This is a genomic window from Streptomyces sp. NPDC090741, assembly GCF_044769045.1.
GTDB lineage: Bacteria > Actinomycetota > Actinomycetes > Streptomycetales > Streptomycetaceae > Streptomyces.
The window spans coordinates 371,438-427,527 of record NZ_JBIVXF010000005.1; the positions used below are offsets into that span (position 1 = coordinate 371,438).

Below are 56,090 nucleotides of genomic sequence, written 5' to 3' on the forward strand. Positions count from 1 at the left end.
GCCGGCGCGTGAGCGCGGCCGGCGCGTGAGCGCGGCCGGCGCGTGAGCGCGGCCGGCGCGTGAGCGCGGCCGGCGCGTGAGCGCGGCCGGCGCGTGAGCGCGGCCGGCGCGTCAGGCGCCGGCCGGGGTCGTGGACTTGAGGGTGCCGTCCGGGCCGGCCAGCAGGACCGGGGTGGCCGGGCCGCCGAGGTCACGGACGGCCGCGCGGTCGGCGTCGGCCACCGCCTCCGCCGAGCTGACCACGGCCGCGGCCTCCAGGGACTCGGCCCCGCTCGCCACCGCCATCGCGACCGCCGTCTGCAGCGCGCTCAGCTTCAGGGAGTCCAGCTCCACCGTCCCGGCGACGTACGTACGGCCCGTCTCGTCCCGCACCGCCGCACCCTCGGGCACCCCGTTGCGGGCCCGGGCGCTGCGCGCCAGCGTGATGATCTTGCTGTCCTCGGGGTTGATCCCGGTGCTGTCGGTCATGGGCGAAAGCATATGGAGCGTCTCGGCGGGGCCGCACGACGGCCCCGCCGAGACGCTCTCCCCGCCGCCCCCGTGACCCCCTGGATCTTGTGCCACGCGGAACCAAACCTAAGCGCCCGATAAGCAGAACCTGCGATCCAAAGGTCACAGAGCTCCGCGACCTTGGTCCCCTCCGTGTTCCACCCTCACGGCCTGTCGAGCCGCAGCCGCTCCGCCCTCGGCAGACCCGCGACCACCAGGTCGTACGAGTCCTCGACCAGCTCCCGCACCAGCGCGTCCGGCAGCCCGCCGACCGTCACCGTGTTCCAGTGCCGCTTGTTCATGTGCCAGCCCGGCACGATCGCCTCGTGCTCCGCCCGCAGCCGCACCGCAAGCTCCGGCTCGCACTTGAGGTTGACCTTCAGCGGATCGGCGTCCAGCGCGCTCAGCGCGAACACCTTCCCCAGCACCTTGAACACAGAGGTCTCGGGCGTGAAGGGGAACTCCTCCACCGCCGCGTTGAAACCCAGGCAGAACGCACGCAGCTCCGCCGGCGTCATACGCCCTCCCCGCCCTCGCCCGCCGCCTGGGCCAGCGGCTCCACCAGCACCGTCACGATCTTGTTCCGGCGGCCCGCCGGGGATTCGGCCGTCAGCCGCAGCGGCCGCCCGTCCGGCAGCTCCACGACCGCCGAGGCGCCCGCGATCGGCACCCGGCCCAGCGCCTTGGCCAGCAGGCCGCCGACCGTCTCCACGTCCTCGTCGTCGTAGTCCTCGACCTTGAACAGCTCGCCGAGGTCGGTGATGTCGAGCCGCGCCGTCACCCGGTAGCGGTCCTCGCCCAGCTCCTCGACGGGCGCGAGCTCGCGGTCGTACTCGTCGGTGATCTCGCCGACGATCTCCTCCAGGATGTCCTCGATGGTGACGATGCCCGCCGTACCGCCGTACTCGTCGATGACCACGGCCACGTGATTGCGCACCTGCTGCATCTCCCGCAGCAGGTCGCCCGCGTTCTTGGTGTCCGGTACGAACACCGCGGGCCGCATCGCCGTCGTGACCAGGTCGACCTCCGCCTCCCGGCTGATGTGCGTCTTGCGGACCAGGTCCTTCAGGTACACGATGCCGACGATGTCGTCCTCGTTCTCGCCGGTCACCGGGATCCGCGAGAAACCGGACCGCAGCGCCAGCGTGGTCGCCTGACGGATCGTCTTGTACCGCTCGATGCAGACCAGGTCGGTGCGCGGCACCATCACCTCGCGCACCAGCGTGTCGCCGAGCTCGAAGACCTGGTGCACCATCCGGCGCTCCTCGTCCTCGATCAGCGACTCCTTCTCCGCCAGGTCGACCATCGCGCGCAGCTCGGCCTCGGAGGCGAACGGCCCCTTGCGGAAGCCCTTTCCGGGCGTGAGCGCATTGCCGATGAGGATCAGCAGCTGCGGGATGGGCCCCATGACCCGGGCGAGCGGGACCAGGACGTACGAGGCCGCCGTCGCCGTGTTGAGGGGGTGCTGGCGGCCGATGGTGCGCGGGGAGACCCCGACGGCCACGAAGGACACCAGCACCATCACGGCGATCGCGATGAGCAGCGCCTTCCAGTTGTCGCCGAACTCGTCGAGGCAGACGTACGTGACGAGCACGCCGGCCGCCATCTCGCAGGTGACCCGCACGAGCAGCGCCACGTTGAGGTAGCGGGTGGGGTCGGCGGCGACCTGCGCGAGCTTCTCGCTGCCGCGCCGGCCCTCCCGTACGGCCTGCTCGGCGCGGAAGCTGGAGATCCGGGCGATCCCGGACTCGGCACACGCCGCGAACCACGCCACCACCACCAGCAGCACCGCGCCGGTGATCAACTGCGGGGCGGTCACGAGACGGTCGGGGCCGGGGACGGACCGGTCATGCCGCGCTCACCGCGCCAGCCGTCGACGATGGCCGCCTGGAGGCCGAACATCTCGGCCTTCTCGTCCGGCTCCTCGTGGTCGTACCCGAGCAGGTGCAGCACCCCGTGGACGGTCAGGAGCTGGAGCTCCTCGTCCATGGAGTGCTGCGTCGGGGCTTCCTCGCCCTGCTTCTTCGCGACCTCGGGGCAGAGCACGATGTCGCCGAGGAGCCCCTGCGGGGGCTCCTCGTCGTCCTTCACCGGCGGACGGAGCTCGTCCATCGGGAAGGACATGACGTCGGTGGGACCGGGCAGGTCCATCCACTGGATGTGGAGCTGCTCCATGGCGTCCTCGTCGATGACGATGACGGAGAGCTCGGACAGCGGGTGGATCCGCATCCGGGTGAGCGCGTAGCGGGCGATGTCGAGGATCGCCCGCTCGTCGACCTCGGTTCCGGACTCGTTGTTGACGTCGATCGACATGGTGCGCTGGGTTCTACTTCCGCTGGTAGCCGTTCCGGGACTGCTGGGCGTCCTGGCTGTCGTCGTACTTCTCGTACGCATCGACGATACGGCCGACCAGCTTGTGCCGGACGACATCCTCGGACGTGAGCCGCGAGAAGTGGATGTCCGGAACCCCTTCCAGGATCCGCTGGACCTCGCGCAGACCGCTCTTGGCGCCACCCGGGAGGTCGATCTGCGTGATGTCGCCGGTGACGACGATCTTCGAGTCGAACCCGAGCCGGGTCAGGAACATCTTCATCTGCTCGGCGGTGGTGTTCTGCGCCTCGTCGAGCACGACGAACGCCTCGTTGAGGGTGCGGCCGCGCATGTACGCGAGCGGCGCCACCTCGATCGTGCCCGCGGCCATCAGCCTCGGGATCGAGTCCGGGTCGATCATGTCGTGCAGGGCGTCGTAGAGCGGGCGCAGGTACGGGTCGATCTTGTCGAAGAGGGTGCCCGGGAGGAAGCCGAGGCGTTCGCCCGCCTCGACCGCCGGGCGGGTCAGGATGATGCGGCTGACCTGCTTGGACTGCAGGGCCTGGACCGCCTTGGCCATGGCGAGGTACGTCTTGCCGGTACCGGCGGGGCCGATGCCGAACACGATCGTGTTCTTGTCGATCGCGTCGACGTACCGCTTCTGGTTGAGGGTCTTGGGGCGGATGGTGCGGCCGCGGCTGGAGAGGATGTTCTGGGTGAGCACCTCCGCAGGCGTCTCCTCCGGGCCGTTGCCGTTGCCGCTCGCCTTGAGCATGGCGATCGAGCGTTCCACTGCGTCCTCCGTCATCGGCTGCCCGGTGCGGAGCACCAGCATCATCTCGTCGAACAGGCGCTGGACCAGGGCGACTTCCGCCGCGTCTCCGACCGCGCTGACCTGATTGCCCCGAACATGGATGTCGGCCTTCGGGAAGGCCTTCTCGATCACGCGCAACAGGGCGTCACCCGAGCCGAGCACCGTGACCATCGGATGCTTGGCCGGAACGGTGAAGTGGGCTCGCGCCTGCCCCGGCGCCGGTGTCTGGGCTGTGGGTGTCTGAGTCATGGGCCGGCACTGTGGCCTGCACATACCTCCCGCTCAGGGGCCGCGCCGATCGACGACCTCCGGAGTACCAAGGGTACGACTCCGCCGCGCCATCCCCGAGGGGTTTTCCACGCCCTCTCCCCAGCCTCCGGTACCTCCCTCGGACACGCCTTAAACCGGGTGGCGGAAGCCGATCGTCGGGACCGCCCTGCGCCGCGAGGCCGGCTCCGCGCGCGGCGGGACCAGCGCGTCCAGGAAGCCGTAGCGCGGCCGCAGTGCCTCGGGGGCCGTGCGCCACCAGTGGGCCACCTCCGGCCAGCCCGGGGCCGACAGGGAGCCGCCGAACTCCTGGACCGACAGGGCCGCCGTGAGGCCCGCGAAGGCCAGCCGGTCCGCCAGCGGCCAGCCCGCCAGGGTGCCGGTGACGAAGCCCGCCACGTAGACGTCCCCCGCCCCCGTCGGGTCCAGCTCCTCCACCGCGATCCCGGGGACCTCCGCCGACTCCCCGGTCCGCCCGTCCACCGCGTACGAGCCCTCCGCGCCCATCGTCACCACCGCGACCGGCACCTTCTCGGCCAGCGCCCGGGCCGCGGCTCTCGGACAGTCGGTCCGCGTGTACCGCATCGCCTCCCCCGCGTTCGGCAGGAAGGCCTCGCAGTGCTCCAGGTCGGGCAGGGCCCCCAGGTCCCAGCGGCCGCTCTCGTCCCATCCCACGTCCGCGAAGATCCGCGCCCCGCGCCGCGCCGCCTCCGCGATCCACGGCTCCGTCCGCCCCTGCGCCAGCGAGGCCACGGCCGCCCGGGTGCGCGGCGGACACTGCGGGAACGGCCCCGGGCCGGCCGGGGGCGGGGCCTCGTGGCCGTGCGAGATCATCGTGCGCTCGCCCTCGTACGCCATCGAGACCGTGACCGGGCTGTGCCAGCCGGGGATGGTCCGCGACATCGACAGGTCGATGCCCTCGCCCTGTTCGAGTGCGTCCCAGCAGTACTCGCCGTAATGGTCGTCGCCGAACGCCGCGGCCAGCGAGGTCCGCAGGCCGAGCCGGGCCAGGGCGGTGGCCATGTTGGCCACTCCGCCCGGGCTGGAGCCCATGCCGCGCGCCCAGGACTCCGTACCGCGCACCGGGGCCGAATCGAGGCCGGTGAAGATGATGTCGAGGAAGACCGTGCCGGTCAGGTAGACGTCGAACCCCGGTTCCAGGGGGCTGCGCAGCGGACCGAGCGGGTCCACGGCCGCGGCCGCGCTGTCGAGCGGGTCCACGGCTGCGCTGCGGCTGGTGCGGCTGTCCCGACTGGTCACGGTGTACTCCCCGGCTGGTGCGAAGGCTCGTTTCTGCAAGCGGGCATGCGGTGGAAAGCTGCCAACCCTGCCCGCCCCCGGCAGGGCCAAAACACAGTGTGTCGCACATCACTCTCATGGCGCTCTTCTCCGGGTCGCGGAGCACTTGATAAACAAAGGGGCCGCAGCCTCGCGGAAGATCCCGCCCCATCTGCGCACCACCGGGAAGAGCCGTGTCCGACAACACCTCCGCGCCGCCTGCCGCCTGGCCCCTGGTGGCCCTCTTCACGGCCGGGTACGTCGCCCCCTACCTGCTTCCCACCGTCGTCGGACGCCTCGACGCCCATCTCCCGCTGAGTCCCGCCCAGGCCGGGCTCGTCGGCACGGCCCTGCTGCTCGGCTCCGCCACGGCCGGATTCACCCTGGCCTCCCGCATCCCCCGCCGCGGTCCGCGCCCGCTGGCCCGGCTCGGTCTGCTGCTCGCCGCCCTGGGCTACGGCACCGCGGCCTCGACCTCGATGCTCCCGCTGGTGGTCGCGGGCGTCGTGGTCGGCGGCTTCGGCTCCGGCAGCGCCACCGCCGTGGCCGCCGCGGGGATCGCCGGGCACCGCGATCCGCACCGCATCTCGTCCCTCGGGCTGCTGTCGGTCTCCGCGACCGCGGGGGCGCTGTACCTGACCCTGCCGCACCTCGGCGGCGGACACGGGCTGCCGTTCGCGGCCATCGCCCTGGTCGCGGCGCTGGCCTGGCCGGCCACCGGCCGGCTCGGCGGGCCCACCCGCCCGGGACCTGCCGTACGGAGCTCCGGGCGGCCGCCGTACCCGCGCGCCGGGGCGGTGCTGGCGGGCTGCCTGCTGCTCTGGTCGCTGACCCAGGAGGCCCTGTGGGGCGTCAGCGGCCGGATCGGCGCCGAGCAGGCGGGGCTGTCCGAGGCCACGCTGGGTGTCGTCTTCGCGGTGGCGCTGGGCGCGGGCCTGCTCGGGGTCACGGGCGCCTCCGCGTTCGGCACCCGGCTGGGGCGGGCGGTCCCGATCGGCGCGGGCACGGCGGCCATCGCGGGCTGCGTGGTGCTGACCTCCTCCGCGGACGGGCTCGCCGGGTTCACGGCCGGGGAGATCCTGTGGAACGCGGTCTACCCGGTCGTCCTCTCGTACGTGATCGGCCTCGCGGCCGCCCTGGACCCGCGCGGCCGCTGGGCGGTCTTCGCCGGAGCCGCTTCCTCGCTGGGTACGGCCTGCGGCCCCGTGGTGGGCAGCCTGCTCGCCGAGGCGTTCGGGTTCCCGGGCATGGGGCTCGTGCTGGGCGGGCTGCTGCTCGCGGTGGCCGGGCCGCTGACCGCCGTCGCCCTGCACGCGGGCACGAGCCCGGCGGCCGCGGCCGAGGAACCGGTCCTGCGCGGCGCGGCCCCGGCCCCGGCCCCGGTGGCGCCCCCCGGTTCCGGGACCGGGCCGGAGCCGGCGGGCGCGCCCGTCCGCGTACGCCGCACCCCGCGCCGGGTGCTGCTGCTCTCCCCGGCGGCCCGCCGCTCCCGCGACCGCGACCGGGAGCGGGAGCGGGAGCGGTCCAGCTAGCCCCGCTTCGGCAGGGGGACTCGTACGAGGTCCGCGGCGATCGTCAGCTCTCCCTCGAAGCCGGCCGCGCGGGCCTGGCGTTCGAACTCCTGCGGGTCCGAGTAGCGCTGCGAGAAGTGCGTCAGCACGAGGTGCCGTACGCCCGCGTCCCGCGCGGTCCGGGCCGCCTGGCCGGCGGTGAGGTGCCCGTGGTCGGTGGCGAGCGCCTCGTCCTCGTCGAGGAACGTGGACTCGATCACCAGCATGTCGCAGCCCGCGGCGAGCGCGTCCACGCCGGGGCACAGCCGGGTGTCCATCACGAAGGCGAAGCTCTGCCCCGGCTTGTGCTCGCTGACGTCGTCGAGCGTGACCCCGCCCAGCTGCCCCTCGCGCTGGATCCGGCCCACGTCGGGCCCCTTGATCCCGTGCCGCGCGAGCAGTTCGGGCACCATGCGGCGCCCGTCCGGCTCGGTGAGCCGGTAGCCGAAGGACTCCACCGGGTGCGAGAGCCGGCGGGCTTCCAGGACGTACGAGGACTCCCGGGCCAGTGTCCCGTCCGCGGCCACGGGCTCCTCGCGGAGCGGGACGGTCTCCCGGTAGGCGGTGGCGTACCGGAGCCGGTCGAAGAACTTCTGCCCGGAGGCCGGGTAGTGCGCGGTGACGGGGTGCGGGACCCGGTCCAGGTTGATGCGCTGGATCACCCCGGCCAGCCCGAGGCTGTGGTCACCGTGGAAGTGGGTGATGCAGATCCGGTTGATGTCGTGCGCGGCCACCCCGGCGCGCAGCATCTGGCGCTGGGTGCCCTCGCCGGGATCGAAGAGGATGCCCTCGCCGTCCCAGCGCAGGAGGTAGCCGTTGTGGTTGCGGTGGCGGGTGGGCACCTGGCTGGCGGTGCCCAGGACCACGAACTCTCGTACGGACACGGTGCTATCCGGGGGGCCACTGGAGGCCGCGGCCTCCGAGGACGTGCGCGTGCGCGTGGAAGACGGTCTGGCCGGCGCCGGCGCCGGTGTTGAACACGACGCGGTAGCCGTGGTCGTCGAGCTTCTCGTCGGCCGCGATCTGCCCGGCCTCGCGCAGCAGGTCGGCGGCGATGGCCGGCTCGGCGGCGGCGAGCGAGGCGGCGTCGGGGTAGTGCACCCGGGGGATGACGAGGACGTGCGTGGGCGCCTGCGGGTTGATGTCCCGGAAGGCGAACGTCGTCTCGGTCTCCCGGACCACGGTCGCCGGGATGTTCCCCGCGACGATCTTGCAGAACAGGCAGTCCGCCTGCGGTTCCCCGGCCATTGCTTCGCCTTCCGAGACTGTGGCGCCGGCGGGCGGGCCGCCCGCGCCACGATGATGATCAGCCCCGGCATCGTATCCGGCGCCGCCCGGCGCCCTCATGTGCGTTTCAGGACCAGCGGCCGGTGCGGGCCAGCAGGACCGCCGTCGCCGCGGTGCCGGCGGTGGAGGTGCGCAGGACCGAGGAGCCCAGGCGGTAGGGGTGGGCCCCGGCCTCCGCGAAGACGGCGAGCTCCTCCGGGGAGACCCCGCCCTCCGGTCCGACGACCAGGACGATGGAGCCTCCGGCCGGGAGTTCGGCCGTGGCCAGGGCCCCCGAGGGGGTGTCCCGGTCCTCGTGGAGGACCATCGCCAGATCGGCCCCGGCCAACAGGGCCGCGACCTGCTTGGTGGACATGGCCTCCGCCACCTCCGGGAAGCGGACGCGGCGGGACTGCTTGCCCGCCTCCCGGGCCGTGGCCCGCCACTTGGCCAGCGACTTGGCGCCGCGATCGCCGCGCCACTGGGTGATGCAGCGCGAGGCCTGCCAGGGGACGATGGCGTCCACGCCGGTCTCGGTCATGGTCTCGACGGCGAGCTCGCCGCGGTCCCCCTTGGGCAGGGCCTGGACGACGGTGATCCGGACGGCCGGTTCCGGTTCCTCCTGGATCGTGTGCAGGTCGGTGAGGACCAGCCGGTCCTTGCCCTCGGCGGCCTTGACCACGCCCTCCGTCCAGTGACCGCGCCCGTCGGTGAGGACCACGTCCTCGCCCTGGTTCAGCCGTTTCACGGACACCGCGTGCCGGCCTTCGGGGCCGTCGAGCACGAACTCCGGCCCCGCGGGGACCTCTTCGACCACGAACACGGGGGCGGTCATGACGTACTCCTGTTGTTCGTCGACTTCAACACGGAACGGGCCTCGGCCAGTTCGGCCGCCAGCACCTCCACCAGCTCCCGCGCGGGCAGCGCCCGCGCAAGCCGGTGCCCCTGGCCCGCCCACAGGGCCATGCCCTGCGGGTCCCCGGCCGCGGCGGCGGCCTTGCGCAGCCCGGCGGTCATGTGGTGGATCTGCGGGTACGCGGCCGGGGCGTACGGCCCGTGCTCGCGCATGAACCGGTTCACCAGGCCCCGGGCCGGTCGCCCCGAGAACGCCCTGGTCAGCTCCGTGTGGGGGAACAGGGGGTCCGTCAGCGACTGCTTGTGCAGCGGGTGCGCCCCCGACTCGGGGCAGGCCAGGAACGCGGTGCCGAGCTGCGCCGCCTCCGCGCCCGCCGCCAGCAGCGCCGCGATCTGCGAGCCCCGCATCAGACCGCCCGCCGCGATGATCGGGAGGGCCACGGCCTCCCGTACCTGGGCCACCAGTGCGAGCAGGCCCACACCGGCCGTGCCGTCGGCCTGCGGGTCGTCGCGGTGGGTGCCCTGGTGGCCGCCCGCCTCCACGCCCTGGACGCAGACCGCGTCGGCGCCCGCCGCCTGGGCGGCGCGGGCCTCGTCGACCGAGGTGACGGTGACGACCGAGTACGTGCCGGCCTTGCGCAGGGCGGCGAGGACCGCGGGCGCGGGGCAGCCGAAGGTGAACGAGACCACGGGGACCGGGTCTTCGAGGAGGATCGCGAGCTTGGCGTCGTAGCCGTCGTCGCTGGTGCCGATGATGTCCTCGTCGGCCAGGGACAGCTCGTACCAGCTGGCCTCGCCGGCCAGCTGCCCGCGGTACGCCTCCACGGCGGCCGGGTCCACGTAGCCGGTCTGCGGCATGAACAGGTTCACGCCGAACGGGCGCCGGGTGAGCGCGCGCAGCTGCTTGATCTCCTGGTACACGCCGTCGGCGGTCTTGTAGCCGCCGGCCAGGAAGCCCAGACCGCCCGCCTCGCACACGGCGGCGGCCAGTGGCGGACAGGAGGCGCCGCCCGCCATGGGAGCCTGCACGATCGGGTAAGGGGAGAGACCGTACGGTGCGGAGGACATGCACTGCATCGTGCCATGTCCCGCCCACCGGGCCGAATCACGGCATTCGCCTGGCATAGTCCGCTTCCCCGGCGTCGTCCGGATCGATGCGGCGAGCCCGGTCCGGGGCATCCCCGGACCGGGCTCGTACGTCTGCCGGCAGGCCGGTCAGCGGCCGTTGAAGGCATCCTTCAGGCGGCTGAACAGGCCCTGCTGACCCGGCGCGAACTGGCCCATGGGCCGTTCCTCGCCGCGCAGCTTGGCGAGCTGGCGCAGCAGCTCCTCCTGCTGGGCGTCCAGCTTGCCCGGGGTGGTGACCTCGACGTGGACGATCAGGTCGCCGCGGCCGCCGCCGCGCAGGTGCGTGACGCCGCGCCCGTGCAGCGGGATCGACTGGCCGGAGCCGGTGCCCGGGCGGATGTCGATCTCCTCCATGCCGTCCAGGGTCTCCAGCGGGCACTTGGTGCCCAGGGCCGCGGCCGTCATGGGGAGGGTCACCGTGCAGTGCAGGTCGTCCCCGCGCCGCTGGAAGGTCGGGTGCGACAGCTCGTGGATCTCCACGTACAGGTCGCCGGCGGGGCCGCCGCCGGGGCCGACCTCGCCCTCGCCCGCGAGCTGGATCCTGGTGCCGTTCTCGACGCCGGCCGGGATCTTGACCGTGAGGCTGCGGCGGGAGCGCACCCGTCCGTCGCCCGCGCACTCGGGGCACGGGGTCGGGACCACGGTGCCGAAGCCCTGGCACTGGGGGCAGGGGCGCGAGGTCATGACCTGGCCCAGGAAGGACCGGGTGACCTGCGAGACCTCACCGCGGCCACGGCACATGTCACACGTCTGCGCCGAGGTGCCGGGGGCGGCGCCCTCGCCGGAGCAGGTGGTGCAGACGACGGCCGTGTCGACCTGGATGTCCTTGGTGGTGCCGAAGGCGGCCTCGTCCAGTTCCAGGTCGAGGCGGATCATGGCGTCCTGGCCGCGGCGGGTCCGCGAGCGCGGGCCGCGCTGCGAGGCCTGGCCGAAGAAGGCGTCCATGATGTCGGAGAAGTTGCCGAAGCCGCCCGCACCGAAGCCGCCCGCGCCGCCACCGCCGCCCGAGGAGGACAGCGGGTCGCCACCGAGGTCGTAGACCTGCTTCTTCTGCGGGTCCGAGAGCACCTCGTACGCCGCGTTGATCTCCTTGAAGCGCTCCTGCGTCTTCGGGTCCGGATTCACATCCGGGTGGAGTTCACGCGCGAGGCGGCGGAAGGCCTTCTTGATCTCGTCCTGCGATGCGTCGCGGCGCACGCCGAGAACGGCGTAGTAGTCCGTGGCCACTTACGACTCCGCCAGGATCTGTCCGACGTAACGTGCCACTGCGCGTACCGCTCCCATCGTTCCGGGGTAGTCCATGCGGGTCGGTCCGACCACGCCGAGTTTGGCGACAGTCTCGCCGCCCGAACCGTAGCCGACGGAGACGACGGACGTGGAGTTCAGTCCCTCGTAGGCATTCTCATGCCCGATCCGTACGGCCATTCCCGACTCGTTGGCCTCGCCCAGCAGCTTGAGGAGCACGACCTGCTCCTCCAGCGCTTCGAGCACCGGCCTGATCGTCAGGGGAAAATCGTGTCCGAAGCGCGTGAGATTGGCGGTTCCGCCGATCATCAGCCGCTCCTCGGCCTCCTCGACCAGTGTCTCCAGCAGGGTGGAGAGCACGGTCGACACCGTGCTGCGGTCCTCCGGGTCGAAGGACTCCGGCAGATCCTGCACGAGCTGCGGCACGTCGGTGAACCGGCGGCCGACGACCCGGCTGTTGAGCCGGGCCCGCAGATCGGCGAGCGAGGTCTCGCCGAACGGCGTCTGGCAGTCGACGAGCCGCTGCTCGACCCGGCCCGTGTCGGTGATCAGCACGAGCATCAGCCGGGCCGGAGCCAGCGACAGCAGCTCGACGTGCCGGACCGTGGACCGGGTCAGGCTCGGGTACTGGACGACGGCGACCTGCCGGGTGAGCTGTGCGAGCAGCCGCACGGTGCGGCCGACGACGTCGTCGAGGTCGACGGCGCCGTCGAGGAAGTTCTGGATGGCCCGGCGCTCGGGCGTCGACAGCGGTTTGACCCCCGCCAGCTTGTCGACGAAGAGCCGGTAGCCCTTGTCCGTGGGGATCCGGCCGGCGCTGGTGTGGGGCTGGGCGATGTAGCCCTCGTCCTCCAGCACGGCCATGTCGTTGCGCACGGTGGCGGGTGAGACGCCGAGCCGGTGCCGCTCGGTGAGCGCCTTGGAGCCGACCGGCTCCTCCGTCCCGACGTAGTCCTGGACGATGGCGCGCAGCACCTCGAGTCTGCGTTCGCTGAGCATCGCGCACACCTCCTGCTGGTCGTCGGCGCTCGTCATGGGCGGTTTCATCGGCTTCGTTGGCACTCCAGGCGTTCGAGTGCCAGAGATCCCCCGGCCAGTGTACGGCCGGGTAGTCAGGCCCTGGCAAGGGCGGCCCGCCAGGGTAGCGTCGCGGCATGGACGTGCGTTGGGAAGAGGCAGGCTGGGAGCGGCTGACCGGGCGGACCGGACGGCGTCGACTCCCGGTGTGGGACTGCACGGTGGGACTGGTGGTGGGGGACGAGTCGGTCCTCCTGATCGATCCCGGATCGTGCGTACGCGAAGGCGCGCAGCTGCGGGCCGAGGCGGAGCGGCTGACGGGGCGGGGCGTGACGCATATCGCATTCACGCACGGCCATTTCGATCACGTACTGGGCGTGGCGGCGTTCGCCGGGGCCGAGGTGTACGGGGCGGTCGGGCTGGACTCGGAGCTGTCGACCGGCCGGGAGGAGCTGCGCGTCAGTGCGGTCCTGCAGGGGCTGGCGGAGGCCGAGGCCGCCGAGGCGGTGGACCGGCTGGTGGTGCCGAGGCACTCCGTGTCGGGCGAATGGACGCTGGAGCTGGGCGGGGTGCAGGTGCTGCTGGCCAACGTCGGGCCCGGGCACACCCGGCACGACCTGGCGGTGTTCGTCCCCGGAGAGCGCGAGACGGTGTTCTGCGGGGACCTCGTCGAGGAGTCGGGCGAACCGCAGGCGGGCAGCGACGCGGTGCCGGCGCAGTGGCCGGCGGCGCTGGACCGGCTGCTGTCACTGGGCGGGGACGACGCTCTGTACGTGCCGGGTCACGGAGCGGTGGTCTCCGCGGGCTTCGTCCGTGAGCAACGCGACACACTGGCACGGCGGTTCGGCGTGTCGGGCCCGTGAGCCCGCGCTCTCTCCTACGCTCGGCCGGATGCGCGAGTACTCCCCCGACCTGACCCCGCAGTGGAAGCGCCCCAAGCCGGTGCCGGAGGTACCGGCGGACGCCGACCTGGTGGTCGAGGTGGCGGGTACGGACTTCTGCGGCGCGGTGGTGGCCTGCGAGGCGGGCACGGTGACCCTGGAGGACCGCTTCGGCAAGCGGCGGGTGTTCCCGCTGGAGCCGCGGGGCTTCCTGCTGGAGGGCGCCGTGGTGACCCTGACCCGCCCCTCACGGGCCCCTGCGGCGCCCTTGCGCACGGCGTCGGGCTCGGTGGCGGTCCCCGGGGCGCGCGCCCGTGTGGCGCGCGCCGGGCGGATCTACGTCGAGGGCCGGCACGACGCCGAGCTGGTGGAGCGGGTCTGGGGCGACGACCTGCGGATCGAGGGCGTGGTGGTGGAGTACCTGGAGGGCATCGACGACCTCCCCGCGGTGGTCGCGGACTTCGCCCCGGCCCCGGACGCCCGCCTGGGGATCCTGGTGGACCACCTGGTCCCGGGCTCGAAGGAGTCCCGTATCGCGGCGTCGGTGACGTCGTCGGACGTCCTGATCGTCGGCCACCCGTACGTGGACGTCTGGCAGGCGGTGAAGCCGTCCGCGCTGGGCATCGCCGCGTGGCCGGTGATCCCGCCGGGCCAGGACTGGAAGACGGGCGTCTGCAGGGCGCTGGGCTGGCCGGAGAACACCGGGGCCGCCTGGCAGCACATCCTGTCCCGCGTGCGGTCCTACAAGGACCTGGAGCCGGTCCTGCTGGGCCGGGTGGAGGAGCTGATCGACTTCGTCACGGCGCCCTGACCCGGGCTACGGCAGGGTGCCGAACTCCATGGTGTCGAGCGTGAGGCCGAGGGCGTCAAGCGGCACCGGCTCGCCGAACTTGCTGGTCCGCTCGGTCCGGTAGTCGGCTTCCTCTCCAGTGCCGAAAGGTTCGGTGAGCACCACGCACCTGGCCTGGAAGGGGTCGATGATCAGATACGTGGGAATGCCACCCGCCGCGTAGATGGAGCGCTTCGTCACGTAGTCACGCAGCTTGCTGGTCTCTCGAAGTACTCGGTCATCCGGCGATCGTCCACAGCGGTCATCTGCGTGCCCTCCACTTCTGTCGCCGGGTATACGACAGAAGACTACGAACAGGCTAGGCCGCACCTGCCCGTATCCGCATCGATTCACTCCTCGGAGTGGTCAGTCCACCAGGTCGCGGACCACCGCGTCGGCCAGCAGACGCCCGCGCAGGGTCAGGACCGCGCGGCCCGCCTCGTACGGGGCGGCCTCCAGGAGGCCGTCGGACAGGGCGCGGCGGGAGGCCGCGAGGCCGGCCGGGGCCAGCAGGGACAGCGGGACGCCGTCCACCAGGCGCAGCTCCAGCAGGATCCGCTCCACCCGGCGGTCCTCCTCGGAGAGGAGCTCGCGGCCCGCGCCCGGGGAGCGGCCCTCCGCGAGGGCGGCGGCGTAGGCGCCCGGGTGCTTCACGTTCCACCAGCGGACCCCGCCCACGTGCGAGTGGGCTCCGGGGCCCGCGCCCCACCAGTCGGCCCCGCGCCAGTACAGCTCGTTGTGCAGGCAGCGGCCCGCCTCCGAGGTGGCCCAGTTCGAGACCTCGTACCAGGAGTACCCGGCCCCGGCCATCACCGAGTCCGCGATCAGGTACCGGTCGGCGTGCACGTCGTCGTCCGTCATCGGGACCTCGCCCCGGCGGATCCGCCGGGCCAGCTGGGTGCCCTCCTCCACGATCAGCGCGTACGCGCTGATGTGGTCCGGGCCGGCCCCGAGGGCGGCGGCCAGGGAGGCGCGCCAGTCCTCGTCGGTCTCCCCCGGCGTCCCGTAGATCAGGTCCAGGTTCACGTGCTCGAAGCCCGCAGCCCGCGCCTCCGCGACGCACGCCTCCGGCCGGCCCGGCGTGTGCGTACGGTCGAGCACCTTCAGCACGTGCTGCTTCGCGCTCTGCATGCCGAAGGAGACCCGGTTGAAGCCCCCGGCCCGCAGCTCCGCCAGGTACTCCGGGTTCACCGACTCCGGATTGGCCTCCGTGGTGACCTCGGCGTCCTCCGCCAGCCCGAACTCGTCCCGGATCGCCGCGAGCATCCGTACGAGGTCGGCCGCCGGCAGCAGCGTCGGCGTTCCGCCGCCCACGAACACGGTCCGTACGGCGCGCGGGTCGTCGCCGAGCACCTTGCGGGCGAGGCGGACCTCGTCGATCAGGGTGTCGGCGTAGTTCTCCCGGGAGGCGAGCACGCCGCCGGTGCCGCGCAGCTCGGTCGCGGTGTACGTGTTGAAGTCGCAGTACCCGCACCGCGTGGCGCAGTACGGGACGTGCAGGTAGAACCCGAGCGGCCGGTCCCCGGCACCCGCCAGGGCATGCGACGGCAGCGAGCCGTCTTCGGGCATGGGTTCACCGTCGGGCAGTGCGGAAGGCATGCCCCCATTGTCCCGCACCCGGGCCGGGGGCCCGGCCGCTCGCCGCCGCCCCCGGGCCCCTCGTACCGCCCGCTGCCGCCCGCCGCCGCGCTACGCCTCGCGCGAGCCCTCGTACATCTCGTCGATCAGGTGCTTGAACTCACGCTCGACGGCCGGCCGCTTCAGCTTGAGGCTGGGCGTGAGGTCGCCGTGCTCCACGTCGAGGTCGCGGGGCAGGATCCGGAACTTCTTGATCGTCTGCCAGCGCTGCAGGCCCTCGTTCAGGGTCTGGACGTACGTCTCGATCAGCCGGTTCGTCTCCGCCGCGGCCAGGACCTCGGTGTACGTCTTGCCCTCCAGTCCGTTCTCGGCGGCCCAGCCCATGATCGACGGCTCTTCGAGCGCGACCAGGGCGGCGCAGAAGTTCCGGTCGGCGCCGTGCACGACGATGCTCGACACGTACGGGCAGATCGCCTTGAACCGGCCCTCGATCTCGGCCGGGGCGACGTACTTGCCGTTCGAGGTCTTGATCAGGTCCTTCTTGCGGTCCGTGATGCGCAGGTAGCCGTCGGGCGAGAGCTCGCCGATGTCGCCCGTGTGCAGCCAGCCGTCCTCCTCCAGCACCTCGGCGGTCTTCTCGGGCTGGAGGTGGTAGCCCTGCATGATGCCGGGGCCGCGCAGCAGGATCTCGCCGTCGTCGGCGATGCGGACCTCGGTGCCGGGGAGCGGCTTGCCGACGGTGCCGGTGCGGTAGGCCTCGCCGGGGTTGACGAAGGAGGCCGCGCTGGACTCGGTGAGGCCGTAGCCCTCCAGGATGTTGATGCCGGCGCCGGCGAAGAAGTAGCCGATCTCGGGGGCCAGGGCGGAGGCGCCGGAGACGGCGGCGCGCAGCCGGCCGCCGAAGGCCTCGCGGAGCTTGGAGTAGACGAGCGCGTCGGCGATCTTGTGCTTGGTGGCGAGGCCGAAGGGGACCGCGGGGCTGCCGGTGCGCCGGTAGTTGTCCTGGGTGGTCTTGGCGTATTCGCGGGCCACGCCGACCGACCACTGGAAGATCTTGTACTTGGCTCCGCCGCCGGCCCGGGCCTTGGCGGCGACCCCGTTGTAGACCTTCTCGAAGATGCGGGGGACGGCCGCCATGTAGGTGGGCTGGACGACCGGCAGGTTCTCGATGATCTTGTCGATGCGGCCGTCGACGGCGGTGACGTGCCCGACCTCGATCTGGCCGGAGGTCAGGACCTTGCCGAAGACGTGCGCGAGCGGCAGCCACAGGTACTGGACGTCGGTGCTGGAGATCATGCCGGTGGCCACGGTGGCCTTGGCCATGTACGACCAGTTGTCGTGCGGGAGCCGTACGCCCTTGGGGCGGCCGGTGGTGCCCGAGGTGTAGATGAGCGTGGCGAGCTGGTCGGCGGTGATGGCCCCGATCCGCTCCTTGACCGCCTCGGGGTGCTTGGCGAGGTACTCGTTGCCGCGCGCCTCCAGGTCGGCGAGGGAGAGCACCCAGCCCTCCGGATCCCCGGCGGCCGGTACCGCGTCGGCCGCCTCCAGGACCACCACGTGGGCGAGCTCGGGCAGGTCGGCGCGGCGCTCGCGGGCCTTGGCGAGCTGGGAGGCGTCCTCGGCGATCAGCACGCGGCTGGCCGAGTCGGAGAGGATGAACGCCGACTCCTCCGCGTTGGTGCTGGGGTAGATCGTGGTCACCGCGCCGCCGGCGCACATGACGCCGAGGTCCGCGAGGATCCACTCGACGCGGGTGTTGGAGGCGAGCGCGACCCGGTCCTCGGGCCGCAGGCCCAGGTCCAGCAGGCCGGCGGCGATGCCGAAGACCCGCTCGGCCGCCTGTCCCCAGCTCAGCGACTTCCAGTCGTCGGGGCCGCTGCCGCCGGCCGCGGGCACCGGGAACCGGTAGGCCTCGGCATTCGGCGTGGCGGCGACACGCTCAAGGAAGAGGGCCGCCACGGTGGGCGGGCGGTTCTCGATCAAGGTCTGTGTGTCGCTCACGGACGTCCTCCGGACCACGCGGCAGGGCCTGCCATTCAGGGGCTTGTAACTGGCGAGTAACCATCGAGCAGTGATCAGACTAGGTGTCCTCCGGCCAGGGCGTAAGAGCCCGCGAGCGGCCGATTCATAACGAAACAGGCCCCCGCGCATCCGCGCGGGGGCCTGTTTCACACGACGTCGGTCGCGGCGGCTACTTCTTCTTGCCGCCGGACTCGTCGCTGGAGAGGACGGCGATGAAGGCCTCCTGGGGCACCTCCACCGAGCCGACCATCTTCATGCGCTTCTTGCCTTCCTTCTGCTTCTCCAGCAGCTTCCGCTTACGCGAGATGTCACCGCCGTAGCACTTGGCGAGGACGTCCTTGCGGATGGCGCGGATGGTCTCGCGGGCGATGACGCGGGAGCCGATCGCGGCCTGGATCGGGATCTCGAAGGCCTGCCTCGGGATGAGCTCCCGCAGCTTGGCGACGAGCCGCACGCCGTAGGCGTAGGCGGCGTCCTTGTGCGTGACGGCCGAGAAGGCGTCGACCTTGTCGCCGTGCAGCAGGATGTCGACCTTGACCAGGCCGGAGGCCTGCTCGCCGGTGGGCTCGTAGTCGAGGGAGGCGTAACCACGCGTCTTGGACTTCAGCTGGTCGAAGAAGTCGAAGACGATCTCGGCGAGGGGCAGGGTGTAGCGGATCTCGACGCGGTCCTCGGAGAGGTAGTCCATCCCGAGGAGGGTGCCGCGGCGCTGCTGACAGAGCTCCATGATCGCGCCGATGAACTCGGAAGGCGCGAGCAGGGTGGCCCGTACGACAGGCTCGAACACGTCCGAGATCTTGCCCTCGGGGAACTCGCTCGGGTTGGTGACGGTGACTTCCTTGCCGTCCTCCATGACGACCCGGTAGACCACGTTCGGCGCGGTGGCGATCAGGTCGAGGCCGAACTCGCGCTCCAGGCGCTCGCGGACCACGTCCAGGTGCAGCAGGCCGAGGAAGCCGACGCGGAAGCCGAAGCCCAGCGCCGCGGAGGTCTCCGGCTCGTAGACGAGCGCGGCGTCGTTGAGCTGGAGCTTGTCCAGGGCCTCGCGCAGGTCCGGGTAGTCCGAGCCGTCGAGCGGGTAAAGGCCCGAGAAGACCATGGGACGCGGATCCTTGTAGCCGCCGAGGGCTTCGGTCGCGCCGTTGTGCAGGCTGGTGATGGTGTCACCGACCTTGGACTGACGGACGTCCTTCACGCCGGTGATGATGTAGCCCACCTCGCCGACGCCGATGCCGTCGGACGGGGTCATCTCCGGGGAGGAGACTCCGATCTCCAGCAGCTCGTGGGTGGCGCCCGTCGACATCATCCGGATGCGCTCGCGCTTGTTGAGCTGGCCGTCGACCACACGGACGTACGTGACGACGCCGCGGTAGGAGTCGTAGACCGAGTCGAAGATCATCGCGCGTGCCGGGGCATCCTTGACGCCGACCGGGGCCGGGACGGTGGCGACGATCCTGTCGAGCAGGGCGTCCACGCCGACACCGGTCTTCGCGGAGACGCGGAGCACGTCTTCGGGCTGGCAGCCGACCAGGTTCGCGAGCTCCTCGGCGAACTTCTCCGGCTGGGCGGCCGGCAGGTCGATCTTGTTCAGGACCGGGACGATCGCGAGGTCCTTCTCCATCGCCAGGTACAGGTTGGCGAGGGTCTGGGCCTCGATGCCCTGGGCGGCGTCCACCAGGAGGACCGTGCCCTCGCAGGCGGCGAGGGAGCGCGAGACCTCGTACGTGAAGTCGACGTGCCCGGGGGTGTCGATCATGTTGAGGATGTGCGTCTTGCCCACGCCCTCGCCCACGGTGGGCGCCCAGGGCAGTCGGACCGCCTGGGACTTGATCGTGATGCCGCGCTCGCGCTCGATGTCCATGCGGTCGAGGTACTGGGCGCGCATCTGCCGCTGGTCGACGACGCCGGTGAGCTGGAGCATCCGGTCGGCGAGCGTCGACTTGCCGTGGTCGATGTGCGCGATGATGCAGAAATTGCGGATCAGCGCCGGGTCGGTACGGCTCGGCTCGGGCACGTGGCTGGGGATCGCGGGCACGCAGTGTCCTGATTCTCGGGTCGCAGTCGGAAGCGTTTCCGGCTCTCGTCGGATCTGTACGCAGGTTCCCATGGTCCCATGGACGGGGCGATGCGCTCGGTTTGGGCCGGTCGGAGCGTGCCTGGTAACCTGGGCAGCTGTGTCTCGTATGCCCTCTCAGCTGTCGGGACACAATCCGAAGATCAAACTCTGAACCTGAAAAGGCTCTTTCGTGGCGAACATCAAGTCCCAGATCAAGCGGAACAAGACGAACGAGAAGGCGCGCCTGCGCAACAAGGCCGTCAAGTCTTCGCTCAAGACCGCGATCCGCAAGGCCCGCGAGGCCGTGACCGCCGGTGACGTCGAGAAGGCCACCGTGGCTTCTCGCGCCGCCGCGCGTGCGCTCGACAAGGCTGTCTCGAAGGGTGTCATCCACAAGAACGCCGCCGCCAACAAGAAGTCGGCGCTGGCCACCAAGGTTGCCGCCCTCCAGGGCTGAGCTCTGATGTGATCGCCGGAACGGACCCAGCGGGCCCTCTCTCCCGCTCCTGACCGGCCCCCGCGCCGCACACGAAGCGTTCGCCACGCGGGTGCGGCGCAACAAGAAGTAACCGAAGGCCCCGAGAGCCACCCTTCCCCAGGGCGGCCCCCGGGGCCTTCGCCTTGCCCGGCGCGGGACGGTCGACGGACGGTCGGCCGGAGGCTACCGGCGCTGGGGGCGCGCTGCTCGGGCCACGGCCACGACCGCCTTTTCCAGGGCGTACTCCGGGTCGTCGCCGCCGCCCTTGACGCCCGCGTCGGCCGCGGCCACGGCCCGCAGGGCGTCCGCGACGCCGTCCGCCGACCAGCCCCGCATCTGCTGGCGGACCCGGTCGATCTTCCAGGGCGGCATCCCGAGGTCCCGGGCGAGATCGCCCGGGCGGGCCCCGCGCGGGGCGGAGGCCAGCTTGCCGATGGCCCGCACCGCCTGCGCGAGCGCGCTGGTGATCAGCACCGGCGCCACTCCCGTGGACAGCGACCACCGCAGCGCTTCGAGGGCCTCCGCCGCCCGCCCCTCGACCGCCCGGTCGGCGACCGTGAAGCTGGAGGCCTCGGCCCGGCCCGTGTAGTACCGGCCGACCACGGCCTCGTCGATCGTGCCCTCGACGTCCGCGCACAGCTGCGCGGCGGCACTCGCCAGCTCCCGCAGATCGCTCCCGATCGCGTCGACCAGCGTCTGGCACGCCTCCGGGGTCGCCGACCGGCCCAGCGTGCGGAACTCCCCCCGCACGAACGCCAGCCGGTCCGCCGCCTTCGTCATCTTCGGGCAGGCGATCTCCCGGGCTCCGGCCTTGCGAGCCGCGTCCAGCAGCCCCTTGCCCTTGACCCCGCCCGCATGGAGGAGCACGAGGATGATCTCCTCGAACGGCGCCGCGAGGTACGCCTTGACCTCCTTGACCGTGTCCGCGGACAGGTCCTGCGCATTGCGTACGACCAGCACCTTGCGCTCGGAGAAGAGCGAGGGACTGGTCAGCTCGGCGAGCGTGCCGGGCTGGAGCTGCTCGGGTGCGAGGTCGCGCACGTCCGTGTCGGCGTCGGCGGCCCGGGCGGCCGCCACCACCTCCCGTACGACGCGGTCGAGCAGCAGCTCCTCCTGCCCCACCGCGAGGGTGAGCGGGGCGAGCGGATCGTCGGTGGAGTTCTTCCTGGTGGCCATCGCGTCCAGCATCCCACGCCGCACTGACAGCCCCCCGCACGGCGGCCTCCCCCACCGCATCCCCGAGAATGGCCGGGTGAACGTGCGACATGTACTGGTGCTGCCCGACCGCGACGCCGCCGAGGAGGTGGCCCAGGAGGCGGTCGACCGCTTCGGCCTCCCCGAGGAGCCTCAGCTGCTGCGCGACGCCCTCGCCGGTGAGGACGACGCCGAGGACGCCCAGTGGCTGGTGGTCGTCGAGGACCCGCAGGAACGGCTCGACGCCACGGTGCTGGACGGCCTCGCCGCCGAGTACGAGGGCTGGCTGGAAACCCCGTAGCCCCCGGGAACCCCTCGCGGGCCGTCTCTAGGCCTTGTGCACGATCTGGACGTCCAGCACCACTTCCACGCTCGAACCGATCGCCGCAATCCCCTGGGCCAGTACGGACTGCCAGTTCAGGCTGAAGTCCTCGCGGTGCAGTTCGGCGGTCGCCCGGCAGGCCGCGCGCGGTTCGCCCTCCAACCCGGTGCCGAGGCCCAGGTAGTCGGTGTCCAGCGTCACCGAGCGGCTGACCCCGTGCAGGGTCAGGGCGCCCGCGACGGCCCAGCGGCTGCCGCTGCGGTGGATGAACCGCTCGCTGTAGAACTCGACCGTCGGATGCCGGGCCGCGTCCAGGAAGTCGCCGGACCGCAGGTGGTCGTCCCGCATCCGCAGGCCGGTGTCGATGCTCGCCGCGTCGATGATCACGTGCATGGAGGAGTCCTCCATGCGGTCGGCTATCCGCACCCCGCCGGCGAAGGTGTTGAACCGGCCGCGGATCCGGGCGAAGCCGATGTGCTGCGCGGTGAAGGCGATGGACGAATGCGCCGGGTCGAGCTCCCAGTGGCCCGGCGCCGGCAGCAGCGGCGGCTCCACCGCGTCGAGGACGATCTCCCCGGTGCCGGGCTGCGCCGGGTCCCCCACCAGCGTCGCCCCGTGGAACGGCGCATAGCCCTCGGCGGTGACGGAGAGCCGGTACTCGCCCTCCGGCACGGCCGCGGTGAACCCGCCGTACGGGTCGGTCTCGCCGCTGACGATGCGCCGGCCGATCGGGTCGGTCACCTCGAACCTGGCCTGTCTGACCGGCTGGTGGACCGTGTCGAGGACGCGACAGCTGAGCAGCCGCGCCGTATGAGGCAGCGTCAGTGTCGCGGATGTGTGCTGACCGGCACTTCCGGCCGTCTCCATCCCCCTTCGGCGACTGAACATGGTTGATGCACCCCCGTGCTGTGTGGACTTGTACCGCTCTGGCGAAGACGCATTCGATCATGCTGTCGGGTTGCGGGCAAACGGAAAGGCGGTGTCCGGTATGCCCGTGTCGTCGCCGCCGACGACGTGAGGGGAACGCCCGCATCCCCGGGCCGCTCCCGGCCACGGCGATCGAACCGTCGGTATCGGTGCGCAGCACGGTCGCGCCCATGGCCCGCAGCCGGGCGAGCGTGCCCGGTGCGGGGTGCCCGTAGCGGTTGCCCTCGCCGACCGGGACGAGCGCGAGCCGGGGCCGGATCCGGCCTTGGAGGCCGGGGTCCTGATGGGCGGAGCCGTGGTGGGCGACCTTGAGGACGTCGACCGGCCCAAGGTCCGGATGGGCCCTCAAGAGGGCTTCCTGCGAAGGCGGTTCGAGATCGCCGAGCAGCAGGAGGGTCAGGCCCGCGGCGCGGACCAGCAGGGCGACGCTGGCGTCGTTGGGCCCCTCCGGACGCGGGCCGTCCGGCGAGGGCCACAGCACCTGCCAGTCCAGCGGCCCGGCCCGCCGCCGCTCGCCCGCCGAGGCCGCCACGACGGGTACGTGCGCCGCCGCCGCGGTCCGCCGGACGAACTCGGCCTGAGCGGCCGGCTCTTCCAGTGTGGTGGTCTGAATCACACCCGTGGACCGGCCCCGCAGCACCCCGGCCAGGCCGCCGACGTGGTCGGCGTGAAAGTGCGTCAGCAGGAGCAGCGGCACCCGGCGCACCCCGAGAGCGGTCAGGCACGCGTCCACCGGGCCCGGCTCCGGGCCGGCGTCCACCACCACGGCCGTGCCCGGGCCGACCGCGAGTACGGCGGCGTCGCCCTGGCCCACCGCGCACTGCACGTAGCTCCAGTCGGGCGGCGGCCAGCGGGTGAGCGTACGGGTCAACTGCGGCGGCCGCAGTACGGCCAGGAGCAGCAGCACGGCCAGTGCGGAGCACACCCACGGCCGGCGTCGGATCCGCGCGCCGAGCCCCACGACGGCCACGGTGGCGGCGGCCAGCAACAGCCCCCCGGTCAGTCCGCCCGGCCAGGCCAGCTCCGCGCCCGGCAGCCGCGCCCCGGCCCGGGCCACGCCGGCGATCCACCCGGCCGGCACCCCCGCGCACCGGGCGAGCAGCTCGGCGGCGGGCATGCACAGCGGGGCCGCCGCGAGCGCCGCGAAGCCGAGCACGGTCGCCGGGCCCGCCGCGAGCTCGGCGAGCAGATTGCAGGGCACCGCGACCAGGCTCACCCGGGCCGAGAGCACGGCCACCACCGGTGCGCAGACCGCCTGGGCGGCCGCGGCGGCGCCGAGCGCCTCGGCGAGCCGGGGCCGCATCCCGCGCCGCCGCAGGGCTGCGCTCCAGCGCGGGCCCAGCGTGAGCAGGGACCCGGTGGCCAGGACCGAGAGCAGGAAGCCGGGGCTGCGGGCGAGCCACGGGTCGTAGAGCACCAGCAGCAGGGCGGCGGCCGCCAGGGCGGGGATCAGGGATCTGCGCCGCCCGGTGGCGATGGCCAGCAAGGTGATCGCCCCGCACGCCGCGGCCCGCAGCACGCTCGGCTCCGGCCGGCACACCACCACGAACGCCAGGGTCAGCGCCGTCCCGCACAGGGCCGTCGCCCGCAGGGACAGCCCGAGGCGGGGCGCCAGCCCACCCCGCTCGACGCGCTGCGCGGCGGCGGGCGGGCCGATGAGCAGGAACAGCACCACGGTCAGGTTGGACCCGGACACGGCCAGCAGGTGCAGCAGGTCGGTGGCCCGGAACGCCTCGTCCAGGTCGGGCGGCACCCGGGAGGTGTCCCCGACGACCAGCCCCGGCAACAGGGCCCGGGCGTCCGGGGCGAGCCCCTCGGTGGCCTCGCGCAGCCCGGCCCGCAGCCTCCCGGCGATCCGCTGGACGGTGTCGGGCCCGCCGGTCACCCGCGGTGGGGTGTCCCCCGCGGGGCGCAGCAGCGCCACGGCCCGCTCCCCCGCCCGGCCCGGGGCCAGCCGGGCGACGACCGCGACCCGGGTGGAGGGCTGCAGCCGGGCCCACTGCGGATGCCCGGCCAGCACCCGTACGGGGGTCTCGACCCGGGTCTGCGCGCCGTCGGGCCCGGTCACCCGGGTCAGCACCGCGTCCAGGACCACCACGGGCGGGCCGCTCCCACCGCGGGCGGACCGCGGGTCGGAGCCGACGGTGAGCTCGGCGAGGACCCGGGCGTGCTCCCCCGCGAGCCCCAAGACCGGCCCGGCCCGCGCCTCGGCCCGCTGGAGGCCCGCCACCCCGGCCCCGGCGGCCGCGCAGAGCAGGGCGGCCGCCGCGGCCGTGCCAATCCGCCACAGCGGCTCAGGGCGCCGGCAGGCGGCCAGGAGCAGCAGCCCCGCGCCGAGGACCCCGAGCCCGGCCCCGGCGGCGGCCCAGCCGGCCGGTGCGTCGAGGGCGAGGGCGGCCGCCGCCCAGGCGGCCATCGCCGGTACGACCAGGCGCAGATCCGGCGGGCCCGGCCCCTCGGGGCGCTTCACGGCCGGACCAGCTTGCGCAGATCGGCGAACCGCCGCTCGCCGATGCCGTCGACCTGCCGGAGCTCCTCCACCGAACGGAAGCCGCCGCGGGCGGTCCGGAACTCCACGATGTGCTGCGCCAGCACCGGGCCGACCCCGGGCAGGCCGTCCAGCTGCTCCACGGTGGCCGTGCCGAGACTCAGCGGCCCGGCAGCGCCGCCGGCACCCGCGCCCGGGCCGGCGCCGGAACCCGGCCCGCCCACGGCGGGCTGCGCCGGGGCGCCCACCACCACCTGCTCGCCGTCGACCAGCACCCGGGCCCGGTTGAGCCCGCTGATGTCCGTACCGGGCCGCACTCCCCCCGCGGCGGCCAGCGCGTCCTCGACCCGCGACCCGGCGGGCAGCCGCCGCACACCGGGGTCACGCACCTTGCCGCTGACGTCCACCACGATCCGCGTACCGGCACCTCCGGCAGCGGCGGCGGGGGCCCCGGGGCTCGACGCCGGGGCCGGGGCCGGTGCCGTCGCCGGGGTGACCACCGAGGGCGCGGCCACGGGCTGCGGCCGGGCGGTCCAGAACTGCTGCGCCCCGAAGGCGACGGCGGCGGCCAGCACCACCCCCACGGCGGCCACCGTGCGCGGCTCCACCGCACACCGGGCCTGCAGCCACACCGGCAGCCGCTCCCGCACGGCGAGCCGCAGCACGGCTCCCCCGGACAGCGGGGCCTGCCCGGACAGCGGGATCCCCACCGGGGTCTCGCCGGGCGGCGGATCGGCCACGGACCGGATGACGGGCCCCGGGCTCGGCGGCGCCGGCGGCACCGCCTCGGGCGGTGGCGCCGGCGGCGGCCCGCCGGCGCTGCCGAGCAGGGCTTCGGCCCGGCGGCGCACCGCGGCGGGCTCGGGGTGGTGCGGGCGCGGACGCCCCCGGCGGTGGCGCAGCCGCCCGTCCGAGAGACGGGACCGGCCGGGACCGCTGGTGGCTCCGGAGGAGGGCGAGATACGTGTCCGAAGGGTCATGGCACGACGGTAGGGGCGAATCCCGACCCCAGTTCGGACTTATCAATTCCGGTGGAAATCCCGGCCGTTGTGGATAACTCCGCCACTCGTTCCGGTGATCAGCGGGGGGAGACGACCGCCGCCAGCAGCCCCGGCCCCGTGTGCGCGCCGATCACCGCGCCGACCTCGCTGACGTGCAGTTCGACCAGGCCGGGGATGCGTTCGCGCAGCCGCTGCGCGAGCTTCTCGGCCCGCTCGGGCGCCGCGAGGTGGTGCACGGCCACGTCGACGCTGCCCGCCCCGGCACGCTCCACGGCCAGCTCCTCCAGGCGGGCGATGGCCTTGGAGGCCGTGCGCACCTTCTCCAGCATCTCGATCCGCCCGCCCTGCAGGGTGAGCAGCGGCTTGACGGCGAGGGCCGAGCCGAGGAGGGCCTGGGCGGCCCCGATGCGGCCGCCGCGGCGCAGGTAGTCGAGGGTGTCGACGTAGAAGTACGCGGACATGTCGGCGGCCCGTTTCTCGGCGGCGGCCACGGCCTCGTCGACGGAACCGCCGGCTTCGGCCACCTCGGCGGCGGCGAGGGCGCAGAACCCGAGGGCCATCGCGACCATGCCGGTGTCGACGACGCGGACGGGCACCGGGGCGGTCTTGGCGGCGACGACGGCGGCGTCGTAGGTGCCGGAGAACTCGGCGGACAGGTGCAGGCTGACGATGGCGGTCGCGCCGGCCTCCGCAGCCGCCTGGTAGGCCCGTACGAACTCCTCCGGGCTGGGCCGGGAGGTGGTGACCGGGCGGCGCTTCTGCAGCGCCAGGGCGAGGCTGCGGGCCGAGATCTCGGTGCCCTCCTCAAGCGCCTCGTCGCCGAGGACCACGGTCAGCGGGACGGAGGTGATTCCGTGCCGCGTCATGGCCGGTTGAGGCAGGTAGGCCGTGGAATCGGTGACGATCGCGACATGGCGGGACATGAGCCGGAGATTACCGCCCGTGGGGGCACGTCGGCAGCCCGACCCCTGGCCAGGGGGACGGGAAGGGTGCCGCGACGCCGCCGCTCAGCGTCCCGGCTCAGCGCCCGCGGCTCAGGTCGTCGTTTCCGGCCGCGGCGCCTTCTGCCACGGGTAGCCGGTCTGCGGAGGCTTCGGGTTCAGGGCCGCCGGCGGCTCCGGAGCCCGCCCGGCGGACCCGGCGGAGCCGGAACGCCCCGCGGGCCCCGCGGACGGCTGCTGCGCGTCCCATGCCGCGGCCGCCGCCGCCAGGTCGTCCACCGATTCCCGGGACCAGTCCCGCAGCGCCCCCGATTCGACCTCGATCTGCGCCGACAGCACCGACAGGTCGTCCTCGGCGAAGCGCCGCGCCCGGTCGCGGGCGGCCCACCGCAGCGAATCCGCCGCCTCCGTGATCTTGGCGGTCCGTTCCTTCAGCTCGGGCAGCATCGCGCCGATCCGCCCCCGGTCCGGCTCCTGCTCCAGCCGCTTCAGCTCGTCGTCCAGCTCGTGTCCGTGCGCGCTCAGCCGCTCGAACAGCCCGATCGACTCCTTCAGCGAGGCATCCGCCTGGACACCCTGGTACAGCGCCTGCTGCGTGGCCCGCATCGACGTCCGCAGGTCCAGCCGCAGCTGCGCCAGCGCCCCCGCCACGCCCACCTGCCCGAAGCTCTTCGCCTTCAGCGCGGTGTCCTCCACGGTCCGGCGGGCCTGCGTGATCGTGCGGTCCACGCCGCGCTTCGCCGCTCCGACCGCCTTCACGGTCGCCCAGGCACCCAGCCCCAGGAAGGCGAACAACACCAACAGGGCAAAGATGATGATCAACGCGCCCGCCTCCATAAGAGGCTCCCTTCCCCTGCCGTCTCCGTCCCCTCCACCGTAAACGCCACGGGCAGGTCGGGGGTTCCAATCGAACCCCCAACCTGCCCGTACGGGACAACCCCTAGATCCTGACCAGCAGGGTCATACGTGACACGACCTGTCACACGACGATGTTCACCAGCTTCGGCGCGCGCACGATCACCTTGCGGATCTCCGCTCCGCCCAGCGCCGCCACGACCGCCTCGTCGGCCAGCGCCAGCTTCTCCAGGTCACCCTCGGAGATCGTCGGCGGCACCTCCAGGCGCGCCTTGACCTTGCCCTTGATCTGGACCACGCAGGTCACGCTCTCGTCCACGACGTACGCCGGGTCCGCGACCGGGAAGTCCTGGTGGACCACCGAGTCGGTGTGGCCCAGGCGGTGCCACAGCTCCTCCGCGATGTGCGGGGCCAGCGGGGCGATCAGCAGCACCAGCCGCTCCGCGACCGAGCGCTCCAGAGGGCGGCCGGCCTTGGTCAGGAAGTTGTTCAGCTCGGTGATCTTCGCGATGGCGGTGTTGAACCGCAGCCCCGCCATGTCCGCACCGGCCCCGTCGATGGCCTTGTGCAGCGCGCGCAGGGTGTCCTCGCCCGGCTCGCCGTCCACGACGGTGACCGCGCCGGACTCCTCGTCCACGATGTTGCGCCACAGGCGCTGCAGCAGCCGGTACTGGCCCACCACGGCCCGGGTGTCCCACGGACGCGAGACGTCCAGCGGGCCCATCGCCATCTCGTACAGGCGCAGGGTGTCCGCGCCGTACTCCTCGCAGATCTCGTCCGGCGTGACGGCGTTCTTCAGGGACTTGCCCATCTTGCCGTGCTCGCGCTTGACCGGCTCGCCCTCGTAGAAGTAGCCGCCGTCGCGCTCCTCGACCTCGGCCGCCGGAACGTACACACCGCGCGCGTCGGTGTAGGCGTACGCCTGGATCATGCCCTGGTTGAACAGCTTGTGGAACGGCTCGGCCGAGGAGACGTGGCCCAGGTCGAACAGCACCTTCGACCAGAAGCGCGCGTACAGCAGGTGCAGCACCGCGTGCTCGGCGCCTCCCACGTACAGGTCGACGCCGCCGTGCGGCGCGTCCTCGCGCGGACCCATCCAGTACTGCTCGATCTCCGGGTCCACCAGCGCCGAGGCGTTGTTCGGGTCCAGGTAGCGCAGCTCGTACCAGCAGGAACCGGCCCAGTTGGGCATGGTGTTGGTCTCGCGGCGGTACGGGCGCACCCCGCGCCCGTCACCCAGGTCCAGCTCGACGTTGACCCACTCTTCGTTCCGCGACAGCGGGGTCTCGGGCTTCGAGGTGGCGTCGTCCGGCTCGAAGGTGCGCGGCGAGTAGTCCTCGACCTCGGGCAGTTCCAGCGGCAGCATCGAGGCGGGCAGCGCGTGCGCGACGCCGTCCTCGTCGTAGACGATCGGGAAGGGCTCGCCCCAGTAGCGCTGGCGGCTGAACAGCCAGTCGCGCAGCCGGAAGTTGACCGTCCCCTCGCCGATGCCCTGCTCGGCCAGCCAGGCCGTGATGGCGGCCTTCGCCTCGACGACGCCCAGGCCGTCCAGGGAGACGCCCTCGCCGGTCGAGTTCACGATGGTGCCGTCGTACGAGGAGAACGCGTCGTCCCACTCCGCCGGGTCGGCGTCGCGGTCGTCCGAGGGATCCACGACGCAGCGCATCGGCAGCTCGAAGGCGCGTGCGAACTCGAAGTCGCGGCCGTCGTGCGCCGGGACGGCCATGATGGCGCCGGTGCCGTAGCCCATCAGCACGTAGTCCGCGATGAAGACCGGGACCAGGTCGCCGCTGACCGGGTTGACCGCGTACGCGCCGGTGAAGACACCGGTCTTGTCCTTGGCCTCGGCCTGCCGCTCGACGTCCGACTTCGCGGCGGCCTGCCTGCGGTACGCGTCCACGGCCTCGCCGGGGGTCGCGGCGCCGCCGGTCCACACCTGGTGCGTGCCCTCGGGCCACGCGGCCGGGACGATCTTCTCGACCAGCCCGTGCTCGGGCGCCAGCACCATGTAGGTGGCGCCGAACAGGGTGTCGGGGCGGGTGGTGAACACGGTGATGGCGTCGTCGCCGACCGCGAAGTCGACGCGCGCGCCCTCGCTGCGGCCGATCCAGTTGCGCTGCTGCAGCTTGATGGCCTCGGGCCAGTCCAGCGCGTCCAGGTCGTCCAGCAGGCGGTCCGCGTAGGCGGTGATCCGCATGTTCCACTGGCTCAGCTTGGCCTTGAAGACCGGGAAGTTGCCGCGCTCGGAGCGGCCGTCCGCGGTGACCTCCTCGTTGGCCAGTACGGTGCCCAGCCCGGGGCACCAGTTGACGGGCGCGTCCGAGGCGTACGCCAGCCGGTACTCGTTCAGTACGTCGGCCCGCTCGCCCGCGGTCAGGGCGGCCCAGGAGCGGCCCCCGGGAACCTCACGGGAGCCGTCCTCGAAGGCGGCGACCAGCTCGGCGATCGGGCGGGCCTTGGCCGCGTCCGCGTCGTACCAGGAGTTGTAGATCTGCAGGAAGATCCACTGGGTCCACTTGTAGTAGTCCGGGTCGATCGTCGCGAACGAGCGGCGCTTGTCGTGGCCCAGGCCCAGCCGGCGCAGCTGGACCTTCATGTTCTCGATGTTCGCCTCGGTGGAGACGCGCGGGTGCGTGCCGGTCTGCACGGCGTACTGCTCGGCCGGCAGGCCGAAGGCGTCGAAGCCCAGGGTGTGCAGGACGTTGTGGCCGCTCATCCGCTGGTGGCGGGCGAAGACGTCGGTGGCGATGTACCCCAGCGGGTGGCCGACGTGCAGGCCCGCACCGGACGGGTACGGGAACATGTCCATGATGAACTTCTTGGGGCGCGCGACGACCGCAGCGTCACCGGCCAGGTCGCCGGTCGGGTTCGGGGCCTCGTACGTCCCCTGCGCGTCCCATACGTCCTGCCAGCGTGCCTCGATGTCGGCGGCCATGGCAGCCGTGTAACGGTGCGCCTCGGCCGCCTCGGGGGCCGGGGTGTTCGTCTCGCTCATGATTTCTGAAGCTCCATCGATCGTCTCTGCCGTCTCTGCCTGCCCAAACGAAAAAACCCCTCGCACAGGAGGGGGCGCCGCGCCGATGCCGACCGTCTCGCAGGGTCGGTACTGATCAGCGCGGCTCGGTAAGCAGAAGGCGTACGGCACGCATGGCGCCAGGGTACCGCAGCGGCCCAGACCACCGCTCGACCGCTCCGGACAACGAGAAGCGGGCCACCCGATCCGGGTGACCCGCTTCTCTTCTGTGGAGCTAAGGAGAATTGAACTCCTGACCTCCTGCATGCCATGCAGGCGCTCTACCAACTGAGCTATAGCCCCTTGTTTCTCTGCCGCCGGGCCCTTGCTCGGTTTCCCTTGCCGGTTCCCCCTGGCGACATCGAGAACATTACACGGTCATGGCCCAGGTCCAAAAATCGGTTTCCGGGCGCTCGATTTCGCCCGGTTCGCCCCTCTTCCGTGCTGCGGCTCCGCGCCCCGGATCCCGTCGCTACGCTCTCGCGAACTGGTAGAACCGTTTGAGCGTGCAGTGCTCGTCGAGCAGCCGCCCGTAGATCGGCTCCCCTTCCAGCTCGCGGTACGTCTCGATCGGGTCGCCTTTTATGATCAGCGCCCGCGCGCATTCCTCGCACCAGTACTGGTAGTCGGGGTTGACCGGGTCCATGTCCCGCACGATCGGCGTGCCGTTGTTGCACCAGTCGCACCGCCGCCGGTGTGCACCCATCCGTCAGCGACTCCCTCCCACGTCGGGCCGTCGACTCCCCCTCCGGCGATCCCGATTCTGCCACGCGGGTGCGGGGCAGGTCAGCAGGCACCGAAGGAACAAACGGAAGGATCCCGCCCCCTGTTGGGGACGGGATCCTGATTGTGGAGCTAAGGAGAATTGAACTCCTGACCTCCTGCATGCCATGCAGGCGCTCTACCAACTGAGCTATAGCCCCGCTCTCCGCCGCGCTCCCCCCGTTTCCGGTGTTCCGCGCTGCGAACAAGAAGAACTCTAGCCTGCGACCAGCCGGAAAGTGAAATCCGGATGGGAGCCGCCCTGAGGCGGGCTCAGTCGTCGTCGCCGAGCACCGGTTCGGGCAGCGTGCCGGCGTTGTGCTCCATCAGACGCCAGCCGCGCGCGCCCTCGCCGAGGACGGACCAGCAGCAGTTGGAGAGCCCGCCCAGGCCCTCCCAGTCGTACGCGTCCAGGCCCAGCAGCCGGCCGATCGTCGTACGGATGGTTCCGCCGTGGCTGACCACGACGAGCGTGCCGCCCTCCGGCAGTCGGTCGGCGTGCTCCAGCACCACCGGCGCCGCCCGGTCGGCGACCTCGGTCTCCAGCTCGCCGCCGCCTCGGCGGACGGGCTCGCCGCGCTTCCACGCCGCGTACTGCTCGCCGTACTTCGCGATGATCTCTTCGTGCGTGAGGCCCTGCCACTCACCGGCGTACGTCTCGCGCAGCGCGGCGTCGTGCGTCACGGGCAGGCCCGTGACGGCGGCCAGCTCGGCGGCCGTGGCGGAGGCCCGCCGCAGGTCCGAGGCGACGATGGAGGCCGGCTTCAGGGAGGCGAGCAGCCGGGCGGCGCGGCGCGCCTGCGCCACACCCGTCTCGGTCAGCTCGATGTCCGTGGAGCCCTGGAAGCGGCGCTCCAGGTTCCACGAGGTCTGGCCGTGCCGCCAGAGAACGATCTTCCGGCCCGTCTTGCGGGTGGCGGTCGCGCTCAGAACAGATCACCGTCCAGGTCCTCGTCGCCCGCCGCCTCGCGCAGCTTGGCGTGCTCCTCCGCCTTGCCCTTGGTGAGCTTGGCGTCCTCGGGCAGCTCGATCTCGGGGCAGTCCTTCCACAGGCGCTCCAGCGCGTAGAAGACCCGCTCCTCGCTGTGCTGCACGTGGACGACGATGTCGATGTAGTCGAGCAGGATCCAGCGGGCGTCGCGGTCGCCCTCGCGGCGCACCGGCTTGGCGCCGAGGTCCTTGAGCAGGCGCTCCTCGATCTCGTCGACGATCGACTTGACCTGGCGGTCGTTGGGCGCCGAGGCGAGCAGGAAGGCGTCGGTGATCGACAGCACGTCGCTGACGTCGTACGCGATGATGTCGTGCGCGAGCCGGTCGGCCGCGGCCTGGGCGGCGGCGGTGATGAGCTCGATGGAGCGGTCCGTGGCGGTCACTGGCCATGCTTTCGGGTTGGCGGGCAGATCCATACAAGGGTCTCATGTACCGCCGACCCCGCCCGCGCGGAACGTCCCGCGCGGGCCGGGGCACCGCCCGAGGGCCGGGTCAGGCCCGGCCCGGGCCTGGTCAGGACGGTTTGTAGTCCTTGCCCAGGGTCACCACGACGTCGGCGTTCACCGCGTTCTCGCCCTTCTTCACGACGGTCTCCGGCAGCCCCAGCGTCTTGGCGACGTCGACCGCCTTGGTCCGCTGCGCGTCGTCCTGGTACGTGATCTGCGTGGCGGGCTGGGTCTTGTCGGCCTTGCCGCCGTCCACGAAGGTGTAGCCGCCGTTCAGCAGCGCCGCCTTCGCCGCGATCTGCGTCTTGTCGTCGCCCGTGGCGTCCTTCAGGCCGACGCGCGGCGCGGCGCCGGCCTGGGCCGCCGTGAAGCTGCCGCCGAGCACCTCCTTGACGACGGTCTTGTTGGCGTCGTCGGTGAGCGTGCCGTCCGGCTTCACCGCGAGGACGTCGGTGCGGTACGCGCCCTCCTTCGCGTGCTCGCCCAGCTTGGCCAGCAGGGCGCCGAGGGTCTGGGCGTTCAGGGAGGGGTCGAGGATCTGGCCCATGCTCTCGACGGTGACGGTCGCCGACTTCGCGTCGCCGGGAACCTTGCGCAGCACCCCGTAGAGCACCTTGCCGAGCCGGTCCAGCTGCTTGGCCTCGGGCTCGCCCTGGCCGCGGTACGTGGCGTACGCGACGGCCATCGCACCGCTGAGGTGCTGCTTCGGGCCCTGCCCCACGGCCGGGATCTTGGCGGCGTCGTCGGCCGGGATCGCGACGTCGGTGTCGGTCTCGATGCCGCCGACCAGCTCGACCAGGTTCTCCAGGAAGGGGGTGTCCAGGCGCCAGGTGCCGCCGATGTGGGTGCCGAGCACCGAGTCGAGGGAGTCCCGTACGCCGAGGCCGCCCTCCTCGACCGCCTTGCCGAGGGCCGTGCCGGTGCCGTCGTCCTTCGCGACGCCCATCGCGTTCGGCAGCAGGACGGTGGCGCCCTTCTTGGTGGTGACGTTGTCGACGAGCAGCGCCGTGGAGGTGCCGCCCTTCTTGGTGTTGTGCAGGTGGACGACGATCATGTCGCGCTTCTGCGGTCCGGCGGCGGCCGCGGCGCCCTTCTTCTGGCCGGGGCCGTCGAGGAACGGCAGCTTGCCCGCGTACCAGAGGTAGCCGACGCCCGCGACGACGAAGAGGGCGAGGACGACGATCAGGGCGACCACCCGGTTGCGGCCGCGGCGGCGGGCCTCCTCGCGGCGCTCGGTCCGGCTCTCGGTGAACTTGAGCCAGTCGATGACGTCCTCGGAGTCCTCGTCCGGCTGGTCGATGAACGCGAACTGCTCGGTGCGGTAGTCCGGATCGGACGGCCCGCCCTCGGGCCGGCGCGGTCCGGGGACCCGGTCGGGGCGCGGCGGCTCCTGCTCGGCCGCGGGGGGCTCGGGGGCGGCCTGCTGCGGGATCCACTGCTCGGCCTGCTGCGCGTCGTACCCGTAGGCGGGGGCCTGGGGGTACTCCTGCTGCCCGTACTCCGGGGCGGCCGGCTGCTGCTGCGGCTGCTGGTAGTACGCCTGCTGCGCCTGCTCGCCGTAGCCCTGGGGGTCGTAGCCGTACTGCTGCTGCTCGTACGCCTGCTCGTACTGCTGCCCGGGGGCGGGCTGCGCGGGCACCTGGCCGTACACCGGCCGCCCGTACGGGTCGTAGCCGATGAGCTGCTGCTCCTTGGCTGCGTGCGGATCGTACCGGTCGTACTGATCCTGTCGGTCGTTCACCGCGGGGCCCCTCTCTCCGGAAGCTCAGGCTCCCCGGTACAGCTCACGCTTGTCGATGTAGCGCACCACACCATCGGGCACCAAATACCAGACAGGATCCCCCTGGGCGACCCGGGTGCGGCAGTCCGTGGACGAAATCGCCAGCGCGGGCACCTGCACCAGGGAGACGCCGTCCTCGGGGAGCCCGTCGTCGCTGAGCACGTGGCCCGGCCTAGTGACCCCGATGAAGTGGGCGAGCGAGAAGAGCTCGTCGGCGTTGCGCCAGGTCAGGATCTGGGCGAGGGCGTCGGCACCGGTGATGAAGAAGAGGTCGGCGTCTTCGTTGAGGGCGCTCAGATCACGCAGGGTGTCGATGGTGTACGTCGGCCCGCCGCGGTCGATGTCGATGCGGCTCACCGAGAACTGGGGGTTCGAGGCCGTCGCGATGACCGTCATCAGATAGCGGTCCTCGGCGGGGGACACGGCGCGCTGCGACTTCTGCCACGGCTGGCCGGTCGGTACGAACACCACCTCGTCGAGGTGGAACAGGGCGGCCACTTCACTGGCGGCCACCAGGTGTCCGTGGTGGATCGGGTCGAATGTCCCGCCCATCACGCCGAGCCGGCGCTTGACCGGGCCGGTAGGCATCTCCTGCTCTCCCATGAGCGCAGAGCCTACTGGCCCGGCGGAGCGGTGCGGACCCGCGATCGAGCGGGAGCGTGACGACCGGTTCAGCGGTCGCGGTTCAGGCGCGTGGTCACCCAGAGCATCAGGAGCAGGATGAACAGCGCGCCGCCGCCGGTGAGGTACGGGTTCAGGCTGTCGTGGTTGCCGCCGTGCTGCTCGGCGCCCTCCGACGCGAGAACGACCAGGTTGTGGGCGGTGGAGGAGAGGCTCATCAGGCAGATACCTATCGAGTCGGGGAGCGGGCGGAGACTTCGCTCACATCGTATGCGGGGGCCTGGGGCACGCTCACGCCGACTCAGGCGTTGGAGAGGATAGACGCAGGAGCACTCAGGCCGATCAAGGGGGAGGGCGTTATGACGGAGACCGGGTTCGAGAAGGTGCCGGCGAGGGACCGCAGGAGGTTCCCCGGTATTTCCTCGCGCGCGTACGAGCACCCGGCGGACCGCTCGGCGCTGGTGGCGCTGCGCAAGCTGAGCGGGTTCGACACCGTGTTCAAGGCCCTGAGCGGGCTGCTTCCGGAGCGGAGCCTGCGGCTGCTCTTCCTGTCGGAGTCCGTCCGGGTGGGCGAGACCCAGTTCCCGCACCTGTACGAGATGCTCCGCGACGCCTGTTACATCCTGGACCTGGAGAAGGTCCCGCAGATGTACGTGCAGCAGGATCCGAAGCCGAACGCGATGTGCATCGGGCTGGACGAGCCGATCATCGTGGTGACGACGGGCCTGGTGGAGCTGCTCGACGAGGAGGAGATGCGGGCGGTCGTGGGCCACGAGGTGGGCCACGCCCTGTCGGGGCACGCGGTGTACCGCACGATCCTGCTGTTCCTGACGAGCCTGGCGCTGAAGGTGGCCTGGATCCCGCTGGGCAATGTGGCGATCATGACGATCGTGACCGCACTGCGCGAGTGGTTCCGCAAGTCGGAGCTGTCGGCGGACCGGGCCGGGCTGCTGGTCGGGCAGGACGTGAACGCGTCGATGCGGGGCCTGATGAAGATCGCGGGCGGCAACCACCTCCACGAGATGAATGTGGACTCCTTCCTGGCCCAGGCCGAGGAGTACGAGTCGAGCGGCGATCTGCGCGACTCCGTGCTGAAGATCCTCAACGTGCTGCCCCGGACCCACCCCTTCACCACCGTGCGGGCGGCCGAGCTGAAGAAGTGGTCCCAGCACCGGGACTACCAGCGGATCATGGACGGCCACTACCCGCGGCGCGACGAGGACAAGGACACCTCGGTGTCGGACTCCTTCCGCGAGTCGGCCTCGCACTACGCGGACGCGGTGCGCAACAGCAAGGACCCGCTGTTCAAGCTGGTCGGGGACATCGCGGGCGGCGCGGCCGATGTCGGCGGCAAGCTGCGCGACAGGTTCACGGGCGCGGCCGGCGGGGGCTCGAACGCGAACGGCGAGGCCAAGGGCGGGGCTACGGAGCAGGGCTGACCGGGGCGGTCCCGTCGGGCGTGGGCGACGCCAGTACGCCGCACAGCCCGGCGGTGCGCCTCGGGGTGCCGCTGGCGTACGGGTCGCTCGCGGCCGGGCCGACCGTGGTCGGTCCGGCCCCGGCCAGGACCGGGCGGAAGCCTTCGGCGGGTTCGGTGGAGCAGTCCTGCGGCCCGGCCATCACATAGGCCGAGACCAGCTCCGCGCGGCGGGCCGTGAGGTCCTCCGTGTCGAAGCGCATCCGCAGCTCGCGCCGGACGGTGAAGAGCGAGGCGCCGTCTGCGGCGGCGGGAGATCCGGTGGCCGGGCGCACGGCGTACACGAAGGTGTGGTCGGTGATCACTTCGAGGATGTCCGCGGAGATCTCTTCGAAGGCGAGGATTCCACTGACCCGGACCCGGGTGTCGGCCACGGCGGCCGTGCCGGGGTCGAAGCGGACCAGCCAGCCGGTGGCGGCGTGCCGACCGTCGCCGGAGGGCGAGGTCATGCTCCGGTCGAACTGCGCCAGCTGATCGGGGTCGAGCAGGACCCGCACGGGCCGGGTGGCGGCTCCGGCGAGCACGTCGGGGTCCAGTGAGGACTGCACGAGGTAGTCCTTGGCGATGGACAGCGCGGTGACGACCTGCCCCTCGGTGAAGTGGTGGGTGCGGCGCGCGGCGGGCAGGCTGATCCCGGCGGCCCCGACGCGGTAGTCGGCCGCCGGGCTCTTCGCGTACAGGTCGACGGGACGTCCGCCGGGTACGGCGGCGGCGGGCGCGAGCGGCACGATCGTGCTGGTCAGCGGATCGGTGCGGCCGGTGGCCGGGGGCATGGCCGGATTGCTCAGGCCCATGTAGACGGCCACGGCGAAGGCCGTGGCGATGAGCAGCACCAGCAGCATGCCCTGGCGGGCGCCGCGGCCGGGCGTGCTGGTCCTGGGCCTGGAGGAGCCGCCGCCGGACCAGATGGACCGGCTGCGTACGGCCCGTGCGTGTTCGCCCATGCGCTCCTGGGCGGAGAACTCCTGGAGCCGGGCAGCCCGGACGAAGTCCTCGTCGAACACCACCGACCGGTACTCGTCCGACCGGAACTCGTCCGACCGGAACTCCTCGTCGCCCCCGCCGATGCCCTCGGGGGTGCCGTCGGGTGGATCTCCTGGCACGGCCATTGCTTCTCCCCGCTGTCCCCGCTTCAGAGAAGCCCCCAGCTCCGGTGAACGCGAGTGGGGTCGTACCTTCAGGGTTGGCGGCCGACGGGGTACGTAAACGCTCCGGCGCCACTGACTTCCGTGAGCGGGGTGGTGGCGGGGGCGGGCGTGTGGTCCGCGTCGCTCGATGCGCTGCGGTAGACGGCGCTGAAGGCCAAGGCGACCATCCCGAGGCCCATCACGAAGGCGAGCACCCAGGCGACCGGGCGCAGCCAGGGCGAGCGGCCCCGGTAGGGGCGCAGCGCGCCGCCGTAGGCCCCGTACGGACCCTCCGCGTAGCCGGGGCCGTGTTCCCAGCCGGGTTCGTCGATGCCGTACCCGTCGGGGCGGCCGTAGCCGTAGCCGTCGTAGTCGTCGTCGGAGGTCCAGCCGCCGGCGACGGCGCGGGCGGCTTCCGCCTCCGCGCGTGCGCGGTCCGCGGCCCGCTGGCGTTCCGCGGCGCTCGGCTCATGGATCTCGGCGCTCCGGACGAAATCCTCGTCGAACACCACGGAGGCGAAGTCCTGATCCGCGCCTCCGCGGTCGTCGTTGTCGGGCTCCCCGTCGTCCGGGAACTTGCCCCCCACGTCGTCCGGCACAGCACCAGCGTAGACCGGGGGGACCGCTTTGGGCAGGGTGTAAGCCGAAATCCGGCCACCCGGTGTGCGGGGTCCGACTACCGGACGTGACCGTCGCCCGTGACGATGTACTTGGTGGAGGTCAGCTCGGGAAGGCCCATCGGGCCCCGGGCGTGCAGCTTCTGGGTGGAGATTCCGATTTCGGCGCCGAAGCCGAACTGCCCACCGTCCGTGAACCGGGTGGACGCATTTACGGCGACCGTGGTCGAGTCGACCAGCTGGGTGAAGCGGCGGGCGGCGGCCTGCGAGGTGGTGACGATCGCCTCGGTGTGGCCGGAGGTCCAGCGGCGGATGTGGGCGACGGCGTCGTCGAGGGAGTCCACGACCCCGGCGGCGATGTCGTACGAGAGGTACTCGGCGGCCCAGTCCTCGTCGGTGGCGGGCAGCGCGGTGACCTTGGAGTGCTCGGCGGCCGCGAGGACCCGGTCGTCGCCGTGGACGGTGACGCCGGCGTCGGCGAGGGCGTCGAGGGCGCGCGGCAGGAAGGCGTCGGCGATGTCGCGGTGGACGAGGAGGGTCTCGGCGGAGTTGCAGACCGAGGGCCGCTGGGCCTTGGAGTTGACGAGGATGTCCACGGCCATGTCGAGATCGGCCTGGGCGTCCACGTAGACGTGGCAGTTGCCGGTACCGGTCTCGATGACCGGGACGATGGACTCCTCGACGACCGTCTTGATGAGGGAGGCGCCGCCGCGCGGGATGAGGACGTCGACGAGGCCGCGGGCGCGCATCAGCTCGCGGACGGAGTCGCGGGACTCGCCCGGGACGAGCTGGATCGCGTCGGCGGGCAGGCCGGTGCTTTCGACGGCGTCGCGGAGGATGGCGACGAGGGCGGTGTTGGAGGCGTAGGCGGAGGAGCTGCCGCGCAGGAGGACCGCGTTGCCGGCCTTGAGGCACAGCGCCGCGGCGTCGACGGTGACGTTGGGGCGGGCCTCGTAGATGATGCCGACGACGCCGAGCGGGACGCGGATCTGGCGGAGGTCGATCCCGTTGGGGAGGGTCGAGCCGCGGACGACCTCGCCGACGGGGTCGGGGAGGGCGGCGACGTCCCGGACGTCGGAGGCGATCGCCGCGACGCGGTCGGGGGTGAGGGTGAGGCGGTCGATGACGGTCTCGCTGGTGCCGGCTTCGCGGGCCTTGGCGGTGTCGGTGGCGTTGGCCTCGACGATCTCGGCCGTACGGGCCACCAGCGCGTCCGCGATGGCCAGCAGCGCGGCGTCCTTGGCGGACCGCGGGAGGGGGGCGATGGCCGCGGCGGCGGTGCGGGCGGCCTGCGCGGTGGCGATCACGGGCGAGGCGGGGGCGTCGAGCGAGGTCATGCCGCCCAGGGTAGTCCCCGGCCCCACCCGGGCCGACGGGGTTCCACCCCGCGAGACGCCTTCTCGACCGGTGCGGGCGGGTGCCGGGCGGTGGGCCCTGCGGGGCTTGGTCCCCACCGTTCCCCGGGGGGCTCCGCCCCGGACCCCCGGCGCCTCAAACGCCGGCGGGGCCGAATCAGTACGGGTGCACTCCCACCGGATGTGCCGGGGGTGGGCCGTAGCCCTCTGCCACTCGGAGGTGGTACGTCGCGCGGTCGATGACCTCCAGGCCGACGATCTCCCACGGCGGGAGCTGCGCCGAGGAGCGGTGTTCGCCCCACAGGCGCAGGGCGACGGCCGCGGCGTCGTGGAGGTCGCGGGCCTCCTCCCAGTACCGGATCTCCGCGTGGTCGTCGGCGTACCGGCTGGTCAGGAGGAAGGGGTGGTCGTGCGCCAGCTGTTCCAGGCCGCGCCGGACCTCCGACAGCGGCGCCGGCTTGCCGGAGACGCTCAGGGTGACGTGCCAGAGACGGGAGGCTTCGCCCTGCTCGTCGTCCCCGCCGCCGCTGATGCTGGTCAGCGCTCGTCTCACCAGCCCGCCTCCTGTCTGCGCCATGCCTGTCCGCCCCTCACAGTTGACCAGTCCCCGGCCCGCCGCGCGGCGGTTTTACCGAACCTCAGCCCTCCAGCAGGACCAGATCGTCGCGGTGTACGACCTCGCGCTCGTACGCCGGGCCGAGTTCCTTCGCCAGCTCCCTGGTGGAGCGCCCCAGCAGCTGCGGGAGTTCCTTGGCGTCGAAGTTGACCAGCCCGCGGGCCACGGCGCGGCCGTCGGGCCCGCGCAGTTCCACCGGGTCGCCGGCGACGAATTCGCCCTCGACGGCCGCGATCCCGGCGGGCAGCAGGGAGCTGCCGCGCTCGGTCACCGCGCGTACGGCGCCCTCGTCCAGGACCAGGTGCCCCTGCGGGGTCGAGGCGTGCTGGAGCCACAGCAGCCGGTCCGCCGAGCGCCGGCCGGTGGCGTGGAAGTGCGTACCGGTGAGCCGGCCCGCCAGGGCGTCGGCCGCCTGGCTCGCCGAGGTGAGGACGACCGGGATGCCGGCCGCGGCCGCGATCCGCGCCGCCTCGACCTTGGTGACCATGCCACCGGTGCCGACGCCCGCCTTGCCGGCGCTTCCGATCGAGACGTGCGCGATGTCCTCGGGCCCTCGCACCTCGTCGATCCGGGTGGTGCCGGGCAGCGACGGGTCTCCGTCGTAGAGGCCGTCCACGTCGGACAGGAGGACGAGGAGGTCGGCGCGGACGAGGTGGGCGACGAGGGCGGCCAGCCGGTCGTTGTCGCCGAAGCGGATCTCGTCCGTGGCGACGGTGTCGTTCTCGTTGACGACCGGCAGGGCGCCCATGGCCAGGAGCTGGTCCAGGGTCCGGTACGCGTTGCGGTAGTGGGCGCGGCGGCTGGTGTCGTCGCTGGTCAGCAGCACCTGCCCGACGCGGACCCCGTACCGGGCGAAGGAGGCCGTGTACCGGGCGACCAGCAGGCCCTGCCCGACGCTGGCGGCGGCCTGCTGCCGGGCCAGGTCCGTGGGGCGGCGGCGCAGGCCGAGCGGGGAGAGCCCGGCGGCGATGGCTCCGCTGGAGACGAGGACGATCTCCTTCTCACCGCCGCTGCGCGCCTTGGCCAGTACGTCGACCAGGGCGTCCACCCGGTCGGCGTCGAGTCCGCCGGCCGCGGTGGTCAGGGATGAGGATCCGACCTTGACCACGATCCTGCGGGCGTCCACGACACCTTGCCTAGCCGCTGACACGTCTGTCCCCTTGCCCCTTGCCGGTACGTCTGCCACCTCAATCTACGGGGTGGTGCGCCGCGCCCGCGCAGGGGTTTCAGACGGTGGACTCAAGCCCCGGAGCCGCTGCGGGCCGGCTCCGGGTCCTCGGCCCCGGCGGCCGTGCCCGGGACCAGGATCTTGCGCGAGAGCAGGTACGTGAACGGGATGGCCACGACCGCGGCGACGAGCGGGGCGATCCGGGTGTCGAGCCCGGCCCAGGTCACCAGGGCGTAGAGCCCGACGGACTGGATCACGTAGTTCGTGATGTTCGTCAGCGGGAAGAGCAGGAACTTCTTCCAGGTGGGCCTGGTCCGGTAGGTGAAGTACGTGTTCATGAAGAACGAGCCGACCATCGCCAGCAGGAAGGCGAGGCTGTAGGCCAGGAAGTACGGCATCCACGGGTGCAGCAGCAGGTAGATACCGAAGAAGGTGCCGGTGTTGACGGCGCCGACGAGGCCGAAGCGGAGGATCTGGCCGAGCTGGCTGCTCATGGTTCAGCGCACCTCGCGCTCGGCGGCGGAGACCGTGAGGCGCGAGGCGGACAGGCCGCCGCGCTCGCGGGCGGCGCTGTGGACCCCGGCGGCGTCGGGCCGGGCCTGCGGGTCCGCGCCGTGCGCCTCCTTCACCAGGAAGTGCGGACGGCGCTTGGTCTCGTAGTAGATGCGGCCGATGTACTCGCCGATCAGACCCAGCATGATCATCTGAACGCCGCCGATGCCGACGATGATCGCGACGAGGGTCACGTAGCCGGGAGCGGTGACGCCGTGGGTCATGGCCATGACGGCGATCCACAGCGCGTACAGGGCGGCCAGGCCCACCAGCGACACGCCCGCCCAGATTCCGATCCGCAGCGGCCGGTTGTTGAAGGAGATCAGCCCGTCCATGGCGTAGTTCAGCAGGGAGCCGAACTTCCACTTCGTCTCGCCGGCCTCACGCTGGGCGTTGCGGTAGTCGAAGTGGACGGTGTCGAAGCCGATCCAGGAGAAGAGCCCCTTGGAGAAGCGGTTGTACTCCGGCAGGGACAGCAGCGCGTCCACGGCCGGCCGGGACAGCAGCCGGAAGTCGCCGACGCCGTCGGTGAGTTCCACGTCGACCCAGCGGTTGACGCCGCGGTAGTACAGGCGGCTGAGCGCGGAGCGGACCTTCTTGTCGCCTTCGCGGGTGCGGCGGGCGATGATCTGGTCGTGGCCCTGCCGGTAGTAGTCGAGCATGGTGGCGATGAGCTCCGGCGGGTGCTGGAGGTCGGCGTCCATGATCACGACCGCGTCGCCGGTGGCCTCGCGCAGGCCGGCGAGCATACCCGCCTCCTTGCCGAAGTTGCGGCTGAAGGAGACGTACCGGGTACGGTCACCGTGCTCGGCGGCGATCTTGCGGAGCTTGACGAGAGTTCCGTCACTGCTGCCGTCGTCGACGTAGCAGACCTCGTACTCGACGGGCAGGGAGTCCAGGACCCTGCGGATCTCCAGGTCGAAGCGGTCGATCACGGCTTCTTCGTTGTAGCAAGGGACTACTACGGACAGCTTCGTCATGAACACTTCCTGCTGGGTCCGAACGGGTGATTGTCGGCGACCGGACCCGCCACACACCTCTACCTCAGAAGTATGCACGCCGGGGGTCGGTCCGCCGGATCCGCACGCGGCACACGGTAGCTTTGACGGGTTAAGCGGAATGGAACAAAGGGATCGAGGTGCACGTGCCTGACGTCTCCGTGGTCGTCATCGTCTACAACGACGCAGAGCGTCTGCCGACAGCCGTCCAGTCGGTTTTGGACCAGACCCTGCACGGGGTCGAAGTCGTGATCGTCGACGACTGCAGCAAGGACCGGTCGTACGCGGTCGCCCAGGAGCTGGAGGCCGCGCACCCGGGGAGAGTGCGCGCCTTCCGGCTGCCGGAGAACAGCGGCGGCTGCGGTGCCCCGCGCAACCACGGCATCCAGCAGGCGACCGGCACATACGTCATGTTCCTGGACAGCGACGACGTGCTGGAACGAAACGCCTGCCGGAACATGCTGGCCGCGGCCGAGCGGACCGGGTCCGACCTGGTCTCCGGCATGTGCGTGCGCGTGCACCTCGACAACCGGTGGGGCAAGACCACCGAGTGGTACCCCTGGATCTACTCGCGCACCCGCACGCTGGAGTCGATCACCGAGGACCCGGACCTGCTGGTCTACGACACCCTCTCCACGAACAAGTGCTACCGGCGCGCGTTCCTGCTGGAGCAGGGCCTGGAGTTCCCGGTCGGCATCCACTACGAGGACCTGCTCTTCTCCGCGCAGGCCTACGTGGCGGCCCGCCGCATCACGCTGATCCCGAACCACGTCTACTACTGGAACGTGGTCGAGAAGGCCTCGGCGAAGTCGATCAGCAACCGGCGCCACGAGATCGCGAACTTCGTCCACCGGATGGAGATCCACCGCCGCGTCGACGAGCTGCTGGCCGCCAAGGGGCACACGGCCATCAAGTCGGCGAAGGACGCCAAGTTCCTCAAGCACGACCTGGTGCTGCACCTGCGCGACCTGCCCCTGCTGGGCGACGCGTACCGCCAGGAGTTCGCCCGCCTCGCCAACGGCTACCTGGCCGGCATCGACCCGGCCGCGTACGAGAACGTCACGTACCTCCAGGCGATCTGCGCCTACCTGCTGGGCAAGGAGGACTGGGACAACCTGCTTCCGGCCGCCGACGCCATGACCAACAAGGGCCGGCTGACCTCGCCGCTCGCCGAGCGCGACGGCCGCGTCTACTGGTGTGCCACGCACATCGACGACGAGGACGACGAGGCCCGCCGGATACTGGACGTCACCGAGCAGGGCTTCCACACCGCCCCGCTCTCCTCGCTCGCGCTGGGCAACCGTCTGACCTCGTACGAGGACGACGGGCGCGGCACCGTCACGCTCTCGGGCTCCGTGGTGAACCCGCTGGGCCGGATCAGCCCGGAAAAGGAGCTGACGGCCACACTGGAGTTCCGGGCCCGCCGGCAGATCGGCGTACGGTCCTTCAGCTTCCCGGTGGCAACCGTGCGGCATGCCGGTGACACGATCGAGTGGACCGCCACGGCCGACATCGGCAGCACCGTCCGCCCCCTCGGCATCATCGACGCCGTCTGGGACGTCCGCCTGAAGCTGACCGCCGGCGGCAACCGCCTCACCACCCGCGTCTCCGTCGGCGGGGTCGACCTGGAGTCGGCGGCCCGCCTGCGCGTGCGCCCGCGGCTGACCCGGCTGGTCTCCGACCGCTTCGAGCCGGAGGTCACCAAGAAGGGGAACCTCTCCTACGTCCTGACCGCCGAGGGCGCCGCCGCCGTCCGCACGCAGACGCTGATCAGCAGCGCGATGCACGGCAGGGCCGCCGGCGTGGTCAAGCGGGGCCTGCGCAAGGCCCTGCGGGCCCGCCGCAACCTCGGCTCGGGCGAGCAGAAGGTGAAGGTCTACCACGAGGTCTTCTCGAAGCTGCCGATCAAGAAGGGCACGGTCGTCTTCGAGAGCCACATGGGCAAGCAGTACAGCGACAGCCCGAAGGCGATCTACGAGGAGATGGTCCGCCAGGGCGTCCCGTTCGAGGCGATCTGGTCGTACGCGGGCGGCAAGCCCACCGGCTTCCCCAAGGACGCCACCCTGGTGCGCCGCTGGAGCTGGCCCTACCTGCGCGCGCTGGCGCAGGCCGAGTTCTGGGTCGACAACCAGGGCTTCCCCCTGGCCCTGGCCAAGCGCGAGGGAACCACGTACATCCAGACCTGGCACGGCTCCGCGCTCAAGCGCATGGGCTTCCACGAGCCCCGCACCAAGGCGCAGGGCAAGGCCGGCCAGGACAAGTTCCAGGCGGCCGTCAACCGCTTCGACCACTTCCTGATCCGCTCCGAGCACGACGCCCGTACCCTCGCCAAGGGCTTCCGGCTGCGCGACGAGGTGCTGCTGCGCACCGGCTACCCGCGCAACGACGCCCTGGTCGAGGCGCACCGCGCCGAGGCGCAGAGCGGGGAGCGGGTGCGCGGGCCGCTCGCAGCCGAGCTGGGCATCGACCCGGAGAAGAAGGTGCTGCTGTACGCGCCGACCTTCCGGGCGACCGCGGACGGCGCGGTGGAGGGTTTCGAGTTCCCCTTCGACGTGGAGGAGTTCGCCGAGCGGCTCGGCGACCGCTTCACGCTGCTGGTGCGCACCCACTACCTCAACAGCGTCTCGCTGCCGCCGTCGGTCGCGGGCCGGGTCATCGACGTGTCCCGGCACCACGACATCACCCCGCTGCTGGCGCTCGCCGACGGGCTGATCACCGACTACTCGTCCGTGATGTTCGACTACTCGGTCCTGGACCGGCCCATGCTGTTCTTCGCATACGACTACGAGGAGTACGCGACCGACATCCGCGGCACGTACTTCGATCTGAAGGAGAAGGCGCCCGGGCCGGTGGTGGCCACGGCCGACGAACTCCTCCAGGCGCTCGCCGCCTTCGACGAGGCGGACGCCAAGTACGCGGAGGCGCGGCAGCGTTTCCTCACCGAATTCGGCGAGTACGACCGCGGGGACGCGGCGCGCCAGATCGTAGAGAAGTTCTTCACCGGGAGCGGCAAGTGAGCCGGGACATCTTCATCGTCTCCAACAGCGTCGACGAGCTCGGCGGCGTGACGACCTGGTCGCACCAGATGGCCGGGCTGTTCGCGGACCGCGGGCACCGGGTGCACATCGTCGGCATCGCCCCGGTCGCCGAGGAGATCCGGCAGAAGCTGCCGCAGGACCTGCCGTACGAGATGACCACCCTGTACGACGCCCACCCGCCGAAGGCGCGGCGCCTGCGCGGGATCAAGGGCAGGCTGAACGCCCCGGAGCGGCGCCGCCAGGCGGCCCGGCGGGCGAAGATGCGGGCCAAGGCGGAGAAGCTGAACGAGCTGTTCCGTGCGGCCGGCCCCGGGGCCGTCGTGATCGTCACGCAGGTCTGGGCGATGGAATGGGTGGCGCTCGCCGACACCAAGGGGCTCGGCCTCATCGGTATGAGCCACGAGTCGTTCGAGGCCAGCCAGAAGTCCACCCGCGGCGAGCGGGTCCGCCGCCACTACGCGGAGGTCGACCGGCTGCTCGTGCTGACCCCGGAGGACGCGGACCTGTGGATCCGGGCCGGCATGGAGAACGTGGGCAGCATGCCGAACCCGCTGCCGTTCATGCCGGACTCCCCCGCGCCGCGCTCGGAGAAGGTCGTCGCCAGCGTCGGCCGCCTCGCCTTCGAGAAGGGCGTGGACCTGCTGCTCGACGCATGGGCCGACGCCGCCCCGCTCCACCCCGACTGGGTCCTGCGGATCTACGGGGCGGGCATCGAGGAGCCGGCGCTGCGGGCGCACGCCGCCACGCTCGGGCTGACCGACTCCGTGGAGTGGATGGGCAGCACCGACGACGTGCTGGGCGCGCTGCGCGGGGCCTCGGTGTTCGCGCAGGCCTCGCGGGCCGAGGGCTTCCCGATCACGCTGCTGGAGGCGATGGCCGCGGGCGTGCCGGCGGCCGCGTTCGACTGCGCGCCGGGCGTACGGGAGATCGTGGCGCACGGCGAGGACGGGCTGCTGGCCCGGCTGGGCAACACCATGGAGCTGGCCGGGCACCTCGACGTGCTGATGGCGGACCGCGAACTGCGCGACCGGCTCGGCGACAACGCCTTCCGCAGCGTGCAGCGCTACTCCAGCGCCGAGATCACCGACCGCTGGGAAGAGCTGTTCGCGTTTTTGGAGCGCTGAGCCGCCGAACCACGAAGCCGCCCGCCCCGGAACGCGTCCGGGGCGGGCGGCTTTCGTACGTCGTGTCAGCGCGCGACGTGGTGCACGGCGCCCTTGCGGTTGGCCTCCCAGCCCGCCCAGGCCGAGGTGATCATCTCGCGGACGTCGTGCTTGGCCTTCCAGCCCAGCTCCGCCGCGATCTTGTCGGCCGAGGCCACGACCTTCGCCGGGTCACCGGGGCGCCGCGGGACGACGACGGGCTCGTGCGTGTGCCCGGTGCCCTCGTTCAGCAGCTGCGCCATCTCCCGTACGGAGACGCCCTCGCCGCGGCCGATGTTGACGGTGAGGTCCTTGTAGTCCCCGGTCGCGCCCCACTCGACGAGCTTGCGCGCCGCCACCACGTGGGCCTCGGCGAGGTCCTCGACGTGGATGTAGTCGCGGATGCAGGTGCCGTCCGGGGTCGGGTAGTCGTCGCCGAAGATCCGGGCACCCTCACCCTTGTCGAACCGCTCGAAGACCATCGGGACCAGGTTGAAGACCCCCGTGTCCGCGAGCTCGGGGGCGGCCGCGCCCGCCACGTTGAAGTAGCGCAGGCAGGCGGTGGAGATGCCGTGCGCCTTGCCGGCGGCGCGGACCAGCCACTCGCCGGCCAGCTTCGTCTCGCCGTACGGGCTCAGCGGCGCGCACGGGGTCTCCTCGGTGACGAGCTCCACGTCGGGCATGCCGTACACGGAGGCGGAGGAGGAGAAGAGGAAGTTGCGGACGCCGGCGGCGGCCACCGCGCCCAGCAGGACCTGAAGGCCCTCCACGTTCTCGTGGTAGTAGTACAGCGGCTTCTCGACGGACTCGCCGACCTGCTTCTTGCCCGCGAGGTGCACCACGCCGGTGATCTGGTGCGCGCGGATGGTCTCGTCCAGGGTCAGCCGGTCCAGGACCGAGCCGATCACCAGCGGGACGCCCTCCGGGACGCGGTCCTCGTTGCCCGTGGAGAGGTCGTCGTAGACGACGACCTCCTCACCCGCGGCGAGCATCGCGCGGACGACGTGGGAGCCGATGTAGCCGGCGCCACCAGTGATCAGAAAAGTCATGCGTATCTCCCTGGGGTCCCCGGAGCGGGTCCGGGGTCCTGTCCGAAATCTCAGGCGGCCTGACGGTCGCCGGCTGTCTTCACTCCGATCCGCGGCCTGCCCGGGCCCGGTGGAGACGGTTGCGTACGAGGCTCAGCGCGCCCGCGGCACCCGGCGCGAGCCGCAGGGCCAGTGATCCTCCGCCCGTACGGAACGGCTGCGCCAGCAGAACACCGTACCTGCTGCTCGGCAGGGCGCGGCGGTGCAGGAGGTCGTCGAGGGGGCGCGGGGAGGTGACCAGGGAGCTCCCGTCGGCGAACTCCACGCCCACCTGGACGCCCCACGCCTGCATGCCGCGGCGGCCCTGGCGGCGCCCCGCGGCGGCCACGCCGGTGAGCCGGAAGGGCAGTTCGGCGGTCCAGCCGTCGCCGTCGGCGGCGGGGTGCAGCTCCGCCGGCCGGTCCTGGACCGGCTGCCCGCCCGAGCGGGGTACGAAGCTCAGCCGGGCGGTGCGCGGCCCGGCTTCGGCGAGGCGCCCGTACAGGTCGCGCACCCGGATCCGGAGCCGGCCCGCGCCCAGCGGTTCGGCGTCGATGCTGACGGGCAGTTCGGCCACCGGCAGCCCGGCCAGCCCGTCCAGGACGACCGGGAGCTCCTCGCTCCACACGGGCTGCCCCTGCGGGCCGGTCGCGTACGGGGGCAGCAGCCGGGGCGGCTCGGCGGCGAAGCGGGTGAGCCGCTCGACGTCGGCGGGCGGGTTCGCGGTGGCCCGCAGCAGCCGGACGATCCAGCGGGCGTGCGCCCCGGCGGCCTCGACGGCGGCCTCGTCGAACCCGGCGACGTAGTCACGGGTCAGCGTCCACCACGCGGCCTGGTAGTCGGGGTCCTTGCCGAGCTCGCGCAGGTACATGCGCAGGTCGTACTCCAGGAACTTCACCTGGCAGGCGAGGCCCAGCTCCGGGGAGGACTCGGTGATGATCCGGCAGGCCGTGCGGTGGGCCTCGATCCGGGAGCGCCAGTTGCCGACGTCCTTGCGGTCCAGGGAGATCGACACCTGGGCGGCGCCGCGGCGCACGTGCCAGACGTAGACGAGGTCGCCGATGACGGCGATGCGGGGGGCGGCGGCCAGTACGCGCGCGGTGAAGACGAAGTCCTCGTAGATGAACCGGCCGTCGGGGAAGCGGATCGCGTGCTTGTCCAGGAAGGCCCGCTCGTACAGCTTGTTGACGCAGAGGGTGTCCCGGACCAGCTCGGGCCGGTCGGCGGGCCGCTCGATCACGTCGCCCGCGGTGTAGAGCCCGGGCATCCAGGGCACGTCGTGGTGGAGCGGCAGCTCACGGCGTACGCACGCGCCGACGGTCACCGGCGCGCGGTGCTCCTCGGCGGCGCGCACGAGGGCGTCGGCCGCCCCCGGGGGCAGCACGTCGTCGCTGTCGAGGAAGAGCACGTACGGGGAGCTCGCGGCCGCGATCCCGTCGTTGCGCGGGGTGCCGCAGCCGCCGCTGTTCTCCGTGCGGTGCACGACCTTCAGGCGGGGGTGGACGGCGGCCAGCTCGTCCAGCACCCGCGCGGTGCCGTCGGCCGAGGCGTCGTTCACGGCGATCACCTCGGCGACGACCGGGCCCTGGGCGAGAGCCGAGGAAACGGCCTCGCCCACGAGCACGGCGTCGTTGTACGCGATCACCACGACGGAAACGCTGGGAGTGTTGGTGCTGCTCACCCGTGGATCCTAGGCGACCGGGGTAAACATCACTTCAACTCCGCCGTTCGGGGCAAAGATACGGCAAAGCGGCAGATCAGAACGGCCGGAACTCGTCGTACTCCTTCTGCACCGAGTCCCCGCGCTCGGCTTCCTTGTCCTTGCGGCGGGTGGTGGCCGGACGCGGGGCGTCCAGACGGTGGTCCTCGCCGCGGCGGCCCAGCATCTCGGCGCCGGCCATCACGGTCGGCTCCCAGTCGAAGACGACCGCGTTGTCGTCGGAGCCGATGGCCACGCCGTCGCCGGCGCGGGCGCCGGCCTTCTTCAGCGCGTCCTCGACACCGAGGCGGTTGAGGCGGTCGGCGAGGTAGCCGACGGCCTCGTCGTTGTTGAAGTCGGTCTGGCGGACCCAGCGCTCCGGCTTCTCGCCGCGCACCTTGTAGACGTCCTCGACCTCGTCGTAGGTGATGGTGAAGCCGGAGTCGTCCACGGCCTTCGGGCGGATGACGATACGGGTCGCCTCCTCCTTCGGCTTGCGGGCGCGGGCCTTGGCGATGACCTCGGCGAGGAAGTAGGAGAGCTCCTTGAGGCCCGTACGGGCGACCGCTGAGACCTCGAAGACCTTGTAGCCGCGCGCCTCCAGGTCGGGGCGGACCATGTCGGCGAGCTCCTGGCCGTCCGGGATGTCGACCTTGTTCAGGACGACGAGGCGCGGGCGCTTCTCCAGGCCGCCGCCGTAGAGCCTGAGCTCCTCCTCGATGACGTCGAGGTCGGCGATCGGGTCACGGTCGGACTCCAGGGTGGCGGTGTCCAGCACGTGCACGAGCACCGAGCAGCGCTCGACGTGGCGCAGGAACTCCAGGCCGAGGCCCTTGCCCTGGCTGGCGCCGGGGATCAGGCCCGGGACATCGGCGATCGTGTAGACCGTCGAGCCCGCGGTGACGACGCCCAGGTTCGGGACGAGGGTGGTGAAGGGGTAGTCCGCGATCTTCGGCTTGGCGGAGGAGAGCACCGAGATCAGCGAGGACTTGCCGGCGCTCGGGAAGCCGACCAGCGCCACGTCGGCGACGGTCTTGAGCTCCAGGACGATGTCGCCGGCGGTGCCGGGGACTCCCAGGAGTGCGAAGCCGGGGGCCTTGCGGCGGGCGGAGGAGAGCGCGGCGTTGCCGAGGCCGCCGCGGCCGCCCTGGCCCGCGATGAAGGTGGTGCCCTGGCCGACCAGGTCGGCGAGGACGTTGCCCTCCTTGTCGAGGACGACGGTGCCGTCCGGCACGGGCAGGACCAGGTCCTGGCCGTCCTTGCCGGAGCGGTTGTCGCCGGCGCCGGGCTGGCCGTTGGTGGCCTTGCGGTGCGGGCTGTGGTGGTAGTCCAGCAGGGTGGTGATCGCCTGCTCCACCACCAGGATGACGTCGCCGCCACGGCCGCCGTTGCCGCCGTCGGGGCCGCCGAGCGGCTTGAACTTCTCCCGGTGAACGGAGGCGCAGCCGTGGCCCCCGTTACCCGCGGCGACATGCAGCTCGACGCGGTCCACGAAGGTGGTCATGGTTGTTCCTCCAGATACATACGGGAATGTCCCGGGCAGGCCTTGCTGCCCATTAAACGTGCCTAACCGTGCCTATGTGCCAACGCGCCGAGGGCGGACCTCTCTTCCCGGCTTGCGCCGGGAAGAGCTGAGATCCGCCCTCGGGAAGTTACGTACCGCTGATCAGCAGGAGCTGGATCAGGCGGCCGGAACGATGTTGACGACCTTGCGGCCACGGTGCGTGCCGAACTGCACGGCACCGGCCTGCAGCGCGAACAGCGTGTCGTCGCCACCACGACCGACACCCGAGCCCGGGTGGAAGTGGGTGCCGCGCTGGCGGACGAGGATCTCGCCGGCGGAAACGACCTGACCGCCGAAGCGCTTCACGCCGAGCCGCTGAGCATTGGAATCGCGCCCGTTCCGGGTGGACGATGCGCCCTTCTTGTGTGCCATGTCTCAGTCCCTCTTACTTCGCAGCCGCGGGGATACCGGTGACCTTGATCGCCGTGTACTGCTGGCGGTGACCCTGGCGACGGCGGTAGCCGGTCTTGTTCTTGTACCGAAGGATGTCGATCTTGGCACCCTTGTGGTGGTCCACGATCTCGGCCTGGACCTTGATGCCGGCCAGGACCCACGGGTCGCTGGTCACGGCGTCGCCGTCGACAACGAGCAGGGTCGAGAGCTCGACCGTGTCGCCAACCTTGGCAGTGGAAATCTTGTCAACCTCAACGATGTCGCCGACAGCAACCTTGTGCTGGCGACCACCGCTGCGCACGATGGCGTACACGCGGATCTCTCTCTCACTCGGGACGGATGCTCCTGAAGCCAGCCGCTCAGGCAGACCCCTCTTGCGGGGGGACCGAACTGATCCGGATTGGACGAGCGGCCTCTCCTTCGGGCGATGCCCGGCCGGAGGAAGGTGCTCAGGAGCGCGACACGCACTAGACGTAACCATCTAGAACATGCCGACGGTCTAGGTTACGGGGCCGGTTCCGGAGGGTCAAACCGGGCCCCGCGCAGGCCGTGGGCCCCGCCTTTCGGCGGGGCCCACGGCCGTGCGGCGGATCAGGCTTCGGTCGGAGCCGAGACGGAGGGCAGCGACTGCTGCTCGGCCGCCGCGGTCTTCTTCGTCGCCCGCTTCGCCACGGTCTTCTTGGCCGTCGCCTTCTTCGCGACGGTCTTCTTGGCGGCCGTCGCCTTCTTCGCGACGGTGGCCTTCTTCGCCGGAGCCTTCTTGGCGGCCGTCTTGCGGACCGCCTTCTTGGCCGCCGGGGCGGCCTCCTCGGCCTCGGGGGCCTCGGCCGGGGCCGGGGCGGCCTCGGGCTCGGCCGCGGGGGTCTCGACGACCAGGACGGCAGCCTCCGCCGCGCCGGCCGGGGAGCCGGCGGGTGCGGTGGCCTTACGGGTGGCACGCCGACGGGGGCGGGCCGGTGCGGCCTCGGCCGCGGGGGCCTCCTCGACCGGGGCCTCGGCGACCGGGGCCTCTACGACGGCCTCGGGCTCCGGGGCGGCCGGGGCGGCCGGCTCCGGGGCGGGCTCCGGCTCGGCGGCGGCCTCGGCCACCGGGGCCGGGGCCGTGGCCTTGCGGGTGGCCCGGCGACGGGTCCGGCCCTTGGGCGCGGCCTCGACCGTCTCGGCGGCCTCCACGGCCTCCGCGACGACCTCGGTGGCCGGCGCCAGCACCGTGTCGGCCGGCTCGGTCACCGGCTCGGCCTCGACGACGGGCTCGGCGACGGCCTCGACCACGGGCTCGGCCACGGGGGCCGGCGCCGGGGCGGCGGCACCGCGCGGGGCACCCGCCGGGGCGGTCGCCTTGCGGGTGGCACGGCGGCGGTTGCGACGGCCGCTCAGGCCGGCCGCGGCCTCCGCCTCCGCCGGGCTGCTGTAGAGCTCCTCGTCCGCGACGAACGCCGGCTCGGGCAGCGCCACCGGCGCCGCGAGCTCGGCGGCCACCTCGGCCTCGGTCTCGGTCTCGGCTTCGAGGACCTCGGCGGTCTCGACGCCCTCGATCTCGTGGTCGTGCTCGTGGCCGCGGCCGCCGCGCCGCTTGGCGCGCTTGCCGTTGCCACCGCCGCCGACCACGGTCGGCGTCTCCATGTGCACGATCACACCGCGCCCGTTGCAGTGGACACAGGTCTCGGAGAAGGACTCCAGCAGACCCTGGCCCACCCGCTTGCGGGTCATCTGGACCAGGCCCAGCGAGGTCACCTCGGCGACCTGGTGCTTCGTACGGTCGCGGCCCAGGCACTCCAGCATCCGCCGCAGGACCAGGTCGCGGTTCGACTCCAGGACCATGTCGATGAAGTCGATGACGACGATGCCGCCGAGGTCGCGCAGCCGCAGCTGGCGCACGATCTCCTCGGCCGCCTCCAGGTTGTTCCTGGTGACGGTCTCTTCGAGGTTGCCGCCCTGACCGGTGAACTTGCCGGTGTTGACGTCGATGACGATCATCGCCTCGGTCTTGTCGATCACGAGGGAGCCGCCCGAGGGCAGCCACACCTTGCGGTCGAGCGCCTTGGCGAGCTGCTCGTCGATCCGGTAGGTCGCGAAGACGTCGACCTCGGAGGTCCAGCGCGACAGCCGGTCGCCCAGGTCCGGGGCCACGTGGTTCACGTAGCCGTGGATGGTCTCCCAGGCGGTGTCACCGCTGACGATGACCTTCGAGAAGTCCTCGTTGAAGATGTCGCGCACGACGCGGACGGTCATGTCCGGCTCGCCGTACAGCAGGCTCGGCGAAGAGGTCGAGATCTGCTTCGACTTCTTCTGGATGTCCTCCCACTGGGCCTGCAGACGCTCGACGTCGCGGCGCAGCTCGTCCTCGCTCGCGCCCTCGGCGGCGGTGCGCACGATCACGCCCGCGTCCTCGGGGACGATCTTCTTGAGGATGGTCTTCAGGCGGGCGCGCTCGGTGTCGGGCAGCTTGCGGCTGATACCGGTCATCGAGCCCTCGGGCACGTAGACGAGGTAGCGGCCGGGCAGCGAGACCTGGCTGGTCAGGCGGGCGCCCTTGTGGCCGATCGGGTCCTTGGTGACCTGCACCAGGACCGACTGGCCGGACTTGAGGGCGGACTCGATGCGGCGCGGCCCGTTGGCCATGCCGAGCGCCTCGAAGTTGACCTCACCGGCGTACAGGACCGCGTTGCGGCCCTTGCCGATGTCGATGAAGGCGGCCTCCATCGACGGCAGCACGTTCTGGACCTTGCCCAGGTAGACGTTGCCGACATACGAGGTGGCTTCTTCCTTGTTGACGTAGTGCTCGACGAGCACGTTGTCCTCGAGGACGCCGATCTGGGTGCGCTCACCGGCCTGGCGGACGACCATCACGCGCTCGACGGCCTCGCGGCGGGCCAGGAACTCGGCCTCGGTGATGATCGGGACGCGGCGGCGGCCCTGCTCGCGGCCCTCGCGGCGGCGCTGCTTCTTCGCCTCCAGACGGGTCGAGCCCTTGATGGACTGCACCTCGTCGGACGGTTCGGCCTTCTCGCGGGCCGGGCGCGGCTCGCGGACCTTGACGACGGTGCGTACGCCGTCGTCCTCGCCCGCTTCGCCCTCGGCACCGCTGTCACCGCTGCGACGGCGACGGCGACGGCGGCGACGGCTGGAGCTGGAGCCCAGGGCCCCGGTCTCCTCGTCGTCGTCCTCGGCGGAGTCCTCTTCCTCCGCCTCCTGCTCGGCGGCCTCGGCCTCGGCCTCTTCCTCGGCGGACTCGTCGAGGTCGGAGGCCTCACCGCGGCGGCGACGACGGCCACCGCGACGGCGGCGGCGGGACGGGCGCTCGCCCGTCTCGTCGCCCTCTTCGAACTCGGCGCCCTCCTCGTCGAGCTCGGCGGCCTCGGCCTCGGCCTCGTCCTCGATGCGCTCCACGTCGGCCAGGGACACCGGCGCGGACTCGGCGACCGGGGCGGTCTCGACCGCACCGCGGCCACGGCGACGGCGACGGCCGGCCGGCTGCGCGGCGGGGGCCTGGACGACCTCGGCCTCGGCTTCGAGCTCTTCCTCCTCCTCGACCTCTTCCGCCTCGACGGCCGCGGCGGCGGCCATGGCGGCCATGGCGGCGGTCTCCGGGGTCTGGAACATCGGCTCGGCGAACACCGGAGCCTGGAACACGGCGACGGCGGGGCGCACGGCGCGACGGCCACGAGCCGGAGCGGCGGGCTCTTCCTCGGCGGGCTGCACCGGCGCGGCGGCCGGGGCGGCGGACGCGGCGGAGCGGGTGGCGCGGCGGCGGCCGCCGCGCTTGGGGGAGTCCACGGCGTCGGCGACGGTGACGGTGGCCTTCGGCGCGGGCTCCTCCACGACGGCCTCGGCGGCGGCCGGAGCCTCAGGGGCGGCCACGGCGCGGGTAGCC

General features: G+C 72.1%; 49 protein-coding genes, 2 tRNA genes and 1 pseudogene. 8 read left to right on the plus strand and 44 right to left on the minus strand.

Annotation, left to right across the window (positions count from 1 at the left end):
• Positions 1-111: 111 nt before the first annotated feature.
• The 6 genes from ACIQU4_RS16685 to ACIQU4_RS16710 all read right to left on the minus strand — a co-directional run bounded on the left by ACIQU4_RS16685 (position 112) and on the right by ACIQU4_RS16710 (position 5,101).
• A complete protein-coding gene (locus ACIQU4_RS16685) occupies positions 112-468 on the minus strand; it encodes a cytidine deaminase (RefSeq protein ID WP_385591800.1) in 357 nt (118 codons plus the stop codon).
• Positions 469-653: 185 nt separating this feature from the next.
• Complete coding sequence (locus ACIQU4_RS16690; RefSeq protein WP_053689051.1) at positions 654-1,007, minus strand: MmcQ/YjbR family DNA-binding protein; 354 nt, start codon at positions 1,005-1,007, stop codon at positions 654-656.
• Positions 1,004-2,308: a hemolysin family protein gene (locus ACIQU4_RS16695; RefSeq protein ID WP_403730559.1), complete on the minus strand. Its 1,305-nt coding sequence runs from the start codon at positions 2,306-2,308 to the stop codon at positions 1,004-1,006. The genes ACIQU4_RS16690 and ACIQU4_RS16695 overlap by 4 nt, the downstream gene beginning before the upstream one ends.
• The gene (ybeY, locus tag ACIQU4_RS16700; protein ID WP_403730561.1) at positions 2,305-2,802 is read right to left on the minus strand and encodes an rRNA maturation RNase YbeY; all 498 of its coding nucleotides are present in this window, start codon (positions 2,800-2,802) and stop codon (positions 2,305-2,307) included. The genes ACIQU4_RS16695 and ybeY overlap by 4 nt, the downstream gene beginning before the upstream one ends.
• A 13-nt stretch (positions 2,803-2,815) precedes the next feature.
• Positions 2,816-3,862 carry a PhoH family protein gene (locus tag ACIQU4_RS16705; protein ID WP_403730564.1) on the minus strand — a complete coding sequence of 349 codons (1,047 nt, stop codon included), beginning with the start codon at positions 3,860-3,862 and terminating at the stop codon, positions 2,816-2,818.
• Between the two features lie 150 nt (positions 3,863-4,012).
• A complete protein-coding gene (locus ACIQU4_RS16710; RefSeq protein WP_403730962.1) occupies positions 4,013-5,101 on the minus strand; it encodes a carbohydrate kinase family protein in 1,089 nt (362 codons plus the stop codon).
• A gap of 251 nt (positions 5,102-5,352) precedes the next feature.
• Here ACIQU4_RS16710 and ACIQU4_RS16715 point away from each other — a divergent pair, with 251 nt between their 5' ends.
• Entirely contained in the window at positions 5,353-6,690 is a 1,338-nt protein-coding gene (locus ACIQU4_RS16715; RefSeq protein WP_403730567.1) for an MFS transporter, read from the plus strand.
• On the opposite strand, the gene ACIQU4_RS16720 is transcribed toward ACIQU4_RS16715, so the two are convergent.
• From ACIQU4_RS16720 to hrcA, 6 genes are all read right to left on the minus strand, one after another.
• The gene (locus ACIQU4_RS16720; RefSeq protein WP_403730570.1) at positions 6,687-7,592 is read right to left on the minus strand and encodes a ribonuclease Z; all 906 of its coding nucleotides are present in this window, start codon (positions 7,590-7,592) and stop codon (positions 6,687-6,689) included. The two genes, ACIQU4_RS16715 and ACIQU4_RS16720, sit on opposite strands and share 4 nt — an antisense overlap.
• A gap of 4 nt (positions 7,593-7,596) precedes the next feature.
• Positions 7,597-7,956, minus strand: coding sequence for a histidine triad nucleotide-binding protein (locus ACIQU4_RS16725; protein WP_403730573.1), 360 nt, complete (start codon positions 7,954-7,956; stop codon positions 7,597-7,599).
• 106 nt (positions 7,957-8,062) lie between these two features.
• Positions 8,063-8,809 carry a 16S rRNA (uracil(1498)-N(3))-methyltransferase gene (locus ACIQU4_RS16730; RefSeq protein WP_403730576.1) on the minus strand — a complete coding sequence of 249 codons (747 nt, stop codon included), beginning with the start codon at positions 8,807-8,809 and terminating at the stop codon, positions 8,063-8,065.
• Positions 8,806-9,897, minus strand: coding sequence for a nitronate monooxygenase (locus ACIQU4_RS16735; protein ID WP_403730578.1), 1,092 nt, complete (start codon positions 9,895-9,897; stop codon positions 8,806-8,808). Before ACIQU4_RS16735 ends, ACIQU4_RS16730 begins: the two co-directional genes overlap by 4 nt.
• 147 nt (positions 9,898-10,044) lie before the next feature.
• A complete protein-coding gene (gene dnaJ / locus ACIQU4_RS16740; RefSeq protein ID WP_403730581.1) occupies positions 10,045-11,184 on the minus strand; it encodes a molecular chaperone DnaJ in 1,140 nt (379 codons plus the stop codon).
• A complete protein-coding gene (hrcA, locus tag ACIQU4_RS16745) occupies positions 11,185-12,201 on the minus strand; it encodes a heat-inducible transcriptional repressor HrcA (RefSeq protein WP_385583449.1) in 1,017 nt (338 codons plus the stop codon).
• A gap of 155 nt (positions 12,202-12,356) precedes the next feature.
• On the opposite strand from hrcA, the gene ACIQU4_RS16750 reads away from it, so the two are divergent.
• Both ACIQU4_RS16750 and ACIQU4_RS16755 read left to right on the plus strand, forming a co-directional pair.
• Complete coding sequence (locus tag ACIQU4_RS16750) at positions 12,357-13,082, plus strand: MBL fold metallo-hydrolase (protein ID WP_403730583.1); 726 nt, start codon at positions 12,357-12,359, stop codon at positions 13,080-13,082.
• Positions 13,083-13,110: 28 nt separating this feature from the next.
• On the plus strand, positions 13,111-13,911 hold the full coding sequence (locus ACIQU4_RS16755) for a DUF3097 domain-containing protein (protein WP_403730586.1): 801 nt from the start codon (positions 13,111-13,113) through the stop codon (positions 13,909-13,911).
• Positions 13,912-13,917: 6 nt separating this feature from the next.
• Here ACIQU4_RS16755 and ACIQU4_RS16760 read toward each other — a convergent pair whose 3' ends face one another.
• From ACIQU4_RS16760 to lepA, 4 genes are all read right to left on the minus strand, one after another.
• A complete protein-coding gene (locus ACIQU4_RS16760; protein ID WP_403730588.1) occupies positions 13,918-14,283 on the minus strand; it encodes a Uma2 family endonuclease in 366 nt (121 codons plus the stop codon).
• Between the two features lie 12 nt (positions 14,284-14,295).
• Positions 14,296-15,528 (minus strand): radical SAM family heme chaperone HemW, encoded by a 1,233-nt coding sequence (gene hemW, locus ACIQU4_RS16765; RefSeq protein ID WP_403730591.1) that lies wholly within the window; start codon positions 15,526-15,528, stop codon positions 14,296-14,298.
• A gap of 90 nt (positions 15,529-15,618) precedes the next feature.
• Positions 15,619-17,508 (minus strand): AMP-dependent synthetase/ligase, encoded by a 1,890-nt coding sequence (locus ACIQU4_RS16770; RefSeq protein ID WP_403730594.1) that lies wholly within the window; start codon positions 17,506-17,508, stop codon positions 15,619-15,621.
• Between the two features lie 190 nt (positions 17,509-17,698).
• Positions 17,699-19,564, minus strand: coding sequence for a translation elongation factor 4 (gene lepA / locus ACIQU4_RS16775; RefSeq protein WP_403730596.1), 1,866 nt, complete (start codon positions 19,562-19,564; stop codon positions 17,699-17,701).
• 211 nt (positions 19,565-19,775) lie between these two features.
• Between lepA and rpsT the strand changes: the two genes are divergently transcribed.
• Positions 19,776-20,042: a 30S ribosomal protein S20 gene (gene rpsT / locus ACIQU4_RS16780; RefSeq protein WP_403730599.1), complete on the plus strand. Its 267-nt coding sequence runs from the start codon at positions 19,776-19,778 to the stop codon at positions 20,040-20,042.
• 204 nt (positions 20,043-20,246) lie between these two features.
• Here rpsT and holA read toward each other — a convergent pair whose 3' ends face one another.
• On the minus strand, positions 20,247-21,239 hold the full coding sequence (holA, locus tag ACIQU4_RS16785; protein ID WP_403730601.1) for a DNA polymerase III subunit delta: 993 nt from the start codon (positions 21,237-21,239) through the stop codon (positions 20,247-20,249).
• A gap of 76 nt (positions 21,240-21,315) precedes the next feature.
• Here holA and ACIQU4_RS16790 point away from each other — a divergent pair, with 76 nt between their 5' ends.
• The gene (locus ACIQU4_RS16790) at positions 21,316-21,558 is read left to right on the plus strand and encodes a hypothetical protein (protein ID WP_385583408.1); all 243 of its coding nucleotides are present in this window, start codon (positions 21,316-21,318) and stop codon (positions 21,556-21,558) included.
• Positions 21,559-21,585: 27 nt separating this feature from the next.
• Here ACIQU4_RS16790 and ACIQU4_RS16795 read toward each other — a convergent pair whose 3' ends face one another.
• The 14 genes and pseudogenes from ACIQU4_RS16795 to ACIQU4_RS16860 form a co-directional block, all read right to left on the minus strand.
• Entirely contained in the window at positions 21,586-22,467 is an 882-nt protein-coding gene (locus ACIQU4_RS16795; RefSeq protein WP_403730604.1) for a YceI family protein, read from the minus strand.
• 136 nt (positions 22,468-22,603) lie between these two features.
• Positions 22,604-24,976, minus strand: a pseudogene (locus ACIQU4_RS16800) (ComEC/Rec2 family competence protein); the annotation flags it as partial.
• Entirely contained in the window at positions 24,973-25,974 is a 1,002-nt protein-coding gene (locus ACIQU4_RS16805; RefSeq protein WP_403730607.1) for a helix-hairpin-helix domain-containing protein, read from the minus strand. The pseudogene ACIQU4_RS16800 and the gene ACIQU4_RS16805, both read right to left, overlap by 4 nt.
• Before the next feature lie 98 nt (positions 25,975-26,072).
• Entirely contained in the window at positions 26,073-26,918 is an 846-nt protein-coding gene (locus ACIQU4_RS16810) for a DegV family protein (RefSeq protein ID WP_385583399.1), read from the minus strand.
• 111 nt (positions 26,919-27,029) lie between these two features.
• Complete coding sequence (locus ACIQU4_RS16815) at positions 27,030-27,773, minus strand: hypothetical protein (protein ID WP_403730610.1); 744 nt, start codon at positions 27,771-27,773, stop codon at positions 27,030-27,032.
• Between the two features lie 142 nt (positions 27,774-27,915).
• Positions 27,916-30,786, minus strand: a complete 2,871-nt coding sequence (leuS, locus tag ACIQU4_RS16820; protein WP_403730613.1) for a leucine--tRNA ligase — start codon at positions 30,784-30,786, stop codon at positions 27,916-27,918.
• Positions 30,787-31,034: 248 nt separating this feature from the next.
• Positions 31,035-31,107, minus strand: a tRNA-Ala gene (locus ACIQU4_RS16825).
• Between the two features lie 169 nt (positions 31,108-31,276).
• A complete protein-coding gene (locus tag ACIQU4_RS16830; RefSeq protein WP_008738908.1) occupies positions 31,277-31,510 on the minus strand; it encodes a hypothetical protein in 234 nt (77 codons plus the stop codon).
• Between the two features lie 144 nt (positions 31,511-31,654).
• Positions 31,655-31,727, minus strand: a tRNA-Ala gene (locus ACIQU4_RS16835).
• Positions 31,728-31,839: 112 nt separating this feature from the next.
• Positions 31,840-32,496: a histidine phosphatase family protein gene (locus ACIQU4_RS16840; protein ID WP_403730965.1), complete on the minus strand. Its 657-nt coding sequence runs from the start codon at positions 32,494-32,496 to the stop codon at positions 31,840-31,842.
• Positions 32,493-32,939 carry a ribosome silencing factor gene (gene rsfS / locus ACIQU4_RS16845; protein WP_053689035.1) on the minus strand — a complete coding sequence of 149 codons (447 nt, stop codon included), beginning with the start codon at positions 32,937-32,939 and terminating at the stop codon, positions 32,493-32,495. Before rsfS ends, ACIQU4_RS16840 begins: the two co-directional genes overlap by 4 nt.
• Positions 32,940-33,069: 130 nt before the next feature.
• Entirely contained in the window at positions 33,070-34,743 is a 1,674-nt protein-coding gene (locus tag ACIQU4_RS16850) for a LytR C-terminal domain-containing protein (RefSeq protein ID WP_403730616.1), read from the minus strand.
• Between the two features lie 24 nt (positions 34,744-34,767).
• On the minus strand, positions 34,768-35,385 hold the full coding sequence (gene nadD, locus ACIQU4_RS16855) for a nicotinate-nucleotide adenylyltransferase (RefSeq protein WP_134075459.1): 618 nt from the start codon (positions 35,383-35,385) through the stop codon (positions 34,768-34,770).
• Between the two features lie 68 nt (positions 35,386-35,453).
• Positions 35,454-35,621: a hypothetical protein gene (locus ACIQU4_RS16860; protein ID WP_037836848.1), complete on the minus strand. Its 168-nt coding sequence runs from the start codon at positions 35,619-35,621 to the stop codon at positions 35,454-35,456.
• 141 nt (positions 35,622-35,762) lie between these two features.
• Between ACIQU4_RS16860 and ACIQU4_RS16865 the strand changes: the two genes are divergently transcribed.
• Entirely contained in the window at positions 35,763-36,842 is a 1,080-nt protein-coding gene (locus tag ACIQU4_RS16865) for a M48 family metallopeptidase (RefSeq protein ID WP_403730619.1), read from the plus strand.
• On the opposite strand, the gene ACIQU4_RS16870 is transcribed toward ACIQU4_RS16865, so the two are convergent.
• From ACIQU4_RS16870 to ACIQU4_RS16900, 7 genes are all read right to left on the minus strand, one after another.
• Positions 36,826-37,989 (minus strand): hypothetical protein, encoded by a 1,164-nt coding sequence (locus tag ACIQU4_RS16870; RefSeq protein WP_403730622.1) that lies wholly within the window; start codon positions 37,987-37,989, stop codon positions 36,826-36,828. The genes ACIQU4_RS16865 and ACIQU4_RS16870 overlap by 17 nt on opposite strands.
• 68 nt (positions 37,990-38,057) lie before the next feature.
• On the minus strand, positions 38,058-38,606 hold the full coding sequence (locus ACIQU4_RS16875; protein ID WP_385583380.1) for a hypothetical protein: 549 nt from the start codon (positions 38,604-38,606) through the stop codon (positions 38,058-38,060).
• Between the two features lie 77 nt (positions 38,607-38,683).
• A complete protein-coding gene (locus ACIQU4_RS16880; RefSeq protein ID WP_403730625.1) occupies positions 38,684-39,961 on the minus strand; it encodes a glutamate-5-semialdehyde dehydrogenase in 1,278 nt (425 codons plus the stop codon).
• 175 nt (positions 39,962-40,136) lie between these two features.
• Complete coding sequence (locus ACIQU4_RS16885; protein WP_078988072.1) at positions 40,137-40,556, minus strand: hypothetical protein; 420 nt, start codon at positions 40,554-40,556, stop codon at positions 40,137-40,139.
• Positions 40,557-40,617: 61 nt separating this feature from the next.
• Positions 40,618-41,745 (minus strand): glutamate 5-kinase, encoded by a 1,128-nt coding sequence (proB, locus tag ACIQU4_RS16890; protein WP_030159336.1) that lies wholly within the window; start codon positions 41,743-41,745, stop codon positions 40,618-40,620.
• An 89-nt stretch (positions 41,746-41,834) separates the two neighbouring features.
• A complete protein-coding gene (locus ACIQU4_RS16895) occupies positions 41,835-42,257 on the minus strand; it encodes a GtrA family protein (RefSeq protein ID WP_403730629.1) in 423 nt (140 codons plus the stop codon).
• Between the two features lie 3 nt (positions 42,258-42,260).
• Positions 42,261-43,295, minus strand: a complete 1,035-nt coding sequence (locus tag ACIQU4_RS16900) for a glycosyltransferase family 2 protein (RefSeq protein WP_403730632.1) — start codon at positions 43,293-43,295, stop codon at positions 42,261-42,263.
• A gap of 158 nt (positions 43,296-43,453) precedes the next feature.
• On the opposite strand from ACIQU4_RS16900, the gene ACIQU4_RS16905 reads away from it, so the two are divergent.
• Together ACIQU4_RS16905 and ACIQU4_RS16910 are read left to right on the plus strand one after the other, a co-directional pair.
• The gene (locus tag ACIQU4_RS16905) at positions 43,454-46,330 is read left to right on the plus strand and encodes a CDP-glycerol glycerophosphotransferase family protein (RefSeq protein WP_403730634.1); all 2,877 of its coding nucleotides are present in this window, start codon (positions 43,454-43,456) and stop codon (positions 46,328-46,330) included.
• Positions 46,327-47,475: a glycosyltransferase gene (locus ACIQU4_RS16910; protein WP_403730637.1), complete on the plus strand. Its 1,149-nt coding sequence runs from the start codon at positions 46,327-46,329 to the stop codon at positions 47,473-47,475. The genes ACIQU4_RS16905 and ACIQU4_RS16910 overlap by 4 nt, the downstream gene beginning before the upstream one ends.
• 65 nt (positions 47,476-47,540) lie before the next feature.
• Here the strand turns inward: ACIQU4_RS16910 and galE are convergent, their stop codons facing one another.
• The 6 genes from galE to ACIQU4_RS16940 form a co-directional block, all read right to left on the minus strand.
• Positions 47,541-48,542, minus strand: coding sequence for a UDP-glucose 4-epimerase GalE (galE, locus tag ACIQU4_RS16915; protein WP_403730639.1), 1,002 nt, complete (start codon positions 48,540-48,542; stop codon positions 47,541-47,543).
• Positions 48,543-48,621: 79 nt separating this feature from the next.
• The gene (locus ACIQU4_RS16920) at positions 48,622-50,241 is read right to left on the minus strand and encodes a glycosyltransferase family 2 protein (protein ID WP_403730642.1); all 1,620 of its coding nucleotides are present in this window, start codon (positions 50,239-50,241) and stop codon (positions 48,622-48,624) included.
• Positions 50,242-50,317: 76 nt separating this feature from the next.
• Positions 50,318-51,763 (minus strand): GTPase ObgE, encoded by a 1,446-nt coding sequence (obgE, locus tag ACIQU4_RS16925; protein WP_403730644.1) that lies wholly within the window; start codon positions 51,761-51,763, stop codon positions 50,318-50,320.
• 177 nt (positions 51,764-51,940) lie between these two features.
• Positions 51,941-52,195, minus strand: coding sequence for a 50S ribosomal protein L27 (gene rpmA, locus ACIQU4_RS16930; protein ID WP_030027134.1), 255 nt, complete (start codon positions 52,193-52,195; stop codon positions 51,941-51,943).
• A gap of 13 nt (positions 52,196-52,208) precedes the next feature.
• Entirely contained in the window at positions 52,209-52,529 is a 321-nt protein-coding gene (gene rplU, locus ACIQU4_RS16935; protein WP_008738952.1) for a 50S ribosomal protein L21, read from the minus strand.
• Positions 52,530-52,807: 278 nt separating this feature from the next.
• Positions 52,808-56,090 (minus strand): Rne/Rng family ribonuclease (locus tag ACIQU4_RS16940; protein WP_403730647.1); only part of this gene is annotated, 3,283 nt, incomplete at its 5' end.

What these genes read in the sequence shown, in the direction of transcription:
- ACIQU4_RS16685 (WP_385591800.1), bottom strand. Translation starts at nt 468, where the DNA reads ATGACCGACAGCACCGGGATCAACCCCGAGGACAGCAAGATCATCACG.
- ACIQU4_RS16690 (WP_053689051.1), bottom strand. Translation starts at nt 1,007, where the DNA reads ATGACGCCGGCGGAGCTGCGTGCGTTCTGCCTGGGTTTCAACGCGGCG.
- ybeY (WP_403730561.1), bottom strand. Translation starts at nt 2,802, where the DNA reads ATGTCGATCGACGTCAACAACGAGTCCGGAACCGAGGTCGACGAGCGG.
- ACIQU4_RS16705 (WP_403730564.1), bottom strand. Translation starts at nt 3,862, where the DNA reads ATGACTCAGACACCCACAGCCCAGACACCGGCGCCGGGGCAGGCGCGA.
- ACIQU4_RS16725 (WP_403730573.1), bottom strand. Translation starts at nt 7,956, where the DNA reads ATGGCCGGGGAACCGCAGGCGGACTGCCTGTTCTGCAAGATCGTCGCG.
- ACIQU4_RS16730 (WP_403730576.1), bottom strand. Translation starts at nt 8,809, where the DNA reads ATGACCGCCCCCGTGTTCGTGGTCGAAGAGGTCCCCGCGGGGCCGGAG.
- ACIQU4_RS16735 (WP_403730578.1), bottom strand. Translation starts at nt 9,897, where the DNA reads ATGTCCTCCGCACCGTACGGTCTCTCCCCTTACCCGATCGTGCAGGCT.
- hrcA (WP_385583449.1), bottom strand. Translation starts at nt 12,201, where the DNA reads ATGCTCAGCGAACGCAGACTCGAGGTGCTGCGCGCCATCGTCCAGGAC.
- ACIQU4_RS16750 (WP_403730583.1), top strand. Translation starts at nt 12,357, where the DNA reads ATGGACGTGCGTTGGGAAGAGGCAGGCTGGGAGCGGCTGACCGGGCGG.
- ACIQU4_RS16755 (WP_403730586.1), top strand. Translation starts at nt 13,111, where the DNA reads ATGCGCGAGTACTCCCCCGACCTGACCCCGCAGTGGAAGCGCCCCAAG.
- hemW (WP_403730591.1), bottom strand. Translation starts at nt 15,528, where the DNA reads ATGCCTTCCGCACTGCCCGACGGTGAACCCATGCCCGAAGACGGCTCG.
- holA (WP_403730601.1), bottom strand. Translation starts at nt 21,239, where the DNA reads ATGGCCACCAGGAAGAACTCCACCGACGATCCGCTCGCCCCGCTCACC.
- ACIQU4_RS16795 (WP_403730604.1), bottom strand. Translation starts at nt 22,467, where the DNA reads ATGTTCAGTCGCCGAAGGGGGATGGAGACGGCCGGAAGTGCCGGTCAG.
- ACIQU4_RS16805 (WP_403730607.1), bottom strand. Translation starts at nt 25,974, where the DNA reads ATGACCCTTCGGACACGTATCTCGCCCTCCTCCGGAGCCACCAGCGGT.
- ACIQU4_RS16810 (WP_385583399.1), bottom strand. Translation starts at nt 26,918, where the DNA reads ATGTCCCGCCATGTCGCGATCGTCACCGATTCCACGGCCTACCTGCCT.
- ACIQU4_RS16815 (WP_403730610.1), bottom strand. Translation starts at nt 27,773, where the DNA reads ATGGAGGCGGGCGCGTTGATCATCATCTTTGCCCTGTTGGTGTTGTTC.
- leuS (WP_403730613.1), bottom strand. Translation starts at nt 30,786, where the DNA reads ATGAGCGAGACGAACACCCCGGCCCCCGAGGCGGCCGAGGCGCACCGT.
- ACIQU4_RS16830 (WP_008738908.1), bottom strand. Translation starts at nt 31,510, where the DNA reads ATGGGTGCACACCGGCGGCGGTGCGACTGGTGCAACAACGGCACGCCG.
- nadD (WP_134075459.1), bottom strand. Translation starts at nt 35,385, where the DNA reads ATGGGAGAGCAGGAGATGCCTACCGGCCCGGTCAAGCGCCGGCTCGGC.
- ACIQU4_RS16860 (WP_037836848.1), bottom strand. Translation starts at nt 35,621, where the DNA reads ATGAGCCTCTCCTCCACCGCCCACAACCTGGTCGTTCTCGCGTCGGAG.
- ACIQU4_RS16865 (WP_403730619.1), top strand. Translation starts at nt 35,763, where the DNA reads ATGACGGAGACCGGGTTCGAGAAGGTGCCGGCGAGGGACCGCAGGAGG.
- ACIQU4_RS16870 (WP_403730622.1), bottom strand. Translation starts at nt 37,989, where the DNA reads ATGGCCGTGCCAGGAGATCCACCCGACGGCACCCCCGAGGGCATCGGC.
- ACIQU4_RS16880 (WP_403730625.1), bottom strand. Translation starts at nt 39,961, where the DNA reads ATGACCTCGCTCGACGCCCCCGCCTCGCCCGTGATCGCCACCGCGCAG.
- ACIQU4_RS16885 (WP_078988072.1), bottom strand. Translation starts at nt 40,556, where the DNA reads ATGGCGCAGACAGGAGGCGGGCTGGTGAGACGAGCGCTGACCAGCATC.
- ACIQU4_RS16895 (WP_403730629.1), bottom strand. Translation starts at nt 42,257, where the DNA reads ATGAGCAGCCAGCTCGGCCAGATCCTCCGCTTCGGCCTCGTCGGCGCC.
- ACIQU4_RS16900 (WP_403730632.1), bottom strand. Translation starts at nt 43,295, where the DNA reads ATGACGAAGCTGTCCGTAGTAGTCCCTTGCTACAACGAAGAAGCCGTG.
- galE (WP_403730639.1), bottom strand. Translation starts at nt 48,542, where the DNA reads ATGACTTTTCTGATCACTGGTGGCGCCGGCTACATCGGCTCCCACGTC.
- obgE (WP_403730644.1), bottom strand. Translation starts at nt 51,763, where the DNA reads ATGACCACCTTCGTGGACCGCGTCGAGCTGCATGTCGCCGCGGGTAAC.
- rpmA (WP_030027134.1), bottom strand. Translation starts at nt 52,195, where the DNA reads ATGGCACACAAGAAGGGCGCATCGTCCACCCGGAACGGGCGCGATTCC.